The following is a 54,444-nucleotide window of genomic DNA, read 5'->3' as shown; positions in this document are numbered from 1 at the left end:
TTATACCCCTCCCCCGCACCACTGCCGCGCTCGTCCTCGAACCCGGCCACCCCTGGGTAGAAGTTGGTCGGATCACCATGGGTCGACACGTAAAGCACGTCGCTACGCTCGTAGAAGATCTCCTGAATCCCCTGCCCGTGGTGCATGTCGGTATCAAGAATCGCCACCCGGCTGTAACGGCTGCGCAGGGCCTGGGCCGCCACGGCGGCATTGTTGATGTAGCAAAACCCACCCGCCGCATCGAACCGCGCATGGTGCCCAGGCGGCCGGCAAAGCGCATAGGCTGCGGGTTCACCATCGAGAATGGCCTGGGCCGCAGCCACCGCGCTCTGCGCCGACCAGTACGCCGAATGCCAGGTGTGCTCACCCACCGGGCAACTGCCATCGGCCAGGTAGCGGCCAGCCTGGGCGAGGATGCCGCGCAAGGCGTTGGGCTCGCGCACGAAGATGTTCGACATCACCTCGTCGCCCCAGTCCTCGGGCACTTCCTTCCAGCGCGCATGGGCCTCTTCGAGGAACGCAAGGTAGGCCTCGCCATGCACCGCCTTGAGCGGCGCGAGGCCGGCATCGGCGGGCTGGCAGATCTCGAAGCCCAGGTCCTTGGCCGCCTGCAGCAGGCGCTGGGCGCGTTCGGGGACTTCCTGCGGGGTGCGCATGGCGCCGCGCGAGTAGTAGCTGCGTGGATGGTGCAGCAGCTGTTCGGGGTGAAAATAGCAACGCATCAGGCTTCTCCTTGTTCGACTTGGCCGGCGCGGGCCAGCACGGCGTTGAGCAGTACGTCGACGCCCTGGAGGGCATCCTCGGGCAGCACGTCTTCGGCTTCGTTGTGGCTCAGGCCGCCAACGCAGGGGATGAACACCATCGCCGTCGGGCAGTAGCGGGCCAGCAGGATGGCGTCGTGGCCGGCACCGCTGACGATGGACTGCTGGGCATAGCCAAGGCCGTCCACCGCCTGCTGCACGGCGGCCACGCAGTCGGCGTCGAACGGCGTGGCCGGGCTGACCCAGTGGCGCTCGATGCGCACCTGCAGGCCGCGCTGGTTGGCGATGGCCTGCAGCTTCAGGGTCAGGTCGCGCTCCATGGCCTCGATGGCTTCGTCGCGGTGGTGGCGCAGGTCGACAGTGAAGCGCAGCACGCCGGGGATGGTGTTGCGCGAGGATTTGGCAATCGACAGCTCACCGACGGTGGTCAGGCCTTGCGGGGCGAAATCGGCGGCCAGTTGCTCGACCGCCTGGATCATCCGCGCTGCGCCATACAGGGCGTCCTTGCGCAGCGGCATCGGCGTGGTGCCGGCGTGGGCGGCCATGCCCTCGACGGTCACGTCCAGCCAGCGAATCGCCTGGCCACCGCTGACCACGCCGATGGCCTTGGCGTTGTCTTCAAGGATCGGGCCTTGCTCGATATGCGCCTCGAAGTAGGCATCGACCTGGCCGCCCAATGAGCGTTGACCGGCGTAACCCGTGCGCTGCAGTTCGTCGGCGACACTGATGCCGTCGGCATCTCGGATGGCCAGGGCCTGGTCCAGCGCCAGGGTGCCGGTGAACACCGCCGAGCCGAACATGGCCGGGGTGAAGCGGGCGCCCTCCTCGTTGGTCCACACCGCGATTTCCAGCGGCTTGCGGGTCTGGATGTTCAGGTCGTTGAGGCGGCGTACCACCTCAAGGCCGGCCAGCACACCATAGACGCCATCGAAACGGCCGCCCTCAGGCTGGGTGTCGAGGTGGCTTCCCATCATCACCGGGGCAGCAGCCGGGTCGCTGCCGGCGCGGCGGGCGAACAGGTTGCCGATGGCATCCACGCTCAGCGTCAGGCCGGCCTCGCGGCACCAGTGGCTGAACAGTTCGCGACCGGCTTTGTCCTCGTCGCTCAGGGCCAGGCGGCAGCTGCCGCCGCGGGCGGTGGCGCCGATTTCGGCCATGGCCATCAGGCTCGCCCACAGGCGTTCGCCATTGCTTTTCAACATGTGCGGGTACTCCAGAATCAGGGGATCGATCAGGCCAGTTCCAGGCGCTGGCTACGGGCGTACTGGCGCGCCAGGGCGAGCACGCAGACCAGCGAAATGGTGGCGATCAATGTGTAGAACACTGCCATCGGCCACCATTGGCCGGTGAACGTATGGGCCAACCAGGTGCCGATCAGCGGGGTCAGGCCGCCCGCGATGGCGCCGCACACCTGGTACGCCAGGGAAATCGCGGTGTAGCGCACGCGGGTTTCGAACATGCCGCTGACATAGCCGGCGATCACCGCATAGAACGACGCCATGCAGGCCGCCGCCAAGGCGATGCCGAGCACGATCAGCGGGCCTTGGCCGGAGCTGACCAGCACGAACATCGGGTATGGCGAGGCCATTGCCAGCACTGCGACAAGGGCCAGGAAACGGGTGGCGCCGAGCTTTTCCGACAACCACGCGGCCAAGGGCTGCACGCAGAACTGGATGATCGCCACAAAGAATAGGCATTCGAGGATCAACGAGCGCTCCAAGTGCAGCTGCTGGGTGGTGTAGCTGATCATGAAGGTGTTGGTGAAATAGACTCCGGCGATGCCCAGGGTGTTGGCGCCGATGCACAGCAGCAGCGGGCGCCACGCGGTACGCAGCACTTCCAGTACCGGCGCCTGCTCCTTGCGCTGGGCCCTGGCCGCCTGCTCGCGGCTGGCAATGAATTCGGGCGACTCGTTGACCCCCAGGCGAATCGCCAGGCCCACCAGCAGCAACAGCGCGCTGGCCAGGAACGGCACGCGCCAGCCCCAGCTCATCAGGTCTTCCTCGGGCAGGCGAGTCACCGCGCCAAAGGCCAGCAGCGACAAAATCAGGCCAGCCGGGCTGCCTAGCTGGGCGAACGAGGCGAAAAAGTTGCGCCGACCCTTGGGCGCATGTTCACCGGCCATCAGCACCGCCCCGCCCCACTCGCCACCCACCGCGATGCCCTGGACCACCCGCAGGATGATCAGCAGCACCGGCGCGGCGGCGCCAATCTGCGCGTAGGTTGGCAGCAGGCCGATGCACACGGTGACGATGCCCATCATCAACAGGGTGATGACCAGCGACTTCTTGCGGCCGATGCGGTCGCCCACATGGCCAAAGACGATGCCACCCAACGGCCGGGCGAAGAAGCCTACGGCAAAGGTGCCGAACGCGGCCATGGTGCTGAACAGGCTGTCGTCGGAGGGGAAGAACAACGCGCCGAACACCAGGGCGGCGGCAGTAGCGTAGATGTAGAAGTCGTACCACTCGATCATGGTGCCGATGAACGCGGCGGCGGCAGCACGGCGCGGCTGGGGCGAAGCGGTGGGCTTCATGTTGGCTCCTTTGCTTGTTTTTCTGGCAGGAGTTGACGGGGTCACGGTGGCGCTCTGGCGGCGCTCTGACTGCGATTTATCGTCCCGGGGCTATGATTAGTCAATTTTCTATTTATTATTCGCACTATTAGCCCTGCTTATCATCGAGCCTGCCATGTCCGACCGCCTGCTCAACGACCGCCTCGACTGGAACCTGCTGCGCACCTTTCGGGTGATCGGCCAGGAGTTGTCCATCAGCCGCGCCGCCGCGCGCCTGCACTTGACCCAACCGGCCGTAAGCCAGGCGCTCAAGCGGCTGGAGGAACAGCTTGGCCGCCAGTTGATCGCCCGCCGCGGGCCACGTTTCGTGCTCACCGACATGGGCGAACAGCTGTTCCAGCTGGCCGGTGAGGTGTATGGGCAGATGTCGCAGATCGGCGGATTACTGGAACAGCCGGCGGACGAGCTGGTGGGCAAGGTGCGCTTGCTGATGATCAGCCGGATTGTCAGCGAGGGGTTCGATGATCTGCTGGCGGACTTCCATCGCCAGCATCCACGGGTGGACCTGGAAATCGACGTGATGCGCAGCTCGGACATAGTCGCCGCGCTTCAGGAAAAGACCGCCACGGCAGGCCTGAGCCTCAATCGCCGGCCCCAGCCACGCCTGGAACAGCGTCTGTTCCTGCGCCAGCGCTATGCGTTTTTCTGCGGCAAGCACCATGCCCTGTTCGGCCAGGCCGAGGGCGATCTGCAGCGGGAGAATTTCGTCAGTTTTACCAGCGACCAGATTGGCGGCATGCTGTCGCCGCTGACCATCTTCCGCGACCAGCAGGGATTTTCCGGACGGATCGTGGCGTCATCGCCGAGCCTTGAGGAGGTTCGCCGGCTGGTGATTGCCGGTTTCGGCATCGGCTGCCTGCCCGAGCATGTGGTGGCGCCGGATGTAGCGGCGGGGCTGCTGTGGAAGCTGCCGCCGGAGGAAGGGATTGCCGATGTGGATATTCACCTGTTGTGGAACAGGGAACAGCGGTTGAGCCGGGCTGAAGAGGTGTTTATCGAGGCGTTGCAGCAGAGCTTGGCCTAACGCTTTTGCGCCGCGCGATAGACCTCGCCACGCTCACGCTTGCCAACTGAAACGACCACCACCCCTTCAAGTCTAACCATACAAGCGGGTTTACCCGCGAATGGAGGGCATAGCCCTCCCCTTGCGCGATTAGGCGTTGGGCACTGGCGCATGCTGGGCAATCAGCCCCAGCTCACGCAGCTCGGCCCAGAAGGCAGCCGGAATCACTGCGTTGAACGCCGCCAGATCCTGGTCGGCATGCTGCGGCCGGGTGGCCCCGGGAATTACCGCTGCCACTGTCGGATGGGCCAGCGAGAACTGCAGCGCTGCGGCCTTGATGTCCACGCCATGGCGCGCCGCCACTTCGTTCAGGCGCTGCACCCGTGCGCGGATTTCGGGCCTGGCTTTCTGGTACTCGTAGTGGTCACCACCGGCGATCACACCCGAGTTGTACGGGCCACCGACGACAATGCCGAGGCCTTGCGCCAGAGCACCCGGCATCACCCGCTGCAAGGCACGCTCGTGATCCAGCAGGCTGTAACGGCCGGCCAGCAGGAAGCCGTCCGGGCGGGCTTGCTCAAGGTCCAGGGTCAGTTCGATCGGCTCGACGCGGTTTACCCCCAGGCCCCAGGCCTTGATCACGCCCTCCTCACGCAGGCGGCTGAGCACGCGGAAGGCACCGGTGCGGGCGATCTCGAACTGGGTCAGCCATTCATCACCGTAGAAGTCCTGGGCGATGTCGTGGATCCAGACGATGTCCAGGTAGTCGGTGCCCATGCGCTTGAGCGTGTCTTCGACCGAGCGCAGGGTGGCATCGGCGCTGTAGTCGTTGACGATGCGGTTACGGTTGCCATGCTCGAACAGGCCGCTCTTTTCGCCCAGTTTACGGGCAGCGGGGTCTTCCAGTTCGTCGAGGATGACGCGGCCGACCTTGCTGCTCAGTACGTATTCATTGCGTGGGCGCTGGGCCAGGGCCTTGCCCAGGCGGATTTCCGAGAGGCCGGCACCGTAGAACGGCGCGGTATCGAAGTAGCGCACGCCATTGTTCCAGGCAGCATCCACAGAGGCTTGCACTTCGTCTTGCGGCACGTTGCGGAACATGTTGCCCAGTGGCGCGGTACCGAAGCCCAGAGGGTTGGCGATCAGGTCTTTCAGGTTCATGGAATCTTCTCCAGCAAGGTGTGAAAGGTCGTCAGCCGACGACGTGAGCGCATCCTAGGCTTCCCAAGACAAGACCGTCCAAGTCATAATTCGACACAGTTAAGTCCCTGGAGGTCTCATGCAGGATCTACGTCAGTTGCGCTATTTCGTGGCCGTCGCCGAATGCGAGAACGTTGGCCGGGCCGCCGAGCAGCTGCATATCTCTCAATCGCCTCTGAGCCGGCAGATCGCCCAGCTCGAGGACAACCTGGGCCTGGCGCTGTTCGAGCGGCGCAACCAGCGCCTGTACCTGACCAACGACGGGCGCACCTTCCTGGCCGAAGCGCGCGGCCTGCTCAAGCATGCCGAACGCCTGGAGTCGCTGGGCAAGCGCCTGGGCCGTGGCGAAGAAGGTGGCCTGTGCATCGGCTACGTCAACCACGCCATCCATGCCGGCGTACTGCCCGGCGCAGTGCGGGCGATCCGTGGCGAGCGGCCAAACATTCACATTGCGCTGTACAACATGACCCCGAGCGAACAGTTCGAAGGGTTGCGCCAGCGCAGCCTGGACATCGCCCTGGTCTGCGAGCCACCCCCGAAGAACGACCCCGACCTGCGCGCCCAGCCAGTGCTGGATGACCCGATGCTGCTGGCCATCCCGGCCTTGCACCCATTGGCCAGCAAGGCCGAACTGACGCCGGCCGACCTGCATGAACAGGAATGGATAATCACCGGCGGCCAGCCCGACCAGGTCAACAAGCGCGACGATTTCATCGCCCGCTGCGGTGATGCAGGCTTCACCCCGCGCCTGTCGCTGGAGGCCACCGACCCACTCAGTGTGCTCGGCCTGGTGTCCGCCGGCCTGGGTCTGGCCATGGTGCAGAGCAGCCTGTCAGGTAGCGTCGGGCCGAGCGTGGTGCTGCGCCAGCTGGACTGGTTCCAGCCCTGCGTGCAGTTGTGGGCGGCCTGGCACCAGGTGGACCTGCGGCCGATCGTGGGGATCTTCCGCGAGCGGGTGCTGGCCCTGGCCGATAAAGAACCTGATCAGTCGATACAGGTCTGAACTCAGTCGAATCAAGTCTTTTACAGTCTTACAGCGCATCACTAGGATGGCTCCCATCGATGCAACTCATCCACAGGAGCCATTCCATGAACATCGACCTCGGCGGACGCACCGCCATCATCAGCGGCTCGACCGGCGGTATTGGTCTGGCCATCGCCCGCGGCCTGGCCCGCGCCCATGCCGACGTGGTCATTGCCGGCCGAAGCCAGAAGTCGCTCGACGCTGCCCTGGCGGAACTGCGCGCCCAGGGTGGACGTGGCCAGGTACACGGCGTGGTCGCCGACCTGGGCACCGCTGAAGGCGCCGAAACCTTGTTCGCCGCCCACCCGCAAGCCGACATTCTCGTCAACAACCTGGGCATCTACGACGACGTCGACTTCTTTGATGTGCCCGACAGCGAATGGGAGCGTTTCTACGACGTCAACGTGCTGTCAGGTGTGCGCCTGGCCCGCCACTATGCGCCTGGCATGGTCAGCAAAGGCTGGGGGCGAATCCTGTTCATCTCTTCCGAATCGGGCATCGCCATCCCCGCCGACATGATCAACTACGGCGTCACCAAGGCCGCCAATCTGGCCGTGTCCCATGGCCTGGCCAAGCGCCTGGCCGGCACTGGGGTAACGGTCAATGCCGTATTACCCGGCCCGACCCTGACCGACGGCGTCGCCGCGCTGGTGGCCGATGCCGCCAAGGCCTCCGGGCGCAGCGTGCGTGAAGAAGCCGATAACTTCGTGCGCACCGCACGGCCAAGCTCGATCATCCAGCGCGCCGCCGAGGTCGACGAAGTCGCTCACCTGGCGGTGTACCTGGCCTCCCCTTACTCCTCCGCCACCACCGGCGCGGCCCTGCGGGTCGACGGCGGTGTGGTCGACAGCCTCGCTATCTGAATCCAACTGGAGATCTGCACCGTGGCAACTGCCTACGCTTCCCTGCACACCCAACACAGCCCCGACCACGTCTGGGCCCTGATCGGTGGCTTCGACAGCCTGCCCGACTGGCTGGCGTTCATCCCTGAAAGCCTGTCCAGCGAAGGCGGCCGCGTGCGCTCGCTGAAAGACCCGGACGGCAACAGCATCGTCGAGCGCCTGATGGCCTTCGATGAGCAGCAGCGCAGCTACAGCTACGCGATTCTCACCAGCCCGTTCCCGGTGACCGGCTACCTGTCGACCCTGCGGGTCAAGGCCGATGGCCAGGGCAGCCTGATCGAGTGGTTCGGCGAGTTCACCCCGGCCGGGGTCAGCGATGCCGAGGCGCAGGCACTGTTCAAGGGCATCTATGAAGGTGGCCTGGAAGCCTTGGCCAAAACCCTGGGCTGAGTGATCGGGGGCTGCTTTGCAGCCCCTTTTTTTGCCTTCCAGTCAAGACACCTTGTCCCAACCCCGCCTGTTTCCCCCTGACGAGACCCGTTAGCCTCCCGCCCACACCTGTCTCACAAGGACCCGCAGCATGCCAACCCATCATCAAGCCTGGGCCTGGACCCCGAACGCCGGCCTCTCCGGCCTGCAACTCATCCAGAAGCCCTTGCCCCAACCCGCCCCCGGCGAAGTATTGGTGGCCAACCGCGCCATCGCCCTCAACCCGGTGGACTGGAAGATCTGCGAATGGGGCCACCCGGCCTGGCAGCATGGCACGGTGCCCGGCGTCGATGGTGCCGGTGTCGTTGTCGCCGCCGGCACTGGCGTGGATCTGCCGCTGGGCACCCGCGTCGCCTATCACCAGTCCCTCGCCCGTGACGGCAGCTTCGCCGAACACTGCCTGCTCGACGCCAGCCTGGTCATGCACATCCCCGCCCAACTGGACGACAGCGCTGCCGCCGCCGTGCCATGCCCCGCCCTCACCGCCTGGCAGGCGCTGGCCAAGGTGCCCGACGGCGCCAGTCGTGATGTGCTGGTGATTGGTGCTGGCGGCGCAGTGGGCTTCTATCTGGCGCAACTGGCTGCACAACGCGGCCTGCGCGTCTGGGCCACAGCTGGCCAACGCCACCACGCTGCGCTCAAGGCACTCGGGGTGGCCGGCGTGTTCGACTACCACGACGGCGACTGGCAGGCCCGATTGCAGGCAGCCCTCGGCGAGCGCCCACTGCATGCCGTGTTCGACACGGTCAGCGGCGCCCACGCGGGCAACCTGGCCCATTTACTCGGCTACAACGGCCATCTGGTGTGCATTCAGGACCGCCAGGAAGCTGCGCCACTGGCCGCCTTCAGCACGGCGATCTCGCTGCATGAAGTGGCGCTCAACAGCATCCACGCCCATGGCCGCCTGCAGGATCGCCAGGCCTTGCGCGTGGCAGGTGAGCAGTTGCTGCATGCCGTCGCCGATGGCCGGCTGCTCGCACCGCAGCGCCGGAAGTTCGCCTTCGAGGGATTGCCCGAAGCGCTGCACCAATTGAAGACCAGCAAGCTTGGCGGGAAATGGGTGGCGTCCCTGAGCTAGGCCCAATCATCCCGCCACCTGATATTTCTGCCAGTAGACCCATTTCCTGGCGCGATCCATCATCGCGTCAGACAAATCAAGAGGGGTCATGCGCATGAGCATCCTGATCTGGCTTCATCTGCTGAGCTACTACCTGGCATTGGCGATCATAACCGGTATCTCCGTCCTCTACCTGACACGCTCTCAGTTCATGCCCTACCACGCAGAAGCCGTCGGTCGAAGTTGGCATGAGGTCGATCCGGCAATGCAAAACCTTTTGCTCACGATCATCCGCCTGCTTGGGTGGGCCTGGTTGGCCATCGCCTGCGCAGGCGCGCTCATCTTCAACCTGCTATCCGTGCAAAACTCGCCCCTCGGTCAATGGGTGCTGTTCCAGAGTTTCTGCCTGCTGGCAACCCTACCCGTGATCCTTTTCATCTGCCTGGTCAAACGCAGAACTGGCGCTTCACCACTGCTAATGGCCGCCGTACTGCCAGCAGTTTTGAGCTGCCTGGGATTCATCTGCGTGCTGTTGGTTCGGGCACAGGGATAACGAGGACTGAACACATGAACAAAGACAACCCATTCTGGCGTCGGGTCGCGGAAGACAGGCTGTCCAATGTCACCACGCTGCTCGGCTGGTTCGTCGATACCTACCAGGAGCGCAAGCGCGAGATACAGGTGCGCTTTCATGCCTCGGAGTCATTCACCAACCCGCTCGGCAAGGTCCAGGGTGGCATGCTGGCCGCAATGCTCGATGACTGCATGGGGCCCGCCATTTATGCATTGCTGGACGAGGATGAAGTGGCGGTGACCCTGCGCATGTCCACCACCTTCCTGCTACCCGCCTCGCCTGGCCCGCTCCAGGGTATTGGCACACTTTATCGGCGGCGCGGCAAGTATTGCTACACCAAAGGCATGTTGCTGGACGGTGACGACAGGACGGTGGCCACGGCAAAAGCTTGCTACAAGATCCTGCCGATGCCGAAAGGCATTACACCTTGATACAAGGGCGAGGGACACCGGCTGGCGGGTGAACTTGGATCCGATCCTTTCAAGGAGTATGCTGAGCGCTATCATTGTGCCACTAATCAAGCACCACACGCGTTTGATACTCAAGGACGAATCCCGTGCCCAGCCACCCGACCCGCCACACCATCGCCCGACAATGGCAACTCCTGAAACTCCTGCCCGACCGCCATCCCGGGATGAGCTCCACGCAATTGCAGGGCGCACTGGCCAGGGCCGGCCACAACACCAGCAAGCGCACGGTCGAGCGCGACCTCAACGAACTGGCAACCCTGTTCCCATTGCACTGCAACAGCAAGGGCATGCCCTACGGCTGGTACTGGCAGCCGGGCCTGAGCCTCGGTCAGGCCGAGCAGTTGCAGCCCGATGCGCTCTCCCCTTCGCAGCAGATCGAACTGCACGCCTGGGTCGACGATGGCCTTGCCCGCCGCCTGGAGGACCAGCCGCTGTCCGACGACATGCGCCTTGCCCGCCACGACAATGGCGGCGCGATGCTCGCGGCCACGGTCGAAGACAGCCGCGCGCTGATGGGCTGGCTGCTGTCCCAGGCCGGTTCGATCCGGGTCAAGGCGCCAGAAACGCTGCGCGTATCAATGGTCGAACAGCTGCGCCAGAGCCTGGCCCTGAACGACGACGGTTATTGACCGGCAGGCAAAACCTTCCGCCACCGCAGCTTCCACCTGTACAACATCCAGCCTGGTGAACAGGCCGGCCAGACCCTGGGCCGCAATAAGTTCACCTTCAACGACGAACTGGTCAACGGCTGGACTGGCGTCGGCACCCAGCTAAACGGCATCGGCCATATCGGTATCGACAACGTCTACTACAACGGCAACAAGGCGGTGCTGAAACAACAAGGCATCACCCTGCGCAAAGGCGATGTAGTGCTGTTCAACACCTGCTGGCTCGAACTGACCGGCAAGGACAAGGCCTTCGAGCTCCTGTTCGTGCTAGGCCAACCGCTGTACTAGGGCTCGACCCAGGTCAACATCAACCCGGTGGCCATTCACTGAGTCGGAGCATTGAAATGTCTTACAGCAGGAGCCGAACAACCTTACTGTGAGGCGCTTCTAGCATGACTAGCATCGGCACTCCCTTGATCAAGCGAGTGCCATTGTCATGCTTCTGACCCGCCCCAACTGCCCTGCGTTGACATTGCTGTGCGCAACCGTGCTTGCCAGCCCTGCGTTGCTGGCCATGCCCCTGACCCGCGACAACGGCGCGGCCGTCGGCGACAACCAGCACTCCCAGACCGCCGGCAACGCTGGCCCGACCTTGCTGCAGGACGTGCAGCTGATCCAGAAGCTGCAACGCTTCGACCGCGAACGCATCCCCGAACGTGTGGTGCACGCCCGCGGCACCGGCGCCCATGGCGAGTTCACCGCGTCCGAAGACCTGTCCGCGCTGACCTCGGCGCCGCTGTTCACCCCCGGCGAAAAAACCCCGGTGTTCGTGCGCTTCTCGTCGGTTGTGCATGGCCGACATTCGCCGGAAACCCTGCGCGACCCGCGAGGCTTCGCCACCCGGTTCTACACCACGGCAGGCAATTGGGACCTGGTCGGCAACAACTTCCCGACGTTCTTCATCCGCGACGCCATCAAGTTCCCGGACATGGTCCACGCCTTCAAGCCCGACCCGCGCACCAACCTGGGCAACGACGCCCGGCGCTTCGACCTGCTCTCGCACATGCCGGAGGCTACCCGCACCCTGACCCTGCTGTACTCCAACGAAGGCACGCCAAAGAGCTATCGGCACATGGATGGCAACAGCGTGCATGCCTACAAGTTCGTCAACGCCAACGGTGAACCCACCTACGTAAAGTTCCGCTGGAAAAGCCTGCAAGGTCAGGAAAACCTTGACCCCAAGGCTGTCGAGCAGATCCAGGGCAAAAGCTTCAGTCACATGACCGAGGATCTGGTCGCTGCCATTGCTCGTGGCGACTATCCCAAGTGGGACCTCTATATCCAGACACTGCGGCCCGAGCAGCTGGCAACCTTCGATTTCGACCCGCTGGACGCCACCAAGGTCTGGCCGGATGTGCCCGAGCGCCTGGTCGGGCAGATGGTGCTCAAGCGCAATGTCGGCAACTTCTTCCAGGAAACCGAACAGGTCACCCTGGCACCGTCCAACCTGATCAAGGGAATAGAGCCCTCCGAAGACCGCTTGCTGCAGGGCCGACTGTTCTCCTACGCCGACACCCAGATGTACCGGGTCGGCGCAAACGCCGGCAGCCTGCCGATCAACCAGCCGCGGGCGGCGGTCAACAATGGCAATCAGGATGGTGCACTCAACCCCAACCGCACCCGTGACATGGTCAACTACCAGCCCAGCCGCCTGCAGCCGCGCAGCACCACCGACTCGGCACGCTACAGTGAACTGGCCTTGAGCGGCACCACCCAGCAACGGGGCATCACCCGGGAGCAGAACTTCAAGCAGGCCGGTGACCTTTACCGCGCTTATTCGAAAAGCGAGCAGCGCGACCTGGTCAGCAGCTTTGGTCAGTCGCTGGCCGTCGCCGATGAGCAGAGCAAGCACATCATCCTGTCGTTCCTGTACAAAGCCGATGCCGATTACGGGACAAGGGTTACAAAAATTGCGGGTGGTGATTTGAAGCGGGTCAAGGCTCTGGCTGCCGACCTGCAGGATTGAGGTGTGCAAGCCCGGCCAGCCTGGCTCGATAGCTGCCCGGGCTCTGCCCGGTCCACTTCTTGAACGCCCGGTGAAACGCACTGGGCTCCTGGAAGCCGGCCTGCTCGGCAATTTCGGCGATGCTCAAGATGCCTTCGCGCAGGCGCTCGAAAGCCATCGCCCGGCGCACTTCATCCTTGATCTGCTGGTACGAACGCCCTTCGCGCTCCAGCTGGCGGCGGAAGGTGCTGGCACTGACGCCCTGCTGCTCGGCCATGGCCGCAAGCGTCGGCCATTGCCCATAGCGGCGTGCGCGCAAATGCCGATAGACCTCCGCCACCAGCCCGTTCTGATTGCGAAAACGGATCACCAGGCCCTGCGGCGCGCTACGCAGGAAGGTCTTCAGGCCCGCCAGGTCCTGCACCACCGGCAGGCGCAACCAGGCACTGTCGAACTCGACCTCGGTGCGCCCGCTGCCCAGGCGCAGGTCCGGCCCCCACAGCAGCGGGTCGTCGTCCTGGGCCGGGCGCGCCACCGCCAGTTCCGTGCGGTCGATAGAGATGCGCCGCCCGGCCAGCCAGCACAGCAGGCCGATCATCAGCACCAGGTAGGTTTCCTCGGCGTACACCCGGGTCAGCGGGTCAGCGATCACCGACTGCACGCTGATCACCGCGCGCCCGCCGCGTATCGTGAGGCTGCCACGCAGGTCGCGCAGGAACAGGGCGAAACTGCCCATGCACTGGCGCAGGGCCTTCTCCAGATTGGGTTCCTGGATCAAGCCACGGCAGATCAGGGCAAAGCTGCCCAGCGGCATGCCATGGCTGTCGAGGCGGAAGAATTCGTCGTCCAGCAACTCGATCAGCTCCAGCCACAAGCCCGCGAAGGCCTTGGCCGGCACCCTTGCCTGGGGTTGGCCGAGCACGGCCGGGTCGATGCCCACCCCACGCAGCCGCGCCTCCAGCACTTCAGGCTGGTCGCGCAAGGCATGCAGCATGGCATTGAGAAAGTACACCGCGACCGAATCGCTATCGCGCATGGCGGAATTCGCTGTCTATGCTGAGTGGCAAAAAAAGCCAGGTTGACTGAACAGATCCGGCATAGGCTGCAACAGAGCCTTTGCCTAGACTCGAACCCACCTCGGGATCGCCGGCCATTCTCGCAGAGCTTGGCCCGCTCCCGCCATGCCTTCGCAATCGGAGCCTCTATGAGCAGCGCAGAAATCTACGTCGTCAGTGCCGTCCGTACCGCCATCGGTGGTTTCGGTGGTTCCCTCAAGGACCTGCCACTGGCCGACCTGGCCACCGCCGTGACCCGCGCCGCCATCGAGCGCTCGGGTGTGTCCGCCGAGCAGATCGGCCACATGGTGATGGCCACTGTCATCCCTACCGAGCCACGCGATGCCTACCTGTCGCGGGTAGCGGCGATGAACGCCGGCATTCCCAAGGAAACCCCGGCCTTCAACGTCAACCGCCTGTGTGGTTCAGGCCTGCAGGCCATCGTCTCGGCCGCCCAATGCCTGCTGCTGGGTGATGCCGACGTGGCCCTGGCCGCCGGTGCCGAGTCCATGAGCCGTGGCCCGTACCTGCTGCCACAGGCACGCTGGGGCGCACGCATGGGCGATCTGCAAGGCATCGACTACACCGTCGGCGTACTGCAGGACCCGTTTGAGCATTTCCACATGGGTATCACTGCGGAAAACGTCGCGGCCAAACACGGCATCAGCCGCGAGATGCAGGACGAACTGGCCCTGACCAGCCAGCGCCGCGCCGCCCGCGCCCAGGCCGAAGGCCGCTTCGACAGCCAGATCGTGCCGCTGGAGCTGAAAACCCGTAAAGGCACCGTACAGTTCGCCGTCGACGAGCATGTGCGCGCCGATGTGACTGCCGAACAGCTGGCCGGCATGAAAACCGTGTTCAAGAAGGACGGCACCGTCACCGCCGGCAACGCCAGCGGCATCAACGATGGCGCCGCCGGCCTGGTGCTGGCCACCGGTGACGCCGTGCGCCGCCTGGGCCTGAAGCCGCTGGCGCGCCTGGTGGCCTATGCCCACGCCGGCGTCGAACCGGAGCTGATGGGCCTGGGCCCGATCCCGGCAACCCGCAAGGTGCTGGAAAAGGCTGGCCTGAACGTCAGCGACCTGGACGTGATCGAGTCCAACGAAGCGTTTGCCGCCCAGGCCTGCGCCGTGGCCCGTGAGCTCGGTTTCGACCCGGAGAAGGTCAACCCGAACGGCTCGGGCATTTCCCTCGGCCACCCGGTCGGCGCCACCGGGGCGATCATCGCCACCAAGGCCATTCACGAACTGCAGCGCATCCAGGGCCGCTACGCGCTGGCCACCATGTGCATCGGCGGCGGCCAGGGCATCGCCGTGGTCTTCGAGCGCGTCTGAGGGAACTGCACCATGACGATTGAACAGATTGCCGTGATCGGCGCCGGCACCATGGGCAACGGTATCGCCCAGGTGTGTGCGGTGGCCGGCTACCAAGTCCTGCTGGTGGACGTTTCCGACGCCGCGCTGGAGCGTGGCGTGGCCACCTTGAGCAAAAACCTGGAGCGCCAGGTCAGCAAGGGCACGCTCGACGCCGAGCGTGCTGCGGCGGCGAAAACCCGCATCCGCACCAGCACCGACTACGCCCAGCTGAGCAGCGCGCAGCTGGTGATCGAGGCGGCCACCGAGAACCTGCAACTCAAGCAGCGCATCCTGCAGCAGGTGGCAGCCAACGTGGCCGCCGACTGCCTGATCGCCACCAACACCTCATCGCTGTCGGTGACCCAGCTGGCCGCCAGCATCGAGCACCCCGAGCGCTTCATCGGCGTGCACTTCTTCAACCCGGTGCCGATGATGGCCCTGGTCGAGATCATCCGTGGCCTGCAGACCAGCGACAGCACCTACGCCCACGCGCTCGTGGTCACCGAGAAGCTTGGCAAGACGCCGATCACCGCTGGCAACCGCCCGGGCTTCGTGGTCAACCGCATCCTGGTGCCGATGATCAACGAAGCGATCTTCGTACGTCAGGAGGGCCTGGCCAGTGCCGAGGACATCGACACCGGCATGCGCCTGGGCTGCAACCAGCCGATCGGCCCGCTGGCCCTGGCCGACCTGATCGGCCTGGATACCCTGCTGGCGATCATGGAGGCCTTCCACGAAGGCTTCAATGACAGCAAATACCGCCCTGCCCCGCTGCTCAAGGAAATGGTCGCGGCCGGATGGCTGGGGCGCAAGACCGGCCGCGGCTTCTTCACCTACTGAGGAGCGCACGCCATGCCCCCGGTCAATGCCGCCATGCGCTGTGCCAACTTCGAAGAGCGACGCGACCGGGCCATGGCACTGTTCGCCGAAAAGGGCTTTGGCCAGGTCAGCATGCGCGAGCTGGCGGCGCATGTGGGCCTGACCGCCGGTTCGCTTTATCACCATTTCCCCAGCAAGCAGGACCTGCTGTTCGACCTGATCGAGGAGCTGTACGAGGAACTGCAGGCCACCTTGGAGCAGGGGCGCCGGGCCATGGCCCGAGGGGCTTCAGCGATGAACTGCCTGATTGCCGCGCACTGGCAGTTGCATGCCGAGCGGCCCATGCAGTTTCGCCTGGCCGAGCGCGATCTGTGCTGCTTGAGCGAGGAGCAACAGGCGCGCCTGGGGTTGCTGCGCAAGCGCTATGAGGCTGGGTTGCTGCGCTTGATTGCGCCACGGGCGACCTTGCAGGGCGAGGCATTGGTGGCAACCGCGCATGTGGTGGCGACATTGCTGAACCAGCTGCCGGGGATGCTCAAGGGCTTGCCTGAGGAGCAGGGGTTGGGGTTGATGGAGAGCCTGCTGGTCGGTGGGATCGAGCGGACCCTGCGATAGGCAGGCCAGGCCCTTTCGCGGGACAAGCCCGCTCCTACAAGGACCGCGCAAATCCTGTAGGAGCGGGCTTGCCCCGCGAAGAGGCCGTTGCAGGTTAACGCAGCAGGGCCTGGATCTGCTCGTGCAGAGTATCGAGGTCGAACGGCTTGGCCAGGATCGGTGCCTTGCGCGCGATCGGGCTGCCGGATTCGAGGATCTCCGCCGGGTAGCCGCTGATGAAGATCACCTTCAAATCCGGTCGCAACTTCACTGCAGGTTCGGCGATCTCCACCCCGGAAATACCACCCGGCAAACGGAAGTCGGTCACCATCAGGTCCAGGTGCGGCTTGCTCGCCAGAATCGCGAAGGCCTGTTCACCATCTTCGGCCACCAGCACGTGGTAGCCCTCACCCGCCAGGTAGTCGCGCAGGATCATCCGAATCGCCGGTTCATCCTCGACCACCAGTACTACATCTTGTGCATCTTCACTCATGATAACGCCTTGAATTCTTGCCGTTGGCCAATGTGACCTCAGGCTTACGCGGAGGTTGCCCGCACCTGATCGTTTTGTTCTTTCACCCCTGCCAGCGGCAACAGCAGGGTAAACGTAGAGCCTTTGCCGACATCGCTTTCCACCTGAATCTGCCCACCATGGGCCTGGACGATCTGCTCCGAGATGTACAAGCCCAGCCCCAATCCATTGCTGGCTTGCTGGGTGGCCACACGCTCGAATTGCTGAAAGATCCGTTGCTGGTTGCTGGCGCTGATGCCAATGCCGTGATCCCGAACCTGCACCGCTGCCATGCCATCGCGCTCGAACAGCTGTACGTGCACAGGCCGTCGCTCGCCATAACGCAAAGCATTGGACAACAGATTGGCCAGGACTTGCTCAATCCGAAATTCGTCCCATTCTCCAGACAATGATTCACAACGCTGCAGCTCGATGGAGGTCTCCAACGCCGTGGCCTGGGCCGCAAAGTTTTCCACCAGGCCGCGTACCAGCTGGCTCAGGTCGAACGCTTTAGGCCGCAGCGACAGCTTGCCGGTGCGAATGCGCGACACGTCGAGCATGTCCTCGATCAGGCGGATCAAGCTGTTGATCTGGCGCTCGTCACGCTCGACCATGGCCTGCAGCTTGTCGGCGCTGAACGCGTCGAGGTTGCCTCGGGCCAGGTGCATCTTGCGCAACTGGGTTTCCAGGATCAGGCCGTTAAGCGGTGTGCGCACCTCGTGGGCAACGATTGACATGAAGTCGTCGCGCATGCGCACCGCATGCTCAAGCTCGCCGCGCGCCACCTGCAACTGGCCCAGCAGCAGTTCCTGCTCCTGGCGACTGCGCTCGAGCGCCTGTAGCTGCCGGTCGAGCACCTTGCGTTGACGGTACAGGTCGACGAACACCGACACCTTGCTCTTCACCGCCAGGGTGTCGAGGGGCTTGTGCAGGAAGTCCACCGCGCCACTCTCGTAGCCCTTGAAGGCATAGTTCATTTCACGCCCGGCAGCGGTGACGAAGACGATCGGGATATTGCGGGTCTTTTCCGTGCCGCGCATCAGCTCGGCCAGCTCGAAACCGTTCATGCCCGGCATCTGCACGTCGAGAATGGCCAAGGCGAACTCGTGCTCGAGCAACAGCGACAAAGCCGCTTCCGCCGACTGCGCCTGATGCACCTCGCGGTCTTCGCCATGGATCAGCGCGGCGAGAGCCAGCAGGTTTTCCGGCAGGTCGTCGACGATCAGCAGTTTGGCAGGGGTGTGGCTTAGCATGCGCTGGGTTCCAGGGTCGCGAGCAACTGCCCGATACCACTCAGAGAAAGGATAAGGTCGGGGTCGTGCCGGGCCAGAGCGGCCTCCGGCATCAACGCCACCTGTGCGTCGCGGGGGTCCTGGACCACGGTCCGGCCGCCGCTTTTCTTGATGTAGGCAAGCCCTTCGGCGCCATCTTCGTTGGCCCCGGTGAGCAGCACGCCGAGCAAGCCGGGGCCATAGGCATCGGCCGCCGAGGTGAAGAGATAATCGATGGCCGGGCGCGAGAAGTGCACCGGTTCTTCCTGGCTCAGCGACAGGCTGAAATCGGCTTCCACCGACAGGTGATAACCCGGCCCGGCCACGTAGATCTGCCCCGGGGCAATGCTTTCCTTGTCACACGCCTGGCGCACCGGCCGCTGCAAGCGCCGCTGCAGCACCTCGGCCAGCTGGCTGTGGCGGTCGTCCGGCAGGTGCAGCACGCACATTACCGGAATGGCAAAACTGGCCGGCAGCGCACCGAGCACCGTGAACAGTGCCGTGACGCCGCCCGCCGAGGCGCCGATGACCACCGCGCGTACGCCGTTCATGATTTGCGGTAGATCCGTTCGGGCTTGACCAACGGCTCGAAACAATCGCTGTAGGCAGAGAAGTCCACCGACTCCTTGCTGCCCAGCACCAGGAAACCACGGTGGCACAAGGACTCGTGGAACAGCCCGAGGGCGCGATCCTGCAGGTCCTTGTTGAAGTAGATCAGCACATTGCGGCACGACACCAGCTGGGTTTCGGAAAACACGCTGTCGGTGGCCAGGCTGTGGTCGGCGAAGGTCACGTTGTCACGCAGGCTGCTGTCCATGATGGCGTTGCCGTAGGCCGCGGTGTAGTACTCGGCAAAGTCGCGGCGCCCGCCCGCCAGGCGGTAGTTTTCTTCATACTCGCGCATGCTCTGCATCGAGTAGATGCCCTGCTTGGCGCGGTCCAGCGAATGCGGGTTGATGTCGGTGGCGTAAATGATGGTGCGTTCCAGCAGGCCCTCTTCGCGCAGCAGGATGGCCATCGAGTACACCTCTTCACCGGTGCTGCAGCCGGCAATCCAAACCTTGATCGAAGGCCAGGTGCGCAGTAGCGGCACCACTTCCTGGCGCAGGGCGAGGAAGTGGCCGGGGTCGCGGAACATTTCGCTGACCGGGATCGTCAGGTACTGGAGCAACTGCATGAACATGCCCGGATCGTGCAGCACCCGCTCCTGCAGTGCCGACACCGTGAGGCAATCGAACTGGCGCAAGGCATGGAGGATCCGGCGCTTGATCGAAGCGCCGGAGTAGTTGCGAAAATCGTAGCTGTACTTGAGGTAGATCGCCTCGATCAGCAGTCGGATCTCGATGTCGGTATTGCGCTCGCTAGTCAAATTCGCTCCAGTTGCGGCAACCACACGCGGATCAACGAGAACAGGCGGTCCAGGTCGATCGGTTTGGCCAGGTAGTCATTGGCGCCGGCCTGCAGGCAACGCTGCTGGTCGTCCTTCATCGCCTTGGCGGTGACGGCGATGATCGGCAGCTTGCGCCAGCGCGGCTGCTGGCGGATCAGGCGGGTGGCCTCGAAGCCGTCCATCTCCGGCATCATCACGTCCATCAGCACCAGGTCGATGTCATCGTGTTGCTCCAGGCGCTCGATGGCTTCGCGCCCGTTGCGGCCGATCTCGACGATGGCGCCCTTGTGCTCCAGGGCACTGGTGAGGGCAAAGATGTTGCGCACATCATCGTCCACCAGCAGCACCTTGCGGCCCTCAAACACCTTGTCGCGGCTGCGCGCCGTCTTGAGCATGCGTTGGCGCTCATGGGACAACTGCGATTCGACTTTGTGCAGGAACAACGTCACTTCATCGAGCAGGCGCTCCGGCGAACGCGCCCCTTTGATGATGATCGAGCGCGAATACTTGAGCAGGTCGGCTTCTTCTTCGCGGGTAAGGTTGCGCCCGGTGTAGACGATCACTGGCGGGAACGACCGGATATCCTCGGCCGTCATGCGCTTGAGCAGCTCGTTGCCGAGCATGTCGGGCAGCTTGAGGTCGATGATCATGCAGTCGTAGATGTTCTCGCGCAGCAGCGCCAGGGCATCCTGGGCCATGGCCACGGCGGTGATCTCGACATCTTCGTCGCCGATCAGGCGGGCGATGCTCTCGCGCTGCAGGTCGTCGTCCTCCACCAGCAGGATGTGCTTGAGCTTCTGGGTCAGCTTGGCTTCCAGGCGGGCGAAGACGTCCTTGAGTTCTTCCCGGCTGGTCGGTTTGACCGCATAGCCCACCGCGCCCATGTGCATCGCCGCCTCGACGCGGTCTTCCACCGAGATGATGTGCACCGGGATGTGCCGGGTGCTGGCCTGCTCCTTGAGGCGCTGCAGCACGGTCAGGCCGGAGTGATCGGGCAGGCGCATGTCCAGCAGGATCGCGTCAGGTACATACTGCACGGCCAGCTCGAAGCCTTCGTCGGCACCCTGGGCCACCAGGCAGCTGTAGCCCAGCTCGTGGGCCAGGTCGAAGAGGATACGGGCGAAGTTCGGTTCGTCCTCGACCACCAGGATGCAACGGTTGCCGAACGGCGCCCGCTCGCGGTCGTCGGCGAACGCCGGTAGCGGATGCTTGACCACCGCCGGGGCGACGACCTTGGGTGCCGGTGGCAGGCTGTCGACGGTCGGACGCAAGCTCAGGGCTTCGATTTCTTCGCCTTGCGCCTCATAGCGCTCGGGCAGGCTGAGGCTGAACACACTGCCTTTGCCTGGGCTGCTGTCGACACTGATCTGACCACCCAGCAAATGCGCCAGGTCACGCGAAATCGACAGCCCCAGGCCGGTGCCGCCGTAGCGCCGGTTACTGGTGCCGTCGACCTGATGGAAGGCGCCGAAGATCGCCTGCTGCTGGTCGGCGGCGATGCCAATGCCGCTGTCGCGCACCGCGAAGATGATGCCGCTGCCCGCCTGGTAGCCGATGTTCAGGCTGACCTGGCCACGCTCGGTGAACTTGATGGCGTTGGAAAGCAGGTTCTTGAGGATCTGTTCCAGGCGCTGGCGGTCGGTGAACAAGGTGGCCGGTACCTGGTCTTGGACTGTGACGTCGAAGCTCAGGCCCTTGTGCTCGGCCAATGGCAGGAACATGCCACGCAAACCTTCGACCAGGCGCTCGAGTTGCGTGCTTTCGGGGCGCACTTCGAGCTTGCCGGCCTCGACCTTGGCGATGTCGAGGATGTCGTTGATCAGGTTCAGCAGGTCGTTGCCGGCAGAGTAGATGGACTCGGCGAACTTGACCTGCTCGGCGCTGAGGTTGCCCTCGCCGTTCTCGGCCAGCAGCTTGGCCAGGATCAGCGAACTGTTGAGTGGCGTGCGCAGCTCGTGGGACATGTTGGCGAGAAACTCGGACTTGTACTTGCTCGAGCGCTGCAGGTCGTCGGCGCGGGCCTGCAGTTCTTCCTGGGCCTGGCTGAGCTCGTCGTTCTTGCGGTCCAGTGCCTCGGTACGCTCGGACAGTTGCTCATTGGTCTGCTCAAGCTCGGCCTGCTGGGTTTCCAGGTGGGCCTGGGACTCCTTGAGCACCCGCGACTGCTCTTCGAGTTCTTCGTTGGCGGTCTTGAGTTCTTCCTGCTGCACCTGCAACTCTTCGTTGAGCTGCTGGGTCTCGGCCAGTACTTCCTGCAGGCGCTGGCGGTAACGAGCGCTTTCAATGGAAAGACCGAGGTTCTCCCCGACCCGCTGAACCAGTTCGTCATCCCGGTCCTGCAGCGGGCGCAGGAAGCCCAGTTCGATCACTCCGTTGATCTGGCCGTCATCACGGGCCGGCATCAGCAAGGCGCTGCGCGGGAGGCCGCTACCCAGCCCCGAGCTGAGCTGGTAGTAATCTTCCGGCAGGTCGTCCAGGCGCAACAGGCGCCCTTCGCGCACGGCCTGGGCCAACAGGCCATCGTGGTCGCCCAGCACCTGCTGGCGGGCCTGCTCCTCGGCTGTCAGGCCGTAGCTGGCCACGCGCACCAGGCGGCCATGCTCGTCGCGCACGTAGAGCGCACCGACCACGCTGCCCAGGTAACTGGCGAAGAAGCGCAAGATGTTGTCGCCGAGCATCGGCAAGGTCAGCTGGCCCAGCACCTGCTCGGCCAGCTGAGTCTGGCCATTGCGCAGCCAGGCCTGATGCTCCAGGCGTTCGGCGGCGCGCTGCTGGGCCTGCAGGTTTTCCGAGTAGCTGTCCGACAATGCCAGAAGATCGCGCCGGCCCAGGTAGGCCAGCAACGCACTGAGCCCGACGATGAACAGGACAAAAGCGGAAATGGCAGTGACAGTAACCGAACTGACCTTCTCGTTGCGCGCCATGCGCAGTTGCTGTTCGGTAGCGACCAGGCCCTCGAATTCCTTGCGCACCTCGTCGGTGATGCGCTTGCCACGGCCGTTGCCGATCGAGGCCTGATAATCGCCAGCCGTGCGGCGCAACTTGATCATTTCGCCAGCAAAATCATTCCAGGCCTGTTGCAGGGCCACCAGGCGGTCGATGCGGTCGACCTGCTGCGGGTTGTCCTCGACCATCCCGCGCAAGCTCTGCAGGCTGCCGAGGATGCGCGGCTTGGCCACCTCGTAAGGGTCGAGGAAGCGTTCGTCACCGGTGATCAGAAAACCGCGCATGCCGGTTTCCATGTCGATCGACAACTTGAGCGTTTCGTTGGCATTGCCGATCACCCGATCGGTGTGCTCGACCCACTGCATGGCCGAAAGCAGATAGTTGATCACCGCGACGAAGGCCACGGCGCCGAGCAGGCCCACACCCAGAGGGAGGCCGATATTGCGGCTCAACAGCTTGCGAAAGCTCTGCTGGTCCATCGAGGCTGCTTGAATCATCTGAAAACGCCCGCGCGTAAAAAGTCCATTGAAAAGAGTGGCGGCTGAAGCCTGTAGTGCCTGCCGCTGCGCTCACCGGTCAACAAGCGAGTCTAACCCGCTTGGCCGGCTTCGGCAGGGCATTTAGCCAGTATTTGAAGGCTGCGTGTCGTAATCGTTCCATCAATGTTTTCCAGACGGTATCCTCGGGAACTTCTGTCACTGCCTGGCGCACAGAGTAGGGACATGACTTTTTCAACAGGAAACCCGCCATGCACCTTCTGGTAGTCGAAGACGACGACATCGTACGTATGCTGATGGTCGAAGTGCTCGATGATTTGGGCTACAGCACCCTCGAAGCGGAAAATGCCACGGCGGCGCTGAAGATAATCGAGGATGCCGGCCAGCCACTGGCACTGCTGGTGACCGACGTGGGCCTGCCGGACATGCGCGGTGAAGAATTGGCGGCCAAGGCCCGTGCGGCGCGGCCGTTGCTGCCGGTGCTGTTCGCCAGTGGCTATGCCGAGAGTTTGGATGTGCCGGAGGGCATGCACATGATCGGCAAGCCGTTCAGCATCGACCACTTGCGCGACAAGGTGCAGGAAATTCTGGGTACGCCTTGAGCCAGCCGAAGTCACTCAAAGCTCCCGCCGCAGCAGGTAGGTATCCATGATCCACCCCATGCGCACCCGCTCCCGCTCGCGCACTTCAAGAATCCGCGCCTTCACCGCCTGCAATGGCCCGGCGATCAGCACTTCATCCTCGGTACCGAGGTAAGCGCCCCAGTAGATCATCAGCGCCGGGTCCTCCAGCGCGGCAAACGCGCACTGCCCATCGAGCATCACCACCACATTGTCCACCCGCCCCTGCTCCGCCAGGCGTCGCCCTGGCAGCACGGTCAGTGGCTCGCCAATGCGATTGAGGGGCACCTGATGCCGCGCCGCCAGGGCCTGCACACTGCTGATGCCGGGGATCACCTGCAGGCGCAGCGCCACACCGCGTTCGCGGACGAGATCAATGATGCGCAAGGTGCTGTCATAAAGGCCCGGCTCACCCCATAGCAAAAAGGCGCCGATATCCTCGGCGCGCATCTCTTCGCTGATCAACCGGGCATACAGCGCGGCCCGCTGGCGGTGCCAGTCGTGCACCGCGCCTGCGTAGTCGTGCGCCTCGGCGTCTCGTTGCGGGTCTGCCACCTGCACCAGGCGGTAGCCACCCTCGGGCCGGTAACGCTCGAGGATCGCCTTGCGCAAGCGCACCAACTCACCCTTGCCGGCGCCTTTGTCGAGCACGAAGAACACGCTGGCGCGGCGCAGCGCCTCGACCGCCTCGACGGTGATCTGCCGCGGGTCGCCCGGGCCGATGCCAATCAACAGAACGTCTTTCATGGCACCGCCCGATACCTCAACCTAGAAGATAGAGAAGTTATAGCTGACGATGACCCGCGTCTCATCCATGTCCCGTGCCCACTTCTCGTAGTTGCTGCGGTACGTGGAGTTACGCAGGCGCACGCTGACATCCTTGAAGGTGCCGCTCTGCACCTGGTACTTGAGCTCGGTGTCGCGTTCCCATTCTTTACCTTCGGCATTGCTGCCCGGGACCTTGATATGGTCGCCGTTGATGTAGCGGGTGAAGAAGCTCAGGCCGGGCACGCCAAGGGCTTTGAAGTCGTAGTCGTAACGCAGCTGCCAGGAGCGCTCCTGGGCGGCGGCGAAGTCGTTGACCTGGGCGTAGTTGACCAGGTACGGGTTGCTGCCATCAAGATACGGCATGGCACTTTCGCCGTACATGCGCTGCCAGCCGGCGCTGATCTTGTGCCCACCCAGGCTGTAGCCGAGCATGCCGCTGAAGGCACGGTGGTCGATCTCACCGGCGCGGGCGTTGCCGATATCATCGCTCTTGATCAGCCGCAGGTCTGCCGACAGGCTACCAACGGCGAGCGGCTGGCTGGCGACCAGCCCAAGGAAATGCTGGCGGTAGATGTTTTCCAGTTTGGCGACTTGATACTGGGCACTGAGCCGATCGTTGAAGCGGTAGTCCAGGCCGGCCAGGTCAAAGTGGTCGGCTTCGATATCGCAGGCATAGCGCTTGTTCTTGCAATGCACGCGAATATCCTGGCGATCGGTGGAATCACGCGCGGTGTACTTGTCCAGGCGGGCCAGGGTGAACTTCAGGTCGCGCACTTCCTCGGAGGTCAGCATCGCGCCGTGGAACATGGTCGGCAGCAGGCGACCATCGTTGTATTTCAACAGCGGTACGTCCGGCATCATCGAGCCGTACTTCAGCACCGTGTTGGACACCTTGACCTTGGCCGCCAGGCCCATCTTCGCGTATTGGTCGGCGGAGTGCCGTGGGTCGTGGCCGGAAGATGGCAGCAAACCACTGTTACTGTCGGCCGGGCTGGAATCGAGCTTGATCCCTAACATGCCCAGTGCATCAACACCAAAACCAACCGGGCCCTGGGTATAACCCGACTGCACATTCAGAATGAAGCCTTGCGCCCATTCTTCACGTTTAGACGCACCCTGGCTGGAACTGCTGTGGCCATCACGAAAATCCCGGTTGAAATAGACATTGCGTGCTTCGACCTTGGCACTAGCGTCTTCAAGAAAACCGGCGGCCTGGGCCTGCGCGCCGGCGCACATGAGGAACAGGCCGGCAACACGGCGCCCGGGGGCGAGAGGGAGGGGGGAAAACATGCGAGGGAACATCCACAAGTAAGGCAAAAAAACGAATCGTGACGCACCTGCGCCACGCTAATGCGTCGCGGCCGAACATGAGTCGACCATCATCTGAAATCATCACCCAACCGCTCTGCCACAGGCTATTGGACCATGGTCTAGAACCCTTCGAAGACGCATCGAAAACCAGCTGAATTACAGCCCGGAAAACTTGGAAAGTTCCCGATTACTTATAAAAAGTTTGCGGTTTACCGAAGTCCTGCAAATGTCTACACTCGATGTCAGCGAACAGTTTTACCCACCCGCGTGGCTGGCGTTTAGTCCTTATCAATGTTCGTCACGCCCTGCCACGGAAGACGTACAGGAGTGATTACAGTGTCCAGACTTGCAGAGTTTCGTGCTGCCGAAAAAGCGCTCCAGGAACAGATGGCGCAACTGGAGGCGCTGAAAAAGGATGCCGGCCTCAAACGCGAAATCGAATTCGAGCAGAAACTAGTCGGCCTGATGAAAAGCTATGACAAAAGTCTGCGCGATATCATCGCCATTCTCGACCCGAAGGCAGTTACCCGTGGCACTGCCACCGCACCGAAACAGCAACGCCGCCCGCGCGTGGTGAAAGTCTACGAGAACCCGCACACTGGCGAGCTGATCGAGACCAAAGGCGGCAACCACCGCGGCCTCAAGGCGTGGAAAGAACAGTATGGGGCCGCTACCGTGGAGAGCTGGGTGCGCTGACGAAACGTCAACACCCACTTCACACTTTTTTCACAACCGCTGCAGCAGTATCGAGACAGCTAAAGGACTAGCGACCCCATCACGCGCCCGCACATGCGGGCCTCTAATTCCGGCGCCCTGCTCCTCCGAGCAGGGCGCTTTTATTTGCGCAAACGCTTCACTGCCGTATCATGGCCCCCTTGTCTGTTTCGCTGGCACCTGGTTGCCAGCCCCGTCTCTGGAGTACCCATGAGCCTGCACGATCTGCAAACCCTGCCTGGCGTCACCGCGCAGCCAGACGCCGCCACCGCCCAGTTCGTCTTCAACCACACCATGCTGCGGGTCAAGGACATCGAGAAGTCGCTGGACTTCTACACCCGTGTGCTGGGCTTCCGCCTGGTCGACAAGCGCGACTTCCCTGAAGCGGCCTTCAGCCTGTACTTCCTGGCCCTGGTCGACCCGGCGCAGATCCCTGCCGACGACACCGCGCGCCACCAGTGGATGAAGTCGATCCCGGGCGTGCTGGAACTGACCCACAACCACGGCACCGAAAACGACCCGGAATTCGCCTACCACAACGGCAACACCGACCCGCGCGGCTTTGGCCACATCTGCATTTCGGTGCCCGACGTGCGTGAGGCCTGTGCCCGTTTCGAAGCCCTCGAGGTGCCGTTCCAGAAGCGCCTGCAAGATGGCCGCATGAACCACCTGGCCTTCGTCAAGGACCCGGACGGTTATTGGGTAGAGGTGATCCAGCCAACCGAACTGAAGGGCTGATCGCCGTCAGCTCGCGCTCGTCGGGCCGGGAACTCCTGGCCCCTTGCTGTGGTATATGAAGGTAACTGCTTCACATGCCACAGCGAGGTAAGGACGATGCAATCTCTTCACTGTGAATACCGCGACCACACCATCACCGCCAGCGTGATGCCCCACCCCGACTCTCCCCTGCCCTATGCCGCCGGTTGCCTGATCACCGATCCACAGGGGCACACCAGCAAGCGGATGTCCATGCCGATGAAGTTCTTCTCGGACCTTGAGAATGCACAGCATGTGTCGCTGGCCCATGGCCGGGCATTGGTGGATGAGCAGCTGGACAAGGGGCACAAGGCCTTCTGACCGGAATGGTCATTTCGTTGCAGGAGCGGCGCGCGCATAGGCTACCGCCGCTTCAACCTGTTCACGACTGGGCCGTACCCCGGTGTAAAGCACAAACTGCTCCAAGGCCTGCAGCGCGATCACCTCCAGCCCGGTGATCACCGGCTTGCCCAACGCCTCGGCCCGCTGGATCAACGGCGTGCGCGCCGGCATCGCCACCACGTCGAACACCCGCTCGGCCGCCGCGATGGCGTTCTCGCTGAACGCCAGCTGATCGGCCTCCGGCCCGCCAGCCATGCCGATCGGTGTCACGTTCACCAGCATCGGCGGGCACAGGTCGCCCAGCTCGGCCACCCAGCGATAACCGCAGACATCCGCCAGCTGCCGCCCGGCCTGCTCGTTGCGGGCGACGATAATGCCTTCGCGAAACCCGGCATCACGCAGGGCGCTGGCCACGGCCTTGGCCATGCCGCCACTGCCGCGCAGGGCAAACGCGGTGGCAGGGTCGACCTGGTGCTCCGCGAGCAGCTGCCGTACGGCCAGGTAGTCGGTGTTGTAGGCCTTCAGATGGCCAGCATCGTTGACCAGGGTATTGACCGACTCGATCGCCGCCGCCGACGGGTCGATTTCATCGACCAGCGCCATGCAGGCTTCCTTGTACGGCATCGACACGCCACAACCGCGAATGCCCAGGGCGCGGATGCCGGCGACGGCTGCCGGCAGGTCGGCGGTGGTCATGGCCTTGTAGTAGTAGTCCAACCCGAGCTGCTGGTAGAGGTGATTATGAAATCGCACGCCGAAAGTGCCGGGCCGCCCGGCCAGGGAAATGCACAGCACGGTGTCTCTGCTGGGAGTTGCCGCCATAACCTGCTCCTTTTTCATAGCTGAATCGTTTACTCAGCGTACCAGACCCAACCACTGGTCGCCCCTTACACAACCTTTACCGTTTCCCTGTGCTCGGCTGACAGAGACCGGAGTCATAGTAGTGAGGCCCCAAGCGTGGGGTTACCTTGCGAGGAAGTCTCATGAACCGTCATCTCCCCGGAATCGCCCTGCTGGTCGGTGCCCTGGCTATCAGCGGGCAAGCCTCTGCCCATGGTGGAGGTGGCGGCTGGTATGGCCCAGGCCCACTGCTCGGTGCCGCCGTTGTCGGGGCCGTGGTCGGGGCGACGGTGTATGGCGGCCGCGATCGCACGGTCTATGTCGAGCGCCAGCCCGCCTACTATGCGCCTGCGCCCGTCTATGTGCAGGCTCCGCCGCAGCCCGTGTATTACCAGCCGTACTACGTACCGGCTCCGCCACCACCGGCGTACCGCCCGTACTATGGCCCGCCACCGGTGTATTACGGCCCGCCACGCTGGTGACCGTTGATAAAACTGATGAGCACTATTGAGCGTGTTGATTTCAAACCCTGTCGGCTGATGCGTAATGTAGGGCCATGTTTCACAGGAGGTCCCCATGGCCACTATTCAGATCATGTCAGTCGTCGGCACTGCCGTCCCCGTCGCCCTGCGCGAGCAAGGCCTGCTGGCCTGCTGGTACCTGGTGAGCAATGGCGAGGCCGTCAGCGGCCCGCTGGCGACCCGGGCCTCGGCCCAGGCCCTGGCTGAACAGCTGCAGGCCGGTTGCCTGATCGCTTGACCGAATTTGTTGTGCGTTGCTCCCTACGCCTCTTCTGACCCGCCCGTTGGCGGGTCTTTTTTTGCCTGCGCGAACCGACGAACGGAGCCAGGAAAACCGATACAGCATGAAGGTTTTTTCATTTCTGGCAGTCGACTCAACGAGCAATCGACAGGCGTTCAGCCATACTCCAGAATGCATCGGTTTTTTGGGGGAAAACCCTTGCACAGCCAACGACATACCAACTTTTAGTGAGCCTCAACGTGAAAACATCCCTGTCCATCCTCAGCCTGCTGCTGTTGCTCACAGGTACTGCGACCCTTCCGTCGACCGCTGCTGCACAACCCCCGGCCCAGGTCCAACGCGACCCGTCCAAGCTGCACCTGGCGTCTGGCAGCGCCCTGCTGATCGACCTGAACACCAACCAGGAACTGTATTCGAGCCACGCCGACCGTGTGGTGCCCATTGCGTCGGTGACCAAGCTGATGACGGCGATGGTGGTGCTGGATGCCAAGCTGCCCATGGATGAGATGCTCACCATGACCATCGCCAACAACCCGGACATGAAAGGCGTGTATTCGCGCGTGCGCCTGGGGAGCGAGCTGAATCGCCGGGAAACCCTGCTGATCACCCTGATGTCATCGGAAAACCGCGCCGCCACCACCCTGGCCAACCATTATCCGGGCGGCTACCCGGCCTTCATCAAGGCAATGAACGCCAAGGCCCGCAGCCTGGGCATGGCGCACACCCGCTACATCGAGCCGACCGGCCTGTCGACGCAGAACGTCTCCACCGCCCGTGACCTCGCCAAGTTGCTGATGGCATCGCGCAAATACCCGATGCTGAGCGAGCTGTCGACCACCCGCGAAAAGACCGTGGCCTTCCGCAAGCCAAACTACACCCTGGGCTTCCGTAACACCGACCACCTGGTGAACAAGAGCAACTGGGACATCACGCTTACCAAGACCGGTTTCACCAACGATGCCGGCCACTGCCTGGTGCTGCTGACCAAAATGGACAACCGCCCGGTGGCCATGGTGATCCTCGACGCCTTCGGCAAGTACACCCACTTCGCCGACGCCACTCGCATGCGTCAATGGCTGGAGACCGGCGCGACCAAACCGGCACCGGCCGTGGCCATGCAGTACAAGACGGACAAACACGGCAAGGGGCGCCTGGCGTCGGAATGACGGCAGGCCTTGCTGGCCTCATCTGCGGCGGGCGGCGATGAGGCCAGTGCAGTCGAACTCAGGCCTGGGTATCGACCATCCCGCCGGCACTGTTGCCACCTGTTTTCTGCAGCGCTTCCAGCAGCTGCGCAGTAGCCGCCTGGATTTCGCCGCTGAGGGTGGCGATGCTGGCTTGCTTGCCAGCGACGGCAGCCAGCTTGGTGGTTTCGTCGGTTTTCTGCGCCATCAGGATGGCCAGTTGTTTCTGCTCGTCCGCCAGCTGCTTCTGCAGTTTCTTGATCATCTCGCGCAATTGCGTGATGTGTGCCGGTTCCCCACTTCCACTGCTGCCTTCGGCACCCTCGGCGCCTTTGGCCTGGCCGTCGCCACGCAGCTTTGAAGTGTCGACCTGCAGCGCCGAGCTGCCCGATTCAGTCTTTTCGGTGTCGCTGACCTGCGAAGTGCTGGCCGCGGGGGCCGATGTGTTGCTGATGCTGACTGCCGCGATGCCTACCATGTCTTTCTCCCTGCCTTGCAAAGGGTCCTTGAGTTGACCTGCGTATCGGCCGGCAGGCAAAAACCTTTAGGCCCGGTTGGCCGCAGGCACGCTCCCAGGCAGTAAATTCCCCTGCCGCTGGCTCGTTCCACCCAATGTACAAGCGCAGGCGCCGGAGCCCCGGCATGCGCCCACATTCGACCCATTATGGAATCGCAGCCATGAGCCAGTCTGCACACCCGGAAACTATCAAGGACCTGATCGGCGTGGGCTTCGGCCCGTCCAACCTGGCCCTGGCCATCGCCCTGGAAGAACTCGCCCAGAGCCAAGGCCACGCCCTCGATGCGCTGTTCATCGACAAGCAGAAGGAATACCGCTGGCACGGCGAGACCCTGGCCACCCAGAGCGAACTGCAGATCTCGTTCCTCAAGGACCTGGTCTCGCTGCGCAACCCGACCAGCCCTTACAGTTTCGTCAACTACCTGCACCAGAAGCAGCGCCTGGCCGACTTCATCAATCTCGGCACCTTCTACCCCTGCCGCCTGGAGTACAACGACTACCTGCGCTGGGCCGCCGAGCATTTTGCCACCCAGGCGGTCTACGGCGAAGAAGTGCTGCGCATCGAGCCTGAAGTGAAGGCCGGGCGCGTCGAGCACCTGCGCCTGATATCGCGTGATACGCAGGGCCGCGAATTCAGCCGACGCACCCGCTCGGTGGTGGTCGGCAGCGGTGGCACACCGAAGATTCCGGAAAAATTCGGCGCGTTCAAGGATGATCCACGGGTTTTCCACCACTCCCAGTACCTGAGCAGCCTGAACAAACTGCCGTGCACGGCCGGCAAACCGATGCGCATCGCAGTGATAGGCTCGGGCCAGAGCGCCGCCGAGGCCTTCATCGACCTCAACGACAGCTACCCGTCGGTCAAGGTCGACATGGTGCTGCGCGGTTCTGCCCTGAAGCCGGCCGATGACAGCCCGTTCGTCAACGAGATCTTCTCCCCTGACTACACCGACCTGGTCTACAACGAACCGGCCGACCAGCGCGCCAAGCTGGTCGGCGAGTACCACAACACCAACTACTCGGTGGTCGACCTCGACCTGATCGAGCGCATCTACGGCATCCTCTACCGGCAGAAGGTTGCCCACCAGTTCCGCCACAACGTGCTGTGCCGCCGCCAGATCGAAGCCGTGGTGGCCACCCGCGACGGCATCGAACTGACCCTGCGCGACCTGGCCACCGGCCAGCAGCAGACCCACCGCTACGACGCGGTGATCCTCGCCACCGGCTACGAACGCCGCTCGCACCGCGACCTGCTGGCTCCACTGGCCAACTACGTGGAAGACTTCAGCGTCGACCGCAACTACCGGGTACTGGCCAGCCCGGACCTGCAGGCTTCGGTCTACCTGCAAGGGTTCTGCGAGAACAGCCACGGCCTCAGCGACACCTTGCTGTCGGTACTGCCCTCCCGTGCCGCAGAGATCGGCCAGGCGCTGTACCATGACCTGGCACTCCAGCAGGGCAAGGCCCAACCCGCTGTGGCCCTGACCAGCGCCTGATTCGCGCTGCACACTCACCGACAGGGCGCCTTGAGCGCCCTGTCGGCATTTGTGCCCTCTGAAACATTTGCTTGCACTTAATTCAGCAGGATTTTCATTCTCATTCGTCCTTACTAGAACAGCCCCCTTTGGTTGGGCTTGTGCTCGCCCACCTTTTCAGAAGACGGACCGATGGCCAAATCCCCGAAAAAATCCAAGTCCAAGCTGTGGTTCCTGGTCCACAGCTGGCTCGCCCTGCCGATCTGGTTCTTCGTGCTGATCGTCTGCTTCACCGGCATGCTGGCCGTGGTCAGCCAGGAGATCGTCTGGCTGGCCAACCCCGACGTGCGTGCCAGCAAGCCCGACGACAACGCCGAACGCCTGAGCTTCCAGCAAGTGCTCGATGCCCTGCACAAGGCCGAACCGGACATGGCCGTCAACTCGCTCAGCCAGCCGGACGGCTCGCATTTCGCGCTGACGGCGCGGGTCACCTATGCCGATGGTTCCAGCCCGATGCTCTACGTCAACCCGTATACCGGGGCCATCCAGGGCAAGATGCCGGACTTCAACTTCGAGGCCTTCACCCGCGCCCTGCACGGCTGGTGGCTGGTGCCGTTCACCAGCGGTTTCAGCTGGGGCTGGTACATGGTGTCGCTGCTCGGCCTGCCGATGCTGGCGTCGCTGGTCACGGGGCTGGTGGTATACAAGAAGTTCTGGAAAGGCTTCTTCAAACCGGTACGTACCGGCCACGGCGCGCGGATCTTCTGGGGTGACCTGCACCGCCTGGCCGGGGTCTGGTCGATCTGGTTCATCGCGGTCATTTCCATCACCAGCATCTGGTTCCTGACCCGGGCGATCCTCTTCGACAACCAGATCACCATTTCCAGCGAACCGATCGTCCCGGTGATCGCGCGTGAGCAAGTGCCGCAGACCGCCGATGGCAGCCCGGCACCGCGCATCGACGTAGACGAGGCCGCACGTATCGCCAGTTTGGCCATCCCGAGCCTGGATATCACCTCCGTCTCGCTGCCGGCTACCGCCTACAGCCACATCGAAATGGGCGGGCGTGGCTGGTACCCGCTGATGTTCCAGAGCGCGTCGATCAACCCCTATACCCGCCAGGTCGACAGCCAGTTCCTGCTCAGCGACCGCTCGGCCCTGGAGTTCTTCACTGAATCCATGCGCCCGCTGCACACCGGCGACTTCGGCGGCCTTCCGATCAAACTGATCTGGTTCTTCTTCGGCCTGATCCTGACCCTGATGGTGTTCAGCGGCCTGCTGGTCTGGACCAAACGCACCGCCCAAGCCACCGCCGCGGCGCTCAAGCGCAGCGAACGCGCACCCCGTGACGCAAACCGCGAAACCGCCCTGGAGGCCCGCCCATGAGCCAGGCCCAAGCCCTGCCCGCACGCCCACTCAAGCAATGGTGGCTGAAATGGCGCTTCCACCTGAACATCCTGCTGATCCTCATCCCGTTGGGGTTCATGCCCAAGTACTTCGCCGACGCCAAGCTGTTCCGTGGTGACGCCGGGCTGGGTGCCAACCCGGTCAGCGGCATCCAGGTCGGGCCATACAGCCTCGACCTTGCCGAACTGCGTGATGAAGCACCGCGCAGCGATGGCCCCGCTGGCCACTTCAAGCTGTTCAATGCGGCGCTGTGCAAGGCCTGTGTGAATGACGTCAAGGCGGTCTACCTGCGCATCGGCAAGCCGCGCAGCCTGCGCGCCGCTGGCACCATCTTCTTCGGCGCGCCGTACCGCATGGTCACCAACCTGCCAATTCCACCGCGCACCCGCGCCGATGCACAGATCTGGATCACCCTCGAAGGCTGGGACGGCAGCATGCACCAGGCATCCATCCCTCTGGCCAAGGCGTCGCCGGCTACCGTGGCCTGGCTCGAAAAACAAGGAGGCAAACCATGAAACACCTGATGCGCAGGCTCGCCCTGCCCTTGCTGGTACTGACCGCAGGCCCGGCCCTGGCCCACAACCCGATGTGCGAGTGCGAGGAAGTGGCGGGTGGCCAGGTGAAGTGCACCGGCGGCTTTTCCGATGGCAGCGGCGCACCAGGGGTGACCCTCGACGTGATCGGCTACGACGAACAGGTACTCGTCGGCGGCAAGCTCGGTGACGACTCGAGCCTGACCTTCAAGCGCCCCGACGGCGAGTTCTACGTGCTGTTCGACGCAGGCCCGGGCCATGTCGTGGAAGTCGACCACGCCGACATCGCGCAGCCATGAGCAGCACAGACATGAGCAGCCCAGCCATGAGCCATACCCAGGTGGTGCGCCCGGCCGGTGCCGGGCACGAAACCCTCTACGTGCTGCTGGCCAGCCTGTTGATCCTCGCCCTCGCCGCCAGCGTGGTGCTGTTGCGCGGCGAACGCAACGACGAGCAGGCCATCGCCAGCCACCAGATCGACGCCCGCCGCGACCTGACCGCGGCCGAACAGGGTATCTATACCGACCTGCGCGTGGCCTTCGACGAAATCCAGCTGCTGCGTGAGGAAAGCGCCGCGACCCCCAGCGTCGAGGCCCTGGCAGAGGAAGGCCTGCCACCGTTCGTGGTCGACGCCGGCAGCCAGAGCCGTGGCAGCCATCAGTGGCAGTGGCTGGCCAGCGGCGCCTATATGGGCCGCAGCCAGGCGCCGGACGTGGCAGGAAGCTTCCTGATGATTCTGCCCGCTGGCGACAGTGCCGAAGTCGACGTCTGGCTGCGCCGCGACAGCGCCGCCGTGCTTCCCGACGACCTCGGCCAGGCCGCACTGATCGCTGCCGGCTGGCAGCAAGTTGTCAGCCACTACGACGCCGGGGTTACCCGCGAACACCGTCATTGAACCCAAGGACTCCCCATGTTCCGCAAAGCCCTCGCACTGCTCCTGGCCTGCGCCCTGCCGGCACTGGCCCTGGCCGACACCGGCAAGCCCCTGCGCATCGGCATTACCCTGCACCCTTACTACAGCTACGTAAGCAATATCGTCGGCGACAAGGCCGAAGTGGTGCCGCTGATTCCGGCGGGCTTCAACCCCCATGCCTATGAGCCCCGCGCCGAAGACATCAAGCGCATCGGCACGCTGGACGTGGTGGTACTCAATGGCGTCGGCCATGACGATTTCGCCGACCGCATGATCGCCGCCAGCGAAAAGCCCGCCATCAAGACCATCGAAGCCAACCAGAACGTTCCGTTGCTGGCGGCCACCGGCATCGCCGCACGTGGCGCCGGCAAGGTGGTCAACCCGCACACCTTCCTGTCGATCAGCACCACCATCGCCCAGGTCAACAACATCGCCCGCGAGCTGGGCAAGCTCGACCCGGACAACGCCAAACTCTACACGCAGAACGCCCGCGCCTACGCCAAGCGCCTGCGCGCCTTGCGTGCCGAGGCGTTGGCCAAGGTGACCGAGGCGCCCGGCGCCACCTTCCGCGTGGCCACCATCCATGCTGCCTACGATTACCTGGTGCGTGATTTCGGGCTGGAAGTGACTGCGGTGGTCGAGCCCGCCCATGGCATCGAACCAAGCCCGGCACAGCTGAAAAAGACCATCGACCAGCTCAAGGCGCTGGACGTGAAGGTGATCTTCTCGGAGATGGACTTCCCTTCGGCCTATGTCGAAACCATCCAGCGTGAATCCGGCGTGCGCCTGTATCCGCTGACGCACATTTCCTACGGCGAATACACCAAGGAAAAATACGAAGTGGAGATGAAGCGCAACCTCGACACCGTGGTCCGCGCCATCCAGGAGAACCGCGCATGACCGCCGCTGCCAACCTCACGGCGCCCGGCGGTCCACGCATCGAGTTCGCCAACATCGACCTGACCCTGGGCCGCACGCGCATTCTCGAGCAGGTGCAGTTCAGCGTTGCCGCGGGCAGCGTGCATGCCATCGTCGGCCCCAACGGCGGCGGCAAGAGCTCGCTGATCAAGACCCTGCTCGGGCAGATGCCGCATCAGGGCCAGCTGAGCCTGCACTGGCCAGGCGCGCAGCAGGTGATCGGTTATGTGCCGCAGGCCTTGGAATTCGACCGCGGGCTGCCAATGACCGTGGACGACTTCATGGCTGCCATGTGCCAGCGGCGCCCGGCGTTCCTTGGCCTGTCACGCCGGGTGCAGCCGGCAATCGATGCGGCGCTGGCACGGGTCGGCATGCTCGACAAACGCAAGCGGCGCATGGGCGCGCTGTCGGGTGGCGAACGCCAGCGCGTGCTGCTGGCCCAAGGCCTGATTCCCGAGCCGCAACTGCTGGTGCTCGACGAGCCGATGTCGGCGCTCGACGAAGCCGGTATCCAGGTATTCGAACAGCTGTTGCAGGGCTGGCGCCAGGCCGGCACCACCGTGCTATGGATCGAACATGACCTGGAAGCCGTGCTGCGCCTGGCCGACCGGGTCACCGGCCTGAGCCGCCAGGTGCTGTTCGACGCCCCGCCCGCCCAGGCCCTGACCCCGGAGCGCCTGCTTGGCCTGTTCTCCGTCCACCCCCGCAGCGAGAGCCTTGCCTGATGAGCTTCGAAGCATTCCGCCAGCTGATCCAGGAATGGGCCGGCGCTGGCTACCTGCCGGAGGCGCTGGCCTACGGTTTCGTGATCAATGCCTTGCTGGCCGGCCTGATGATCGGCCCGGTGCTGGGCGGCCTCGGCACCTTGGTGGTGGTCAAGCGCTTTGCCTTCTTTTCCGAAGCGGTCGGCCATGCCGCACTCACCGGGGTCGCCATCGGCATCCTGCTCGGCGAACCGTATACCGGCCCCTATGGCAGCCTGTTCGGCTACTGCCTGCTGTTCGGCATCCTGCTCAACTTCCTGCGCAACCGCACCGGGCTGTCGCCGGACACGCTGATCGGCGTGTTCCTTTCGGTGTCGCTGGCCCTCGGCGCCAGCCTGCTGCTGATGCTGGCCGGCAAGATCAACGTGCATATCCTCGAGAACGTGCTGTTCGGTTCGGTACTGACCGTCAGTGCCCAGGACCTGGTGGTGCTGGGCATCGTCGCGGTACTGGTGCTGGCCCTGGCCCTGCCGCTATACAACCGCATCATGCTGGCCAGCTTCAACCCGCAACTGGCTGCCGTGCGCGGGGTGGCGGTGAAAACCCTGGACTATCTGTTCGTGGTGCTGGTGACCTTGGTCACGGTGGCCTCGGTGAAGGTGATCGGGGCGATACTGGTCGGTGCCCTGCTGGTGATCCCGGCGGCGGCGGCGCGCCTGGTCAGCCAGTCGCTGAAGGGGTTTTTCTTCGTCTCGGTGCTGATCGCCACCCTGAGCACGCTGCTCGGCATCCTCCTGCCGATCGTCCTCGACCTGCCGGTGCCCTCGGGCGCAGCGATCATTCTGGTCGCCGGCATTTGCTTCGCCCTCGCCGCGCTGGCCCGCGCCCTCGTCCCTCGCTTGCAAGGAAACCCGGCATGAACCTGAAACACCTGACCCTGGCCGTCGCCCTCGTCGGCCTGCCCGCACTCGCCTCGGCCACGCAAGTGCTGGCCACCCTGCCGGTGACCCACAGCCTGGCCAGCGTGCTGCTCGACGGTACCGCCGTGCAGCTCACGCGCGCCGCGCCGGCCAACCTGCCGGCCAGCCGCCAACCTTCGTACTTCAGCAGCCGCGGTGGCGCAGCACTGGCCAAGGCCGCGCAGCAGGCCGACGCGGTGATCGGCGTGCGCTCGATCTGGCGTGACGACCCGCTGTACCCGATGGCGCGGCGCAGCAACATTCGCATCGTCGAGATCGACGCCGCGCGGCCGGTCGATGGCGCACTGCCGGGCATCGCCGTGAGTGGCGATGATGCCTATGATGCCTACCCCTGGCTGAACCCGACCAACCTGGGGCGCATGGCCGATGTGCTGGCCAATGACCTGGAGCGCCTGGCGCCCGCCGACAAGGACAGGATCCAGGGCAACCTGGCCGGGCTCAAGCGCCAGTTGCTGGAGCTGACCGCCAGTAGCCAGACGCAGCTGGCCAAGGTCGACAACCTGAGTGTGGTCAGCCTGTCCGAGCGCCTGGGGTATCTGGCCAGTGGGCTGAACCTGGATGTGGTGGAGCAGCCGTTGCCGGCGGATGGCAAGTGGGATGAGGCAACGCTGAAGGCCCTGGGTGAGAACCTCAAGGGGCAGGACGTGGCGCTGGTGCTGGATCATCGGCAGCCGGATGCGGAACTGGCCAAGGTGATCGAGGCGGCCGGGGCGAAGTTGCTGGTGGTGGAAAGTGATTCCGAGGATGCGGTGGCAGGGCTCAAGGCCAGTGTCGAGCAGGTGGTCGGGGCCTTGAGCGAAGGGTGATGTCGCCAGTACCGGCCTCTTCGCGGGACAAGCCCGCTCCTACAGGGGCCGCGTTGAACCTGTGGGAGCGGGCTTGCCCCGCGAAGAGGCCGGCACAGGCAAAAATCTACCGGTTCATGCAACGCTCATATCGCTCATCCACTCGCCCGGCAAACCAGGCGGTGGTCAGCTTGCGGGTAATCTTCGGGCTCTTCAGCTCGATCCCCGGCAACACCGCCCGCGGCAGTGGCTTGCCTGCCGCTGCATCGGCCAGGGCAAACACCCCGCTGTACAGCTTGCTGTCCTCGAACGCCAGACTGTCGCCCAACTCCAGCTGGCTGCGGATCTGTGGATTACGCAGCCCCAGCTTGACGCCGAGCTTGCGCGCCGCCTGCTCGGTGCTGCCGGGCAAGATCGAACCCGGGGCGATCAAGTCGCCATCCAGTGCCAGGTCCGCCCCCGTGACCTTGCTCAACGCGGCCTGGAACGCGGCATTGCGGCTGGCGTACCAGCCCGCGTTGAAATCGGCGAAGCGGTACAGCTGGCGCTCGTAATGCGCCGGATAGCCGAGCAAATGGGCAATACCGAAGTACATGCCCCCACGGCGGCTGAAGACTTCCTGGCGGATAGTGCCGTCATAGGTGTAGGGATAATCCTTGGCGTGTTTTTCCGCGAACTCGATGCTGACCTGCATCGGCCCACCGGTGTGCACCGGGTTCAACCCGCCGAGCAGCGTCTTGCCCAACGGCAGGCGCGCGATGAACTCGTCGTACAGCGCGCTCAGCTGCTTCTCGCTGCGCACCGCCAGCAGGCGCTGCTGATAGCTCTGGCCATTGCCTGAGGGCGTCTTCAGTGCACCGTCGACCAGCAGCGTGGGAATGTGCAGGCGCGCCGCACGGCGGTCGATTTCCTCACGGGCGATGCGCCCCAGGTTGGGTACCTGTGGGTCGACGTTGAAGGTCGACTCCTGCTCGGTCACCGCCAGCACCGCGCACAGGTTGCGTTTGCTCGGCGCGATGCGCTGGGCCTCGAACGCCACCTGGATATCCCTGGCCCAGCCTTCGCGGTCCTTGGCCTGGGCCGGCAGCAGGCGCAGCAGCTGGGCCCGCACCTTGGCCGGGTCGGCCTCAGGCTCTTCCTCGCGGCGCCCGGCGCAGCCCTGCAGCAGCGCCAGGGCCATCAGCCCTGCCGCCCACAGTCGGCCGTTCAGGGCTGTTCACCGACCATGTAGGTCTTGCTGATGTGGCGGAACTGCGGGTGGCTGGCGCTGCCCATGAGCTCGAACAGGACCATTTCCCGGGTCACCACCTGCGCCCCGGCCTGGCGCATGCGCGCAAGGCCCGCAGCCTTGTTGGCCGGGGTGCGGCTGTCGCAGGCATCCTCGACCACGAACACCTGCTTGCCCAGGGCCTGCAGGCCGAGCACGGTCTGCAGCACGCAGACGTGGGTTTCCATGCCGCAGACGATCACCTGCTCACGGGCCATGAGGCTGGCCGGCAGGCACGCGGCGGCCACGCAGGAGAAATGGGTCTTTTCCACCACCTCGGCCGCCGGAGCTACTTCGGTAAGTTCCGCCAAGGTGTGACCCAGGCCTTTGGGATACTGCTCGGAAATCACGATCGGCAGTTCCAGGTCGTTGCAGGCCGAGAGCAGCCAGCGCGCTCGGGCGCGGGTGCCTTGTGGGTCGCTCATGGCGCCAATGAGCTTTTCCTGGATATCGACGACCAGCAGCGTGGCCTTGTGATGTTCGATCAGCATTGTCTGCCCCTTGCCTGGGAAAAGCCCTAGCCTCCCCCAGGCAAGCGGCGCCGTCAATCAGGCAGAAAGCCGATGTGCTTCAAGGGCCTGCGTCAGCGCACCGAGCACCCGATCCTCATGCTCATGGATGAAGAAGTGGCCGCCGGGGAACATCTGCAGCGAGAAATCACCGAGGGTTTCCTTGCGCCAGGCATGTAGTTGCTCTGCGCTGGCCCGGTCCGCTTCCCCACCGAGCACGTGCAACGGGCACTGCAAGGCAGGCCGTTGAAGGTAGAGGTAACGGCCGCAGAGCAGGAAGTCGGCGCGTAAAGTCGGCAAGGTCAGGCTCATCAGCTCGGCATTGGCCAGCACCTCCTCCGGCGTGCCATTGAGCTCGCGCAGCTCGGACTTGAGCTGTTCATCGGTCTTGGGGTCGCGCCAATTGTTGCCGTCGTAATCCTCGCGCCGGGTGGGCGCCGCAGTGCCGCAGGCGAACAGTGCCAGCGGCGGCGGGCAGCCCAGCACGCGCAGTTCGTGGGCCAGTTCGAAGGCCAGCAGTGCGCCCAGGCTATGGCCGAGCAAGGCATAAGGCGCGTTGGCGGCCAAGCGTTGCTCGTTGGCCAGTTGCCGGGCCAGCGCCTGCATGTCGGTCTGCAGCGGCTCGCCCATGCGCGCGCCACGCCCGGGCAACTCGACCGGGCGCACCTGCAGCCAGGCCGGCAGCTTGCGCCGCCAGCGGCTGTAGACCATGGCACTGGCCCCGGAATACGGCAGGCACAGCAGGTTGATTGTGGTCACTGGGCGGCAGCTGCGGCCATCTGCTGGCGCAGGCTCAAGGGGCGCATGTCGGTCCAGACTTCGTCGATGTAGGCCAGGCAGTCCTTCTTCAGGCCGCTCTTGCCCACCGCGCGCCAGCCTTCGGGGATAGCCTTGTAGTCCGGCCAGATGGAATATTGCTCTTCGTGGTTGACCACTACCTGGAACTGGATATCGTCGCGGTCGAATACGGAAGTCATTGCCTGTCTCCTTGAGTGATGGCTGCCACTGCGCGCCTGGCGCAGGGAGGTTCTCAGGTAGACGTAGGGCGCTGCGGAAAAATTAGCCTCACGCGTCTCTGAGCAAGTCATGCGCGTCGAGCAAGCGGAACGCCACCTGCGGATTGCGCTCCAGGCCCCGGCGGATCGCGGCCGGGATCGACTGGCGGGTCTTGCGGCACAGGCCGGGCTGGTCGTCGAGTTCGATGACGATGCCGCGCATGGTCCGCACTTCGTTGAAGCCGGGGCTGATGTGCACGCGGATGCCGAGGTTTTCGTACAGCCGTTGCTGCAGGCGTTGCAGGTCTTCCAGGTCCTTGAGGTTTTCCAGGCGTTCGAGCAGGCGCTTTTCTTCCTGGCGGGTGAGCAGGAGGATGCGCTGGGCCGCTGGCGGGTGCTCGGCCAGGTGTTCGCGGCCGCAGTCACAGGCGCCAGGGGGGCACGGTTGGCGAAGAGGGGGTGGGGTGCTCATGGAGCAAGCATAGCTTCACCGGCCCGTTCTCAGTAAACGCTTCAGAAAAACTTTCCTGTCAGGATAAAAAATTTCACAAACAACTAGACCACGGCCCCTCGCTTCGCCTATAAATCGCTCAAGGGAAATTTATATTCCCATCAAGAAACATCACTTCGCCCGCCGCGAAGCTTCTTTCGCCCTTGTGCCAGACCTGCCCCACTCCATCACGAGGCCTATCCGACATGCACCCCGCTCCCGATCACTTCATCCTGCGCGTCAGTTGCCCGGCCGTGTCCGGCATCGTCGCGGCGGTGACCACCTACCTGGCCGAGCACGGTTGCTACATCAGCGAGATGGCGCAGTTCGACGACGAGGACGATGGCCGCTTCTTCATGCGTGCGGTGTTCCGCTACAACACCGGTGTCAGCGGCGACACCCCGCAGCTGGAAGCAGGCTTCGCCGATGTGGCCCAGCGCTTCGACATGGACTGGAGCCTGCACAGCAGCGCCCGGCCACTGCGCGTGCTGCTGATGGTCAGCAAGTTCGACCACTGCCTGGCCGACCTGCTCTACCGCCACGCCAAGGGCGAGCTGGACATGCAGATCACCGCCGTGGTTTCCAACCACCTCGACCTGCGGCCCATGGCCGAGCGCCAGGGCATCCGCTTCGTCTACCTGCCGGTGACCAAGGACACCAAGGCCGAGCAGGAAGCCGCGCTGATGCGCATCGTCGAGGACACCGGCACCGAACTGGTGGTGCTGGCGCGCTACATGCAGATCCTCTCCGACGACCTGTGCCGCCAGCTGTCGGGCCGGGCAATCAACATCCACCACTCGTTCCTGCCCGGTTTCAAGGGCGCCAAGCCTTATCACCAGGCCTACCAGCGTGGCGTCAAGCTGATCGGCGCCACCGCCCACTATGTCACCCGCGACCTCGACGAAGGCCCGATCATCGAGCAGGAAGTGCAGCGCGTGGACCACGCCTACGCCCCCGACGACCTGGTGGCGATCGGCCGCGACACCGAGACCATCGCCCTGTCCCGCGCCGTCAAATACCACCTCGAACACCGGGTGTTCCTCAACCACGACCGCACGGTGATCTTCAAATGAATGCCATCCCCAGCATCAAGCTGATCGACGGCAAGGCCACCGCGGCGCGGGTGCTGGCCGAGGTTCGCGAGCAGGTGCAGACCTTGCGCCAAGGCGGCGTGCAGCCGGGCCTGGCGGTGGTATTGGTCGGGGCTGACGCGGCCAGCCAGGTGTATGTGCGCAACAAGGTGCTGCGCGCCGAGGAAGTGGGCATTCGCTCGCTGGAACATCGCCTGCCGGCCGACACCACCCAGGCGCAGCTGCTGACCCTGATCGACCGGCTCAACCGTGACAGCGAGGTCAACGGCATCCTCGTGCAGTTGCCGCTGCCCGAGCATGTCGACGAGCACTGCATTCTCCAGGCGATCAGCCCGCTGAAGGACGTGGACGGTTTCCACAGCGAAAACGTCGGTGGCCTGGCCCAGGGGCGTGATGTGCTCACGCCCTGCACCCCCAGCGGCTGCATGCGCCTGCTGCGCGATGCTTGCGGCGAGCTGCGCGGCAAGCATGCGGTGGTGGTCGGCCGCTCGAACATTGTCGGCAAACCCATGGCCGCGCTGCTGCTGCAGGCCGACTGTACGGTGACCGTGGTGCACTCACGCAGTCGCGATCTGCCGGTGCTGTGCCGCCAGGCCGACATCCTTGTCGCAGCGGTAGGCAAGCCGAAGCTGATCGGCTCCGAGTGGCTCAAGCCTGGCGCGGTGGTGATCGATGTCGGCATCAACCGCATCGAGGAAGGCGGCCACAGCCGCCTGGTCGGCGATGTCGATTTCGCTGCCGCCCTGCCCCAGGTCGCCGCCATCACTCCGGTGCCCGGCGGCGTCGGCCCGATGACCATCGCCTACCTGATGAAAAACACCCTGCTCGCCCTCGACCTGCAGCAACAGGCCGCCCACCAGGAGCGCACCCCATGCCTTTCGCCCTGCTGAAACACGGCCTGAGCGCCGACTACCCGGTGGAGGTCGACCTGCCGCCACCGTGCGAACTCAAGCCGCGCTATGACGTGGTGATCATCGGCGGCGGCGGCCACGGCCTGGCCATCGCCTACTACCTGGCCAAGTACCACGGCGTGACCAACGTCGCCGTGCTGGAAAAGGCCTACCTGGGCGGCGGCAACACGGCGCGCAACACCGCCGTGATCCGCTCCAACTACCTCACCTCCGAGGGCGTGCGCTTCTACGCAGAATCGGTGCGGATGTTCCAGAACCTGTCCAACGAGTTCGACTTCAATATCATGTACTCCGAGCGCGGCCAGCTGACACTGGCGCACACCGACGCCACCGTGCGCGCCTTCCGCCAGCGCGCCGAGGTCAACAAGCACTTCGGCGGGCGCACTGAAATGATCGACCGCCAGCAGATCCGCGAGCTGGTGCCGAGCCTGAACCTCGACCCCGGCCACCTGCCGGTGCTGGCGGGCCTCTGGCACATCGACGGCGCCACCGCGCGGCACGATGCGGTGGCCTGGGGCTACGCCAAGCAGGCCGCCAAGCGCGGCGTAGAAATCCATCAACTGACCGAAGTGCAGGACCTGCTGATCCGCAATGGCCGTATCGAAGCGGTCAAGACCAACCGCGGCACCGTGCAGTGCGGCTGCGTGGTGCAGGCGGTGGCCGGGGCCAGCTCACAGCTGTTGGCCAAGGCCGGCATCCGCGCGCCGATCCACACCTACCCGCTGCAGGCCATGGTCACCCAGCCGTTCAAGCCGTTCCTCGACCCGCTGGTGAGCTCTTCGGCGCTGCACTGCTACGTGCAACAGACCAGCCGTGGCGAGATCGTCTTCGGCGGCGGCTCCGACCCCTACCCGCTGTACAACACCCGCTCTACCCTTGATCTCAAGGAAAGCCTGCTGGCCCACGCCATCGAGATGTTCCCGTTCATGGCCAACGCCAAGCTGATGCGCCAGTGGGCCGGGATCACCGACATGACCCCGGACTACAGCCCGATCATGGGCCTGTCACCGGTCGGCAACTACTACCTCGACGCCGGCTGGGGCACCTGGGGCTTCAAGGCCACGCCGATCTGCGGCAAGACCATGGCCGAGCTGGTCGCCAGCGGCGGCAAGGTGCCGGCGATGGTCGCGCCCTTCGCCCTGGAGCGCTTCAGCCGCTTCCAGCAAGTCAACGAAATGGGCGCCACCGCGGCCAGCCACTAGGAGCACACGACGATGAAAATCCTGACCTGCCCCTTGAACGGCCCGCGCAACATCAGCGAGTTCACCTACGGCGGCGAGTTCAAGCCCATGCCCGACCCGGCCAGTTGCACTGACACCGAGTGGGCCGACTACGTGTTCAACAGCGACAACCTGGCCGGCGTGGTCATCGAATGGTGGCTGCACAACGCCTCGAGCTACTGGTTCCTGGCCGAGCGACACACCGTCAGCGACCAGGTGCTGCGCACCTTCGACCCGAAAGATCTGTTCGACCGCCGCGTCGACTTCACCCCCGCCGCCACCCCGGAGATCGCCGGATGAACAGCCTCACTCGCCTCCCCGCGCCCATGGGCCTGCTGATCGACCGCGAGCGGCCCCTGCGTTTCGAATTCGACGGCCAGGCCTGCCCGGGCTTTGCCGGTGACACCATTGCCAGTGCCCTGCTCGGCAACGGCCGCTGGCTGCTGTCGCGCTCGTTCAAGTACCACCGCCCGCGTGGCCCGCTGAGCATGGCCGGGCAGGACGCCAACACCTTGGTGCAGCTCCCCGAAGAGCCCAACGTGCTGGCCGACCTGGAGGCCGCCCGTGACGGCCAGGTGGTCGCCGGGCAGAACTTCAACGGCAGCCTGGAACACGACCGCGACGCCTACCTGGGCAAGTGCTCGCGCTTCATGCCGGTGGGCTTCTACTACCGCTCGTTCTACAAGCCCAAGGGCATGTGGAAGGTGTGGGAGCCGTTGATCCGCAAGAAGGCCGGCCTCGGCGTGCTCGACCTCGGCTTCAGGCCGCAGTACTACGACAAGGCCTATCTGTTTGTCGACCTGGCGGTGATCGGTGCCGGCCCGGCCGGCCTGCGCGCCGCGCTGGACGCCGCCAATGCCGGGGCCAAGGTGCTGCTGATCGAGCAACAGCCGGTGCTCGGCGGCTCGCTGACCTACGCCCGCTTCGACATCGCCGGCACCCGCGCCGCCAGCATGCGCCAGGAACTGCTCGCCGCCGTCGAAGGCCACCCGAACATCCAGGTGCTGTGCGAGGCCACCTGCAACGGCTGGTTCACCGACAACTACCTGCCGGTGATCCAGCACAAGCGCCTGTACAAGATACGCGCCACCCGCTGCCTGGTGGCCGCCGGGTCGTTCGACCAGCCGGTGGTGTTCCGCAACAACGACCTGCCCGGGGTGATGCTGACCAGCGCCGCGCAGCGGTTGATGAAGCTGTACGCGGTCAAGCCGGGGCAACGCGCGGTGATTCTCACCGGCCACGATGACGGCTACCTGGCCGCCCTCGACCTGCAAGAGCAAGGCGTGGCTGTCGCCGCCCTGGTCGACATGCGCGCCGCGCCCGCCGATGCTGCGCTGGCCAGCGAGCTCAAGCGTCGCGACATTCCCCTGCACCTGGGCAGTACCGTCTATGAAGCCCTGCACGAAGCAGGTATGCGCCACGTTACGGGCGTGGACATTCGCCCGATCACCGGCCAGGGCAAGGTGGGTGACCACGGCCTGCGCGTGGCCTGCGACTTGCTGTGCATGTCCGCCGGCTACATGCCGGTGTATCAACTGCTGTGCCAGGCGGGCGGCAAGCTCGCCTACGACGTCAACCGTGACGAGTTCACCATCAGTCACCTGCCCGCCGGCCTGGACATCGCCGGCTCGGTGAACGGCCGGCACTGCCTGGACAACGTGCTCACCGACGCCAGCCGCGGCGCCGCCGAAGCCCTCGCGGCACTGGGCCTGCAAGCGCCAACGCCGTCGGCCTACGTTGCCGAAGCCAAGGTCAACTTCCCCTGGCCAATCTTCCCGCACCCCAAGGGCAAGGATTTCGTCGACTTCGACGAAGACCTGCAAGTGCGCGATATCGTCAACGCCACCCGCAGCGGCTACCGCGACGTGCAGTTGGTCAAGCGCTTCTCCACGGTCGGCATGGGCCCGTCCCAGGGCCGCCACTCGGCGCTGCCCACTGCACGCCTGGTGGCCCAGGCCACCGGCCGCAGCATCAGCGAAACCGGCGTCACCACCGCCCGCCCGCCATTCCAGGCGGAGAAGCTCGCGCATGTCGCAGGCCGGGCGTTCGACCCATACCGACAGACGCCGATGCACCGCCGCCACCTGCAAGCCGGCGCGAAGATGATGCCGGCCGGCATCTGGCAGCGCCCGGCCTATTACGGCAAGGCGGATGAACGCGAGCGCTGCATGCAGGAGGAAGCCCGCCATGTGCGCGAAAAGGTCGGCCTGATCGACGTTTCCACCCTGGGTGGCCTGGACGTGCGCGGCCCCGACGCCGCCGAACTGCTGGAGCGCCTGTACACCTTTGGCTTCGCCAAGCTGGCCATCGGCCGCACCCGCTATGCGCTGATGACCAACGAGCACGGCGTGGTGATCGACGACGGCGTCTGCGCGCGCCTGGCCGAGCAGTACTTCTACGTCACCGCTACCACCAGCGGCGTCGACCGCATTTACCAGCAGATGCTCAAGTGGAACGCACAGTGGCGGCTGGACGTGGACATCACCAACGTTACCGCTGCCCTGGCCGCGGTCAACCTGGCCGGGCCGCTATCACGCCAGGTGCTGGCCAAAGTGTGTGGCGATGTCGAACTGTCGGCCGACGCCTTCCCTTATCTGGGCGTGCGCCTGGGCACGGTGGCCGGCATCCCGGCGCGCATCCTGCGGGTCGGCTTCGTCGGCGAGCTGGGTTATGAACTGCACGTGCCCGCGCGCAACGCCGAGCGCCTGTGGGACGCGCTGATGCAGGCCGGTGCCGGGCTGGGCATCCGCCCGTTCGGCGTCGAGACCCAGCGCCTGCTGCGCCTGGAAAAAGGCCACGTGATCATCAGCCAGGACACCGACGGCATGACCCACCCGGCGGAGATCGACATGCAGTGGGCGATCGGCCGCAAGAAGCCGTTCTTCGTCGGCAAGCGCTCAATCGAGATCCTCGAAGCGCAGCCGCTCAAGCGCAAGCTGGTCGGTTTCACCCTGCCCAAGGGCAGCCCGCAGCCGCTGGAAGGCCACCTGGTGCTGGACGGTCCGGACATCAGCGGTAACGTCACCTCCTGCGAGTATTCGCAGACCCTGGGGCAGATCATCGGCCTGGCCTACGCCGGCGCCCATCAGGCGACGCCTGGCATGCATATCCCGATCCGCGTGGAAGGCGGCGTGATGGTCAATGCCAAGGTGGTGCAACTGCCCTTCCATGATCCCGACAACCTGCGCCAGGAGCTCTGAACCATGTCCAGCCTGAAAGCTGAAGCCTTCATTCCACGCAGCCCGCAGGCCGAGCTGTTGCACACCTGTGCGTTGACCGACCTGACCGAACTTGCGCGGGTCGGGTTTCGCGGCGGGGACAGTGCGGCGTATCTGGAAACGCGTGGCTACCGTTTGCCAGCGCTACCCAACCAGGCCTTGCGCCAGGATGACGGGGGCTGGGTGGCACGCCTGTCGGCCAGCGAGTATCTGTTGCTGGGCAGCCTTGCCGACCGGGGTGCACGGGTAGCAGCCGAAGAGGTTGCGTGGGTGCAGGATGCCCGGCGCAACTATCTGCTACCGCGTCAGGACAGCCATGCCTGGTTGCAACTGTCGGGAGCGCATTGCAGTGCGGTGATGGCCAAGTTGTGCGGGGTCGACCTGCGTTTGCAGGCGTTTGCAGTCGGGGCCGTGGCGCAGACGTCGGCGGCGCGGATCAATGTGATCGTGGTGAATGTCGGGAGTGATGAACTGCCAGCCCTGCAGTTGCTGTTCGACCGGGCTTCGCTGGCGTACTTCCAGGCGGCGGTGCTGGATGCCATGGATGAGTTCGATGGCGGGTGGATTGGGGTGGATCAGTTGATGCGTTGACCTGTTCCGGCAGACGTGCGCTGTACTTGTGGGAGCCGCGCTTGCCGGCGATGGGCCGCGAAGCGGCCCCACGATTTCAAGGTTGTTGCATAAATTGCCGGGGCCGCTTCGCGCCCCATCGCCGGCAAGCGCGGCTCCCACAGGTACACCACAGGTCTTGAGTATTGTGATTTTCCTGAGGGAGCGAGCGCGTCGAGGCGTCGAACCGCCGCGAAGAAGCAAACACTGGTATCAAGATCAGAGTTCAGTCAGCCGCTCGCGCAAGAAGCTCACGAACCCCTGCACCGGCCGCGCCACCTGCCGGTGCTGCGGATACACCGCCGACAACTGCAACGCCGGCGGCACCCACTCATCCAGCACCGTCACCAGCCGCCCGTCCGCCAGCGCCTGGCCGACGATGAAGGTCGGCAAATAGGTCACCCCCATCCCGGCAATTGCCGCATCCCGGAGCAACTCGCCGTTGTTCGCCCGCATCCGCCCGGTCACCTGAATCACCTGGGCCTTGCCGCTCTGGTGGAACTGCCACTGCACTTGCCGCGAGTGCCCATAGGGCAGGCAATCATGCGTGGCCAGTTCTTCCGGCCTGGTTGGTACGCCTCGGGCTTCAAGGTACGCCGGGCTCGCGCAATACACCCGCTCGACATCGGCAATGCGCCGGGCAATCAGGCTGGAATCCTCCAGCGCGCCAATGCGCAGCGCCAGGTCGTACCCCTCGCCGATCAGGTCCACGGCACGGTCGCTGAGGTCCACCTCCACATCCACCTGCGGATGCAACTGAAGAAACTCGGTCAGCAGGCAGCCCAGGTGGGCCATGGCGAACGACAGCGGCGCACTCAGGCGCAAGGTGCCGCGCAAGGCCTGGGCCTGGCCGCTGATGTCGTGTTCCACCTGCTGCACCTCGCCCAGCAGGCGCAGCGCCGACTGATAGTAGTGCTGGCCCAGTGGCGTAGCGTCCAGACGACGGGTGGAGCGGTTGAGCAGGCGCACGCCGAGGCGCTCTTCGAGCTGCATCAGGCGGCGGCTGACCGATTGCTTGGACATGCCCAGTCGCTCGGCGGCGGCAGTGAAACTGCCGGCCTCCATGACCTGGGCAAAGATGCGCATGTCTTCGTAGGGGTTCATTGTCTCGCTCTTGGTGACAGTCAAACGCTTTATAGCGGCTTTTTCCCGTCAGTGCATCTCCCTAATCTACACACAGGTCGCAGCGATGGCCCTGAAGGCCAGGCAAGACGCCCATTACCAGCACTTACCTTGAAAAGGATTCGCTCATGAACATTGTCCAAAAGACCCTCACCGCTTCCCTCCTCGCCCTGTCCGTCTCCAACGCTTTTGCTGCCGGCAGCCCGGGCGTCGAACAGCACACCCAGGCCTTCCTCGAAGCGCTGGAACAGGGTGGTGGCAAGCCGCTCGAACAGCTCAGCCCGAAAGACGCCCGTGCCGTGCTGACCGGTGCTCAGGCTTCAGTGAAGGTCGACCTGTCCGGTATCGAGGTCAAGCAACGCACCATCCAGGCCAACGGCCAGTCGATCACGCTGCAGGTGGTGCGCCCGGCCAATGTCAAAGGTGAGTTGCCGGTGTTCATGTTCTTCCACGGCGGCGGCTGGGTGCTCGGCGACTTCCCGACTCACCAGCGGCTGATCCGCGACCTGGTGGTCGGCTCCGGCGCGGTGGCGGTCTATGTGGACTACACGCCGTCACCAGAGGCGCACTACCCGACGGCGATCAACCAGGCCTATGCCGCCACCCAGTGGGTCGCCGAGCACGGCAAGGAAATCGGTGTCGACGGCAAGCGCCTGGCCGTGGCCGGCAACAGCGTCGGCGGCAACATGGCGGCAGTGGTCGCGCTCAAGGCCAAGGAGGCCGGCACCCCGGCCCTGCGCTTCCAGCTGCTGCTGTGGCCAGTGACCGATGCCAGCTTCGAGACGGCGTCGTACAAGCAGTTCGCCAACGGGCACTTCCTCACCACCGGGATGATGAAGTGGTTCTGGGACAACTACACCCTTGATGCCAAGGCACGGGAGCAGATCTACGCTTCGCCACTGCGTGCCAGCAGCGAACAGCTCAAGGGCCTGCCGCCGGCACTGGTGCAGACCGCCGAGTTCGATGTGCTTCGGGATGAAGGTGAGGCCTATGCACGCAAGCTGAATGCGGCGGGCGTGACCGTTACCTCGGTGCGCTACAACGGCATGATCCATGACTATGGGTTGCTCAACCCGCTGAGCCAGGTGCCGGCTGTAAAAGCGGCGATGCGCCAGGCCGCAAACGAACTGAACGTGCATCTGCAATAACACCAGCCAACCGCGTGGCAGGGCCCAGGTGCCCTGCCCTTACTTGAGATTCGTCATGCTTACCGTCCGTAACGCCCAAGACCGCGGCCTGGCCTTCCATGGCTGGCTGAAATCCTTCCACACCTTCTCCTTCGGCCATTACCGCAACCCCGACGAGCAAGGTTTTTCCGACCTGCTGGTGATCAACGACGACCGCGTCATCCCTGGCAAGGGTTTTGGCGAGCACCCGCACCGCGATATGGAAATCTTCTCCTACGTACTCGAAGGCGCGCTGGAGCACAAGGACACCCTGGGTACCGGCTCGGTGATCCGCCCGGGTGATGTGCAACTGATGAGCGCCGGACGTGGTGTAGCGCACAGCGAGTTCAACCACAGCCAGGCGCAGCCGGTACACTTCCTGCAGATCTGGATCGTGCCCAATGTGAAAGGGGCGACGCCGCGTTATCAGCAGCAGCACTTCAGTGCCGAGGAGAAGCGCGGCACGTTGCGCCTGATCATCTCGCCAGATGGAGCCGAAGGGTCATTGCAGGTGCGGCAGAACGCGCGGGTGTATGCCGGGCTGTTCGATGGCGCGGAGCGCGCGACGCTGAACTTGCCGGCGAACCGCCATGCCTATGTGCATGTGGCTCGCGGCAGCATCGAGCTCAATGGCCAGGTGCTCAATGAAGGGGATGGTGTGCGGGTACGGCAGGAACAGGTACTTGAGCTAGGCAACGGGGTGGATGCCGAGGTGCTGGTGTTCGACCTGCGACCCCATGAGCTGCCTGGCATGCCATAAGCAGGACCGGCCTCTTCGCGGGACAAGCCCGCTCCCACAGGTACAGCGCAAGTCTTGAGGACTATGCTGTACCTGTGGGAGCGGGCTTGTCCCGCGAAAGGGCCATCAGCACTTAGCTCAAGGCTCGAACCCTTCAACGATGATCACCTCAGCCTTGGCCACCCCTTGGCGATGGCTGCATGCCTCCTGGTACAGCTCCGACCAATAACAGGCCACCGCCTGCTCATACGAATCGAACTCGATCACCACGCTACGCTGTGGAGTGGGCCGCCCTTCCATCGCCTCGCTGCGCCCGCCGCGAGCCAGGAAGCGGCCGCCGAATGCCTTGAAGGCAGCGGGAGCGCGCTGGGTGTACTGCTGGTACTGCTCGGGGTCGGTCACGTCGACGTGGGCGATCCAATAGGCCTTCATCCGCTGCTCTCCTGTTACAACGATATTTGTGTATGATGGTATACCATAAAAATCACCCCACCACAGTGAGCGTGCAACATGGCTTTCAACACCATCGAGGAACTCCTCGAGGACTACCGGCAAGGCAAGATGGTCCTGCTGGTGGACGACGAGGACCGGGAAAACGAAGGCGACCTGCTGATCGCCGCCGAGCGCTGTGATGCCCAGGCCATCAACTTCATGGCCCGCGAAGCGCGCGGGCTGATCTGCCTGACCCTGACCGACGACCACTGCCAGCGCCTGGGCCTTGAGCAGATGGTACCGGCCAATGGCAGCGTGTTCAGCACCGCCTTCACCGTGTCGATCGAAGCCGCCACCGGCGTCACCACCGGCATTTCCGCCGCCGACCGGGCGCGCACCGTGGCTGCGGCCATGGCGCCCGATGCCCGCCCCGAAGACCTGGTGCAGCCTGGCCACATCTTCCCCCTGCGTGCCCGCGAAGGCGGCGTGCTGACCCGTGCCGGGCATACCGAAGCCGGTTGCGACCTGGCCCGTCTGGCCGGTTTCACCCCGGCCTCGGTGATTGTCGAGGTGCTCAACGATGACGGCACCATGGCCCGCCGCCCGGACCTGGAAGTGTTCGCCGCGCAGCACGGCATCAAGATCGGCACCATCGCCGACCTGATCCACTATCGCTTGAGCAACGAGCAGACCATCAAGCGCATCGGCGAGCGCGAACTGCCGACCGTGCACGGCACGTTCCGCCTGGTGACCTACGAGGACCGCATAGAAGGCGGCGTGCACATGGCCATGGTCATGGGCGATATCCGTCGTGAGCAGCCGACCCTGGTGCGAGTGCACGTGATCGACCCGCTGCGCGACCTGGTGGGTGCCGAGTACGCCGGCCCCGCCAACTGGACTCTGTGGGCGGCGCTGCAGAAAGTGGCCGAGGAAGGCGCCGGGGTGGTGGTGATCCTCGCCAACCACGAATCCTCACAAGCCTTGCTCGAACGCGTACCGCAGCTGACTCAGCCGGTGCGGCCTTATCAGCGTGGGCAGTCCAAGGTGTACTCGGAAGTCGGTACCGGGGCGCAGATTCTGCAGGACCTGGGCGTGGGCAAGCTGCGTCACCTGGGCCCGCCGCTGAAATATGCCGGGCTGGCCGGGTATGAACTGGAGGTGGTGCAGAGCATTCCGTTCGAGCCCGGGATGGTTGGTTGAAATACACACTCCTGTAGGAGCGGGCTTGTCCCGCGAAGCAGGCAACGCGGTGCATGGCACGGGCTTCGCCCGTGTTCGCGGGACAAGCCCGCTCCTACAGGATCCAGGCAAAGCTTTCGTTCCCTTACATGACTACGGAGTGATGGCCGGTAGCCTCATACCTCTTGCCAAAAGTTTGGAATACCATAATATGATATCCCGTAGACCTTGAATCTCCAGGCCGGCACCTACAATTACAAACGGCCACCAGACACTTTGTTTTAGCTGCTCCCCGAACACTGTTGGCGGGCGCACCAGAAGCCCCGCCTCGAATAACAAAAGCAACGAGGGCGTAACCATGCTGTTGAGCAAACGTGTAACCGCAGTGCTGTCCGCCAGCCTGCTGACCCTGGCATGTCAGGCCGCCCAGGCCGCTGACAGCCTCAACTTCGTCAGCTGGGGCGGTACCACCCAGGACGCCCAGAAAGAAGCATGGGCCGTACCCTTCAGCAAAAGCACCGACATCAAAGTCGTCCAGGACGGCCCGACCGACTACGGTAAGCTCAAGGCCATGGTCGAGAGCGGCAACGTGCAATGGGACGTGGTCGACGTCGAAGCCGACTTTGCCCTGCGCGCCGCCAGCGAAGGCCTGCTCGAACCCCTCGATTTCAACCAGATCAAACGCGACAAGATCGACCCGCGCTTCGTCTCCGACCACGGCGTCGGCTCGTTCTTCTTCTCCTTCGTGCTCGGCTACAACGAAGGCAAGCTCGGTGCCAACAAGCCGGTCGACTGGACTGCGCTGTTCGACACCAAGACCTACCCAGGCAAACGCGCCCTGTACAAATGGCCGAGCCCCGGCGTGCTGGAACTGGCCCTGCTGGCCGACGGCGTAGCGCCCAAGGACCTCTACCCGCTGGA

At 64.3% G+C, this 54,444-nt stretch carries 59 protein-coding genes and 1 pseudogene (2 of these 60 only partly in view); 39 read left to right on the top strand and 21 right to left on the bottom strand.

The window, feature by feature from the left end; translation table 11 throughout:
- The 3 genes in view from C2H86_RS22600 to C2H86_RS22590 are tightly spaced (at most 29 nt apart) and all read right to left on the bottom strand, a layout consistent with a single transcriptional unit that may run on beyond the window.
- Positions 1-722 carry the 5' portion of a histone deacetylase family protein gene (locus C2H86_RS22600; protein ID WP_159409909.1) on the bottom strand. Its footprint begins 286 nt before the window's first position, so the window shows 722 of its 1,008 coding nt (coding positions 1-722); it begins with the start codon at positions 720-722; its stop codon lies beyond the left edge, outside the window.
- Positions 722-1,963: a Zn-dependent hydrolase gene (locus C2H86_RS22595; protein WP_159409908.1), complete on the bottom strand. Its 1,242-nt coding sequence runs from the start codon at positions 1,961-1,963 to the stop codon at positions 722-724. The genes C2H86_RS22600 and C2H86_RS22595 overlap by 1 nt, the downstream gene beginning before the upstream one ends.
- Positions 1,964-1,992: 29 nt before the next feature.
- The gene (locus tag C2H86_RS22590; RefSeq protein ID WP_159409907.1) at positions 1,993-3,297 is read right to left on the bottom strand and encodes an MFS transporter; all 1,305 of its coding nucleotides are present in this window, start codon (positions 3,295-3,297) and stop codon (positions 1,993-1,995) included.
- Positions 3,298-3,451: 154 nt separating this feature from the next.
- On the opposite strand from C2H86_RS22590, the gene C2H86_RS22585 reads away from it, so the two are divergent.
- Complete coding sequence (locus C2H86_RS22585; RefSeq protein WP_159409906.1) at positions 3,452-4,360, top strand: LysR family transcriptional regulator; 909 nt, start codon at positions 3,452-3,454, stop codon at positions 4,358-4,360.
- A 129-nt stretch (positions 4,361-4,489) separates the two neighbouring features.
- Here C2H86_RS22585 and C2H86_RS22580 read toward each other — a convergent pair whose 3' ends face one another.
- Positions 4,490-5,500, bottom strand: coding sequence for an aldo/keto reductase (locus tag C2H86_RS22580; RefSeq protein ID WP_159409905.1), 1,011 nt, complete (start codon positions 5,498-5,500; stop codon positions 4,490-4,492).
- 118 nt (positions 5,501-5,618) lie between these two features.
- Between C2H86_RS22580 and C2H86_RS22575 the strand changes: the two genes are divergently transcribed.
- The 9 genes and pseudogenes from C2H86_RS22575 to C2H86_RS22535 all read left to right on the top strand — a co-directional run bounded on the left by C2H86_RS22575 (position 5,619) and on the right by C2H86_RS22535 (position 12,629).
- On the top strand, positions 5,619-6,542 hold the full coding sequence (locus C2H86_RS22575) for a LysR family transcriptional regulator (protein ID WP_159409904.1): 924 nt from the start codon (positions 5,619-5,621) through the stop codon (positions 6,540-6,542).
- 86 nt (positions 6,543-6,628) lie between these two features.
- Complete coding sequence (locus C2H86_RS22570) at positions 6,629-7,426, top strand: SDR family NAD(P)-dependent oxidoreductase (protein ID WP_159409903.1); 798 nt, start codon at positions 6,629-6,631, stop codon at positions 7,424-7,426.
- A gap of 21 nt (positions 7,427-7,447) precedes the next feature.
- Complete coding sequence (locus tag C2H86_RS22565; RefSeq protein WP_159409902.1) at positions 7,448-7,855, top strand: SRPBCC family protein; 408 nt, start codon at positions 7,448-7,450, stop codon at positions 7,853-7,855.
- A gap of 130 nt (positions 7,856-7,985) precedes the next feature.
- A complete protein-coding gene (locus tag C2H86_RS22560; protein ID WP_159409901.1) occupies positions 7,986-8,972 on the top strand; it encodes a zinc-binding dehydrogenase in 987 nt (328 codons plus the stop codon).
- Between the two features lie 94 nt (positions 8,973-9,066).
- Positions 9,067-9,504: a hypothetical protein gene (locus tag C2H86_RS22555; protein ID WP_159409900.1), complete on the top strand. Its 438-nt coding sequence runs from the start codon at positions 9,067-9,069 to the stop codon at positions 9,502-9,504.
- Between the two features lie 14 nt (positions 9,505-9,518).
- The gene (locus C2H86_RS22550; protein ID WP_159409899.1) at positions 9,519-9,956 is read left to right on the top strand and encodes a PaaI family thioesterase; all 438 of its coding nucleotides are present in this window, start codon (positions 9,519-9,521) and stop codon (positions 9,954-9,956) included.
- Positions 9,957-10,081: 125 nt separating this feature from the next.
- Complete coding sequence (locus tag C2H86_RS22545; RefSeq protein ID WP_159409898.1) at positions 10,082-10,624, top strand: WYL domain-containing protein; 543 nt, start codon at positions 10,082-10,084, stop codon at positions 10,622-10,624.
- Positions 10,625-10,639: 15 nt separating this feature from the next.
- Positions 10,640-10,951, top strand: a pseudogene (locus tag C2H86_RS22540) (hypothetical protein); the annotation flags it as partial.
- A gap of 226 nt (positions 10,952-11,177) precedes the next feature.
- Positions 11,178-12,629: a catalase gene (locus C2H86_RS22535; RefSeq protein ID WP_240349729.1), complete on the top strand. Its 1,452-nt coding sequence runs from the start codon at positions 11,178-11,180 to the stop codon at positions 12,627-12,629.
- Here the strand turns inward: C2H86_RS22535 and C2H86_RS22530 are convergent.
- The gene (locus C2H86_RS22530) at positions 12,598-13,644 is read right to left on the bottom strand and encodes an AraC family transcriptional regulator (RefSeq protein WP_159409896.1); all 1,047 of its coding nucleotides are present in this window, start codon (positions 13,642-13,644) and stop codon (positions 12,598-12,600) included. The two genes, C2H86_RS22535 and C2H86_RS22530, sit on opposite strands and share 32 nt — an antisense overlap.
- A gap of 168 nt (positions 13,645-13,812) precedes the next feature.
- Between C2H86_RS22530 and C2H86_RS22525 the strand changes: the two genes are divergently transcribed.
- From C2H86_RS22525 to C2H86_RS22515, 3 genes are read left to right on the top strand one after another with little or no spacing between them, the layout of a single operon-like run.
- The gene (locus C2H86_RS22525; protein WP_159409895.1) at positions 13,813-14,997 is read left to right on the top strand and encodes an acetyl-CoA C-acyltransferase family protein; all 1,185 of its coding nucleotides are present in this window, start codon (positions 13,813-13,815) and stop codon (positions 14,995-14,997) included.
- Positions 14,998-15,009: 12 nt separating this feature from the next.
- Positions 15,010-15,858, top strand: coding sequence for a 3-hydroxybutyryl-CoA dehydrogenase (locus tag C2H86_RS22520; protein WP_159409894.1), 849 nt, complete (start codon positions 15,010-15,012; stop codon positions 15,856-15,858).
- Between the two features lie 12 nt (positions 15,859-15,870).
- Positions 15,871-16,452 carry a TetR/AcrR family transcriptional regulator gene (locus C2H86_RS22515; protein WP_159409893.1) on the top strand — a complete coding sequence of 194 codons (582 nt, stop codon included), beginning with the start codon at positions 15,871-15,873 and terminating at the stop codon, positions 16,450-16,452.
- 94 nt (positions 16,453-16,546) lie between these two features.
- On the opposite strand, the gene C2H86_RS22510 is transcribed toward C2H86_RS22515, so the two are convergent.
- Genes C2H86_RS22510 through C2H86_RS22490 form a run of 5 tightly spaced genes read right to left on the bottom strand, consistent with a single transcriptional unit; the run spans position 16,547 to position 23,046 of the window.
- Positions 16,547-16,924, bottom strand: coding sequence for a response regulator (locus C2H86_RS22510; RefSeq protein WP_023629509.1), 378 nt, complete (start codon positions 16,922-16,924; stop codon positions 16,547-16,549).
- 44 nt (positions 16,925-16,968) lie between these two features.
- The gene (locus C2H86_RS22505; protein ID WP_159409892.1) at positions 16,969-18,195 is read right to left on the bottom strand and encodes a hybrid sensor histidine kinase/response regulator; all 1,227 of its coding nucleotides are present in this window, start codon (positions 18,193-18,195) and stop codon (positions 16,969-16,971) included.
- Positions 18,189-18,764, bottom strand: coding sequence for a chemotaxis protein CheB (locus tag C2H86_RS22500; protein ID WP_159409891.1), 576 nt, complete (start codon positions 18,762-18,764; stop codon positions 18,189-18,191). The genes C2H86_RS22505 and C2H86_RS22500 overlap by 7 nt, the downstream gene beginning before the upstream one ends.
- Positions 18,761-19,582, bottom strand: coding sequence for a CheR family methyltransferase (locus C2H86_RS22495; protein WP_159409890.1), 822 nt, complete (start codon positions 19,580-19,582; stop codon positions 18,761-18,763). Before C2H86_RS22495 ends, C2H86_RS22500 begins: the two co-directional genes overlap by 4 nt.
- Positions 19,579-23,046: a response regulator gene (locus C2H86_RS22490; protein ID WP_159409889.1), complete on the bottom strand. Its 3,468-nt coding sequence runs from the start codon at positions 23,044-23,046 to the stop codon at positions 19,579-19,581. The genes C2H86_RS22495 and C2H86_RS22490 overlap by 4 nt, the downstream gene beginning before the upstream one ends.
- Positions 23,047-23,297: 251 nt before the next feature.
- Here C2H86_RS22490 and C2H86_RS22485 point away from each other — a divergent pair, with 251 nt between their 5' ends.
- Positions 23,298-23,648, top strand: coding sequence for a response regulator (locus tag C2H86_RS22485; RefSeq protein ID WP_159409888.1), 351 nt, complete (start codon positions 23,298-23,300; stop codon positions 23,646-23,648).
- A 15-nt stretch (positions 23,649-23,663) separates the two neighbouring features.
- On the opposite strand, the gene cobF is transcribed toward C2H86_RS22485, so the two are convergent.
- The gene (gene cobF / locus C2H86_RS22480; RefSeq protein WP_159409887.1) at positions 23,664-24,413 is read right to left on the bottom strand and encodes a precorrin-6A synthase (deacetylating); all 750 of its coding nucleotides are present in this window, start codon (positions 24,411-24,413) and stop codon (positions 23,664-23,666) included.
- Positions 24,414-24,434: 21 nt separating this feature from the next.
- Positions 24,435-25,724, bottom strand: coding sequence for an OprD family porin (locus C2H86_RS22475; RefSeq protein ID WP_159409886.1), 1,290 nt, complete (start codon positions 25,722-25,724; stop codon positions 24,435-24,437).
- Between the two features lie 357 nt (positions 25,725-26,081).
- On the opposite strand from C2H86_RS22475, the gene C2H86_RS22470 reads away from it, so the two are divergent.
- From C2H86_RS22470 to C2H86_RS22460, 3 genes are all read left to right on the top strand, one after another.
- Positions 26,082-26,441 (top strand): histone-like nucleoid-structuring protein, MvaT/MvaU family, encoded by a 360-nt coding sequence (locus C2H86_RS22470; RefSeq protein WP_159409885.1) that lies wholly within the window; start codon positions 26,082-26,084, stop codon positions 26,439-26,441.
- Positions 26,442-26,669: 228 nt separating this feature from the next.
- Positions 26,670-27,197, top strand: a complete 528-nt coding sequence (gloA, locus tag C2H86_RS22465; RefSeq protein WP_159409884.1) for a lactoylglutathione lyase — start codon at positions 26,670-26,672, stop codon at positions 27,195-27,197.
- 96 nt (positions 27,198-27,293) lie between these two features.
- Complete coding sequence (locus C2H86_RS22460; RefSeq protein WP_054883229.1) at positions 27,294-27,536, top strand: hypothetical protein; 243 nt, start codon at positions 27,294-27,296, stop codon at positions 27,534-27,536.
- A gap of 9 nt (positions 27,537-27,545) precedes the next feature.
- Here the strand turns inward: C2H86_RS22460 and C2H86_RS22455 are convergent, their stop codons facing one another.
- Positions 27,546-28,379, bottom strand: a complete 834-nt coding sequence (locus C2H86_RS22455) for a shikimate 5-dehydrogenase (RefSeq protein ID WP_159409883.1) — start codon at positions 28,377-28,379, stop codon at positions 27,546-27,548.
- A 161-nt stretch (positions 28,380-28,540) separates the two neighbouring features.
- On the opposite strand from C2H86_RS22455, the gene C2H86_RS22450 reads away from it, so the two are divergent.
- The 3 genes from C2H86_RS22450 to pbpG all read left to right on the top strand — a co-directional run bounded on the left by C2H86_RS22450 (position 28,541) and on the right by pbpG (position 30,325).
- Positions 28,541-28,879, top strand: a complete 339-nt coding sequence (locus C2H86_RS22450) for a hypothetical protein (RefSeq protein ID WP_159409882.1) — start codon at positions 28,541-28,543, stop codon at positions 28,877-28,879.
- Between the two features lie 94 nt (positions 28,880-28,973).
- Positions 28,974-29,156, top strand: a complete 183-nt coding sequence (locus C2H86_RS22445) for a hypothetical protein (RefSeq protein ID WP_159409881.1) — start codon at positions 28,974-28,976, stop codon at positions 29,154-29,156.
- A 242-nt stretch (positions 29,157-29,398) separates the two neighbouring features.
- Complete coding sequence (gene pbpG, locus C2H86_RS22440; protein ID WP_159409880.1) at positions 29,399-30,325, top strand: D-alanyl-D-alanine endopeptidase; 927 nt, start codon at positions 29,399-29,401, stop codon at positions 30,323-30,325.
- 58 nt (positions 30,326-30,383) lie between these two features.
- On the opposite strand, the gene C2H86_RS22435 is transcribed toward pbpG, so the two are convergent.
- Positions 30,384-30,821 (bottom strand): hypothetical protein, encoded by a 438-nt coding sequence (locus C2H86_RS22435; RefSeq protein WP_159409879.1) that lies wholly within the window; start codon positions 30,819-30,821, stop codon positions 30,384-30,386.
- Between the two features lie 200 nt (positions 30,822-31,021).
- On the opposite strand from C2H86_RS22435, the gene C2H86_RS22430 reads away from it, so the two are divergent.
- The 9 genes from C2H86_RS22430 to C2H86_RS22390 all read left to right on the top strand — a co-directional run bounded on the left by C2H86_RS22430 (position 31,022) and on the right by C2H86_RS22390 (position 38,596).
- Entirely contained in the window at positions 31,022-32,356 is a 1,335-nt protein-coding gene (locus C2H86_RS22430; protein ID WP_159409878.1) for a lysine N(6)-hydroxylase/L-ornithine N(5)-oxygenase family protein, read from the top strand.
- Between the two features lie 171 nt (positions 32,357-32,527).
- The gene (locus C2H86_RS22425; RefSeq protein WP_159409877.1) at positions 32,528-33,721 is read left to right on the top strand and encodes a PepSY-associated TM helix domain-containing protein; all 1,194 of its coding nucleotides are present in this window, start codon (positions 32,528-32,530) and stop codon (positions 33,719-33,721) included.
- Complete coding sequence (locus C2H86_RS22420; RefSeq protein ID WP_159409876.1) at positions 33,718-34,257, top strand: thiamine pyrophosphate-binding protein; 540 nt, start codon at positions 33,718-33,720, stop codon at positions 34,255-34,257. The genes C2H86_RS22425 and C2H86_RS22420 overlap by 4 nt, the downstream gene beginning before the upstream one ends.
- Positions 34,254-34,574, top strand: coding sequence for a hypothetical protein (locus C2H86_RS22415; RefSeq protein WP_159409875.1), 321 nt, complete (start codon positions 34,254-34,256; stop codon positions 34,572-34,574). The genes C2H86_RS22420 and C2H86_RS22415 overlap by 4 nt, the downstream gene beginning before the upstream one ends.
- A 26-nt stretch (positions 34,575-34,600) precedes the next feature.
- A complete protein-coding gene (locus C2H86_RS22410; RefSeq protein WP_159412977.1) occupies positions 34,601-35,170 on the top strand; it encodes a DUF6162 family protein in 570 nt (189 codons plus the stop codon).
- 15 nt (positions 35,171-35,185) lie between these two features.
- Positions 35,186-36,088, top strand: a complete 903-nt coding sequence (locus C2H86_RS22405) for a metal ABC transporter substrate-binding protein (protein WP_159409874.1) — start codon at positions 35,186-35,188, stop codon at positions 36,086-36,088.
- Positions 36,085-36,831 (top strand): metal ABC transporter ATP-binding protein, encoded by a 747-nt coding sequence (locus C2H86_RS22400; protein ID WP_110632324.1) that lies wholly within the window; start codon positions 36,085-36,087, stop codon positions 36,829-36,831. Before C2H86_RS22405 ends, C2H86_RS22400 begins: the two co-directional genes overlap by 4 nt.
- The gene (locus C2H86_RS22395) at positions 36,831-37,730 is read left to right on the top strand and encodes a metal ABC transporter permease (RefSeq protein WP_159409873.1); all 900 of its coding nucleotides are present in this window, start codon (positions 36,831-36,833) and stop codon (positions 37,728-37,730) included. The genes C2H86_RS22400 and C2H86_RS22395 overlap by 1 nt, the downstream gene beginning before the upstream one ends.
- On the top strand, positions 37,727-38,596 hold the full coding sequence (locus tag C2H86_RS22390) for a metal ABC transporter solute-binding protein, Zn/Mn family (RefSeq protein WP_159409872.1): 870 nt from the start codon (positions 37,727-37,729) through the stop codon (positions 38,594-38,596). Before C2H86_RS22395 ends, C2H86_RS22390 begins: the two co-directional genes overlap by 4 nt.
- 106 nt (positions 38,597-38,702) lie before the next feature.
- Here C2H86_RS22390 and C2H86_RS22385 read toward each other — a convergent pair whose 3' ends face one another.
- The 5 genes from C2H86_RS22385 to C2H86_RS22365 form a co-directional block, all read right to left on the bottom strand.
- Entirely contained in the window at positions 38,703-39,755 is a 1,053-nt protein-coding gene (locus C2H86_RS22385; protein WP_159409871.1) for a DUF1615 domain-containing protein, read from the bottom strand.
- 26 nt (positions 39,756-39,781) lie between these two features.
- Positions 39,782-40,333 carry a hydrolase gene (locus tag C2H86_RS22380; protein ID WP_159409870.1) on the bottom strand — a complete coding sequence of 184 codons (552 nt, stop codon included), beginning with the start codon at positions 40,331-40,333 and terminating at the stop codon, positions 39,782-39,784.
- A gap of 57 nt (positions 40,334-40,390) precedes the next feature.
- A complete protein-coding gene (locus C2H86_RS22375) occupies positions 40,391-41,110 on the bottom strand; it encodes a thioesterase II family protein (protein WP_159409869.1) in 720 nt (239 codons plus the stop codon).
- Positions 41,107-41,328, bottom strand: coding sequence for an MbtH family protein (locus C2H86_RS22370; protein WP_054887100.1), 222 nt, complete (start codon positions 41,326-41,328; stop codon positions 41,107-41,109). The genes C2H86_RS22375 and C2H86_RS22370 overlap by 4 nt, the downstream gene beginning before the upstream one ends.
- Positions 41,329-41,416: 88 nt before the next feature.
- The gene (locus tag C2H86_RS22365) at positions 41,417-41,818 is read right to left on the bottom strand and encodes a hypothetical protein (RefSeq protein WP_159409868.1); all 402 of its coding nucleotides are present in this window, start codon (positions 41,816-41,818) and stop codon (positions 41,417-41,419) included.
- Between the two features lie 224 nt (positions 41,819-42,042).
- Between C2H86_RS22365 and purU the strand changes: the two genes are divergently transcribed.
- The 6 genes from purU to C2H86_RS22335 are packed head-to-tail and all read left to right on the top strand — an operon-like array spanning position 42,043 to position 48,867.
- On the top strand, positions 42,043-42,909 hold the full coding sequence (gene purU / locus C2H86_RS22360) for a formyltetrahydrofolate deformylase (protein ID WP_159409867.1): 867 nt from the start codon (positions 42,043-42,045) through the stop codon (positions 42,907-42,909).
- A complete protein-coding gene (gene folD, locus C2H86_RS22355) occupies positions 42,906-43,817 on the top strand; it encodes a bifunctional methylenetetrahydrofolate dehydrogenase/methenyltetrahydrofolate cyclohydrolase FolD (RefSeq protein ID WP_159409866.1) in 912 nt (303 codons plus the stop codon). Before purU ends, folD begins: the two co-directional genes overlap by 4 nt.
- Entirely contained in the window at positions 43,799-45,040 is a 1,242-nt protein-coding gene (locus C2H86_RS22350) for an FAD-dependent oxidoreductase (protein ID WP_159409865.1), read from the top strand. The genes folD and C2H86_RS22350 overlap by 19 nt, the downstream gene beginning before the upstream one ends.
- Before the next feature lie 12 nt (positions 45,041-45,052).
- Positions 45,053-45,358, top strand: coding sequence for a sarcosine oxidase subunit delta (locus C2H86_RS22345; RefSeq protein WP_159409864.1), 306 nt, complete (start codon positions 45,053-45,055; stop codon positions 45,356-45,358).
- Positions 45,355-48,258, top strand: coding sequence for a 2Fe-2S iron-sulfur cluster-binding protein (locus C2H86_RS22340; protein WP_159409863.1), 2,904 nt, complete (start codon positions 45,355-45,357; stop codon positions 48,256-48,258). Before C2H86_RS22345 ends, C2H86_RS22340 begins: the two co-directional genes overlap by 4 nt.
- 3 nt (positions 48,259-48,261) lie before the next feature.
- Positions 48,262-48,867 (top strand): sarcosine oxidase, encoded by a 606-nt coding sequence (locus tag C2H86_RS22335; RefSeq protein ID WP_159409862.1) that lies wholly within the window; start codon positions 48,262-48,264, stop codon positions 48,865-48,867.
- A gap of 237 nt (positions 48,868-49,104) precedes the next feature.
- Here the strand turns inward: C2H86_RS22335 and C2H86_RS22330 are convergent, their stop codons facing one another.
- A complete protein-coding gene (locus C2H86_RS22330) occupies positions 49,105-49,989 on the bottom strand; it encodes a LysR family transcriptional regulator (RefSeq protein WP_159409861.1) in 885 nt (294 codons plus the stop codon).
- Between the two features lie 146 nt (positions 49,990-50,135).
- Here C2H86_RS22330 and C2H86_RS22325 point away from each other — a divergent pair, with 146 nt between their 5' ends.
- Together C2H86_RS22325 and C2H86_RS22320 are read left to right on the top strand one after the other, a co-directional pair.
- The gene (locus C2H86_RS22325) at positions 50,136-51,155 is read left to right on the top strand and encodes an alpha/beta hydrolase (RefSeq protein ID WP_159409860.1); all 1,020 of its coding nucleotides are present in this window, start codon (positions 50,136-50,138) and stop codon (positions 51,153-51,155) included.
- Positions 51,156-51,210: 55 nt separating this feature from the next.
- Positions 51,211-51,933, top strand: a complete 723-nt coding sequence (locus C2H86_RS22320) for a pirin family protein (RefSeq protein WP_159409859.1) — start codon at positions 51,211-51,213, stop codon at positions 51,931-51,933.
- A gap of 117 nt (positions 51,934-52,050) precedes the next feature.
- On the opposite strand, the gene C2H86_RS22315 is transcribed toward C2H86_RS22320, so the two are convergent.
- On the bottom strand, positions 52,051-52,344 hold the full coding sequence (locus C2H86_RS22315) for a DUF1330 domain-containing protein (RefSeq protein WP_159409858.1): 294 nt from the start codon (positions 52,342-52,344) through the stop codon (positions 52,051-52,053).
- Positions 52,345-52,422: 78 nt separating this feature from the next.
- On the opposite strand from C2H86_RS22315, the gene ribBA reads away from it, so the two are divergent.
- The gene (gene ribBA, locus C2H86_RS22310; RefSeq protein WP_159409857.1) at positions 52,423-53,544 is read left to right on the top strand and encodes a bifunctional 3,4-dihydroxy-2-butanone-4-phosphate synthase/GTP cyclohydrolase II; all 1,122 of its coding nucleotides are present in this window, start codon (positions 52,423-52,425) and stop codon (positions 53,542-53,544) included.
- Between the two features lie 337 nt (positions 53,545-53,881).
- Positions 53,882-54,444, top strand: partial view of an ABC transporter substrate-binding protein gene (locus C2H86_RS22305; protein ID WP_159409856.1) — the 5' portion only. Its footprint extends 463 nt past the window's final position; 563 of the gene's 1,026 nt are visible here — the first part of the coding sequence; its start codon is at positions 53,882-53,884; its stop codon lies beyond the right edge, outside the window.

The organism is Pseudomonas putida, assembly GCF_009883635.2.
In the GTDB taxonomy this organism is placed as follows: Bacteria; Pseudomonadota; Gammaproteobacteria; order Pseudomonadales; family Pseudomonadaceae; genus Aquipseudomonas; species Aquipseudomonas putida_W.
This window is presented reverse-complemented; position numbering and strand designations above follow the sequence as displayed.

Excerpts from the sequence above, each read along its gene's own strand:
- C2H86_RS22595 (WP_159409908.1), bottom strand. The coding sequence starts at position 1,963 with ATGTTGAAAAGCAATGGCGAACGCCTGTGGGCGAGCCTGATGGCCATG.
- C2H86_RS22590 (WP_159409907.1), bottom strand. The coding sequence starts at position 3,297 with ATGAAGCCCACCGCTTCGCCCCAGCCGCGCCGTGCTGCCGCCGCCGCG.
- C2H86_RS22585 (WP_159409906.1), top strand. The coding sequence starts at position 3,452 with ATGTCCGACCGCCTGCTCAACGACCGCCTCGACTGGAACCTGCTGCGC.
- C2H86_RS22580 (WP_159409905.1), bottom strand. The coding sequence starts at position 5,500 with ATGAACCTGAAAGACCTGATCGCCAACCCTCTGGGCTTCGGTACCGCG.
- C2H86_RS22575 (WP_159409904.1), top strand. The coding sequence starts at position 5,619 with ATGCAGGATCTACGTCAGTTGCGCTATTTCGTGGCCGTCGCCGAATGC.
- C2H86_RS22570 (WP_159409903.1), top strand. The coding sequence starts at position 6,629 with ATGAACATCGACCTCGGCGGACGCACCGCCATCATCAGCGGCTCGACC.
- C2H86_RS22560 (WP_159409901.1), top strand. The coding sequence starts at position 7,986 with ATGCCAACCCATCATCAAGCCTGGGCCTGGACCCCGAACGCCGGCCTC.
- C2H86_RS22555 (WP_159409900.1), top strand. The coding sequence starts at position 9,067 with ATGAGCATCCTGATCTGGCTTCATCTGCTGAGCTACTACCTGGCATTG.
- C2H86_RS22550 (WP_159409899.1), top strand. The coding sequence starts at position 9,519 with ATGAACAAAGACAACCCATTCTGGCGTCGGGTCGCGGAAGACAGGCTG.
- C2H86_RS22535 (WP_240349729.1), top strand. The coding sequence starts at position 11,178 with ATGCCCCTGACCCGCGACAACGGCGCGGCCGTCGGCGACAACCAGCAC.
- C2H86_RS22530 (WP_159409896.1), bottom strand. The coding sequence starts at position 13,644 with ATGCGCGATAGCGATTCGGTCGCGGTGTACTTTCTCAATGCCATGCTG.
- C2H86_RS22525 (WP_159409895.1), top strand. The coding sequence starts at position 13,813 with ATGAGCAGCGCAGAAATCTACGTCGTCAGTGCCGTCCGTACCGCCATC.
- C2H86_RS22520 (WP_159409894.1), top strand. The coding sequence starts at position 15,010 with ATGACGATTGAACAGATTGCCGTGATCGGCGCCGGCACCATGGGCAAC.
- C2H86_RS22515 (WP_159409893.1), top strand. The coding sequence starts at position 15,871 with ATGCCCCCGGTCAATGCCGCCATGCGCTGTGCCAACTTCGAAGAGCGA.
- C2H86_RS22510 (WP_023629509.1), bottom strand. The coding sequence starts at position 16,924 with ATGAGTGAAGATGCACAAGATGTAGTACTGGTGGTCGAGGATGAACCG.
- C2H86_RS22505 (WP_159409892.1), bottom strand. The coding sequence starts at position 18,195 with ATGCTAAGCCACACCCCTGCCAAACTGCTGATCGTCGACGACCTGCCG.
- C2H86_RS22500 (WP_159409891.1), bottom strand. The coding sequence starts at position 18,764 with ATGAACGGCGTACGCGCGGTGGTCATCGGCGCCTCGGCGGGCGGCGTC.
- C2H86_RS22490 (WP_159409889.1), bottom strand. The coding sequence starts at position 23,046 with ATGATTCAAGCAGCCTCGATGGACCAGCAGAGCTTTCGCAAGCTGTTG.
- C2H86_RS22485 (WP_159409888.1), top strand. The coding sequence starts at position 23,298 with ATGCACCTTCTGGTAGTCGAAGACGACGACATCGTACGTATGCTGATG.
- cobF (WP_159409887.1), bottom strand. The coding sequence starts at position 24,413 with ATGAAAGACGTTCTGTTGATTGGCATCGGCCCGGGCGACCCGCGGCAG.
- C2H86_RS22475 (WP_159409886.1), bottom strand. The coding sequence starts at position 25,724 with ATGTTTTCCCCCCTCCCTCTCGCCCCCGGGCGCCGTGTTGCCGGCCTG.
- gloA (WP_159409884.1), top strand. The coding sequence starts at position 26,670 with ATGAGCCTGCACGATCTGCAAACCCTGCCTGGCGTCACCGCGCAGCCA.
- C2H86_RS22460 (WP_054883229.1), top strand. The coding sequence starts at position 27,294 with ATGCAATCTCTTCACTGTGAATACCGCGACCACACCATCACCGCCAGC.
- C2H86_RS22455 (WP_159409883.1), bottom strand. The coding sequence starts at position 28,379 with ATGGCGGCAACTCCCAGCAGAGACACCGTGCTGTGCATTTCCCTGGCC.
- C2H86_RS22450 (WP_159409882.1), top strand. The coding sequence starts at position 28,541 with ATGAACCGTCATCTCCCCGGAATCGCCCTGCTGGTCGGTGCCCTGGCT.
- C2H86_RS22445 (WP_159409881.1), top strand. The coding sequence starts at position 28,974 with ATGGCCACTATTCAGATCATGTCAGTCGTCGGCACTGCCGTCCCCGTC.
- C2H86_RS22435 (WP_159409879.1), bottom strand. The coding sequence starts at position 30,821 with ATGGTAGGCATCGCGGCAGTCAGCATCAGCAACACATCGGCCCCCGCG.
- C2H86_RS22430 (WP_159409878.1), top strand. The coding sequence starts at position 31,022 with ATGAGCCAGTCTGCACACCCGGAAACTATCAAGGACCTGATCGGCGTG.
- C2H86_RS22425 (WP_159409877.1), top strand. The coding sequence starts at position 32,528 with ATGGCCAAATCCCCGAAAAAATCCAAGTCCAAGCTGTGGTTCCTGGTC.
- C2H86_RS22420 (WP_159409876.1), top strand. The coding sequence starts at position 33,718 with ATGAGCCAGGCCCAAGCCCTGCCCGCACGCCCACTCAAGCAATGGTGG.
- C2H86_RS22415 (WP_159409875.1), top strand. The coding sequence starts at position 34,254 with ATGAAACACCTGATGCGCAGGCTCGCCCTGCCCTTGCTGGTACTGACC.
- C2H86_RS22410 (WP_159412977.1), top strand. The coding sequence starts at position 34,601 with ATGAGCCATACCCAGGTGGTGCGCCCGGCCGGTGCCGGGCACGAAACC.
- C2H86_RS22405 (WP_159409874.1), top strand. The coding sequence starts at position 35,186 with ATGTTCCGCAAAGCCCTCGCACTGCTCCTGGCCTGCGCCCTGCCGGCA.
- C2H86_RS22400 (WP_110632324.1), top strand. The coding sequence starts at position 36,085 with ATGACCGCCGCTGCCAACCTCACGGCGCCCGGCGGTCCACGCATCGAG.
- C2H86_RS22395 (WP_159409873.1), top strand. The coding sequence starts at position 36,831 with ATGAGCTTCGAAGCATTCCGCCAGCTGATCCAGGAATGGGCCGGCGCT.
- C2H86_RS22390 (WP_159409872.1), top strand. The coding sequence starts at position 37,727 with ATGAACCTGAAACACCTGACCCTGGCCGTCGCCCTCGTCGGCCTGCCC.
- C2H86_RS22385 (WP_159409871.1), bottom strand. The coding sequence starts at position 39,755 with ATGGCCCTGGCGCTGCTGCAGGGCTGCGCCGGGCGCCGCGAGGAAGAG.
- C2H86_RS22380 (WP_159409870.1), bottom strand. The coding sequence starts at position 40,333 with ATGCTGATCGAACATCACAAGGCCACGCTGCTGGTCGTCGATATCCAG.
- C2H86_RS22370 (WP_054887100.1), bottom strand. The coding sequence starts at position 41,328 with ATGACTTCCGTATTCGACCGCGACGATATCCAGTTCCAGGTAGTGGTC.
- C2H86_RS22365 (WP_159409868.1), bottom strand. The coding sequence starts at position 41,818 with ATGAGCACCCCACCCCCTCTTCGCCAACCGTGCCCCCCTGGCGCCTGT.
- purU (WP_159409867.1), top strand. The coding sequence starts at position 42,043 with ATGCACCCCGCTCCCGATCACTTCATCCTGCGCGTCAGTTGCCCGGCC.
- folD (WP_159409866.1), top strand. The coding sequence starts at position 42,906 with ATGAATGCCATCCCCAGCATCAAGCTGATCGACGGCAAGGCCACCGCG.
- C2H86_RS22350 (WP_159409865.1), top strand. The coding sequence starts at position 43,799 with ATGCCTTTCGCCCTGCTGAAACACGGCCTGAGCGCCGACTACCCGGTG.
- C2H86_RS22345 (WP_159409864.1), top strand. The coding sequence starts at position 45,053 with ATGAAAATCCTGACCTGCCCCTTGAACGGCCCGCGCAACATCAGCGAG.
- C2H86_RS22340 (WP_159409863.1), top strand. The coding sequence starts at position 45,355 with ATGAACAGCCTCACTCGCCTCCCCGCGCCCATGGGCCTGCTGATCGAC.
- C2H86_RS22335 (WP_159409862.1), top strand. The coding sequence starts at position 48,262 with ATGTCCAGCCTGAAAGCTGAAGCCTTCATTCCACGCAGCCCGCAGGCC.
- C2H86_RS22330 (WP_159409861.1), bottom strand. The coding sequence starts at position 49,989 with ATGAACCCCTACGAAGACATGCGCATCTTTGCCCAGGTCATGGAGGCC.
- C2H86_RS22325 (WP_159409860.1), top strand. The coding sequence starts at position 50,136 with ATGAACATTGTCCAAAAGACCCTCACCGCTTCCCTCCTCGCCCTGTCC.
- C2H86_RS22320 (WP_159409859.1), top strand. The coding sequence starts at position 51,211 with ATGCTTACCGTCCGTAACGCCCAAGACCGCGGCCTGGCCTTCCATGGC.
- C2H86_RS22315 (WP_159409858.1), bottom strand. The coding sequence starts at position 52,344 with ATGAAGGCCTATTGGATCGCCCACGTCGACGTGACCGACCCCGAGCAG.
- ribBA (WP_159409857.1), top strand. The coding sequence starts at position 52,423 with ATGGCTTTCAACACCATCGAGGAACTCCTCGAGGACTACCGGCAAGGC.